Below are 57,671 nucleotides of genomic sequence, written 5' to 3'. Positions count from 1 at the left end.
TGAAGGCGGTCAGGTCCTCGTCGGAGGGAATGGTGTGTTTGGTGTTCATTGCCGTCCCCCTTCCGATCCGGCGCCGGAGAGCTTGGCGCGGGCGGCCGCCAGCCGGCTCATCACGGTTCCGATCGGGATATCCAATATGCCTGCAACCTCGCGATAGGAAAGTCCTTCCACATAAGCGAGGAAAACCACCGTCCGCTGCGCCTCGGGCAGTGCGTTCACCTGTCTCAACACCTGACCCGCCATCACATGCGTTTCGGTGTCGTGGGCGCCGTCGAAGGTCAGCGTCTCCCCGGCATCGACGAAACCCTGGCCCTGACGCACCCGGCGAGAGCGGATCTCGTTCAGCCAGATCGAATGCAGGATCGAAAACAGCCAGCGGTCAAGCCGCGTGCCGGGGATGAACTGGTCGGCGCGCTCCAGTGCGCGAAGGCAGGTCGCCTGCACCAGGTCGTCTGCGACATCGCGCTGATGCGAGAGAACGAGACCATAACGCCAGAGCCTTGCCAGATTTTCCGTCAGGCCGCTCCTGATATCCGCTTCACTCGCGATGGCCGCCTCCGCCGATCCAACATCTTTCGGAACCGCCGGATGAACCGGCGATTCCATTCTCGCGCGACTATAGGCAGGAAAGTGGGTGCGCGCGACCGACATTCTTACATCCCTTCCGTGCTTCCATCTTCCTGCCCGTGGCTTCCCAATCAGATCTTCGAGGGGTTGAGGATTGCGGCGTTCAGATCCTGATATTCCTCGCAAGTGGTGCCGCAGATCGCCTTGATTGACTTCAACTGCTCCTTGGCGAGATCGAGCTGGCCCTTGATGACATAGGCTTCGCCGAGATATTCGCGGACCTTGGCATATTGCGGGTCCATCTTCACCGACTGCAGGTAATAGGAGATGCCTTCGTCGGTGCGGCCGAGCTTGCGGGTGGCATAACCGCGATAATTCAGCACTTCGGCCGTGTTCTGATCCTTGACCGTGTCGAGAACGGCAAGCGCCTCCTCATAGCGGCCGGCCTTGGCCAGCGAATAGGCATAGTCGGCACGGTTCTCGTCGGAGACGTTGGCGCTCTGCTGCTTGACGCATTTCTTGGCCTTCTGGTCGTAGATCTCGCCCTTCTTGCAGGTGGGCGTGGTGCTGCTGTCATCGCCGACGGCAAAGACCGGACCGGAGAGAACAGAAGCGGCAAGGCAGCCGCCGACAAGGATGGAAGCGATACGGGCTGTCATGATCGTCATGGGGGAAATTCCTCTAGAAGTGACGTTGCGAGGAGAGAACACCGCTGCATCTGGCTTTATTCGCCGACGTCTCCATTTTCTCCATCACTGCTTCGTGAAGCCGACGAGGCCGAATAAATCGTCGGGCCGCGTGTTTTCCGTTCCGCCGGGAACGACAAGGAGAATTCCGTGACCGATACCGTGAAACTCGTCAGCCTCGCCGTCGCCGCACCCGAACATGTCATTCTGCAAAAACAGGCGGTCGAAGCCTCGGCCCGGCTGTTTGCCGACCGTTTCGAGGATTTCCGCCATCTTGCCCGCGTCTTCGATAGCGCCGGCATCGTAAAGCGCCATGCGGCGCGGCCGCTTGCCTGGTTCGACGAGCCGCATGGCTGGCAGGACCGGATGCAGGCCTATGCAGAGGTGGCGGGCGGGCTTTTCGTCGAGGCTGCCAGCTCGGCTCTTCGCCAGGCAGGGCTTGAGGCCGGGGATGTCGACTGTGTCGTGACCGTGTCCTCCACCGGTTTTACGACGCCGAGCCTCGATGCGCAGCTTGCCCGCAGAATGGGTTTCAGGGCCGATATCGAGCGCGTGCCGGTCTTCGGGCTCGGCTGTGCGGCCGGCGTGTCCGGCTTTGCGATCGCCTCGCGGCTGGCACAAAGCCGGCCGGGTGCCGTCGTGCTATTCGTCTCGATCGAGCTCTGCACGCTGGCCTTCCGGCTGGACGAGCTGACGCGGCCGAACATCATCGCGACAGCGCTTTTCGGCGACGGCGCGGCCGCCTGCGTGCTGCGTGCGGGCGGAGACGGGCTGGCGGAAGTGGAATCAACAGGCGAACATCTCTTTCCCGACACGCTCGATATCATGGGCTGGAAGATCGACGATGGCGGCTTCGGCATCGTGCTGGCGCAATCGCTGCCGCCCTTTGCCGAGAGAGAGCTCGGGCCGGCAGTGACGGCCATTCTGGCGCGCAACGGGCTGAGGCCGGAGGATATCGGCCGCTTCATCTGTCATCCCGGCGGCATGAAGGTGCTGGCCGCGATGGAAAGCGCGCTGTCGATGGCGCCGGGCACGCTCGATCACGAGCGCGCCGTGCTTGCCGAATACGGCAACATGTCGTCGCCCACCATCCTGTTCGTGCTGGAACGGGCGATCCGCGCCGGATTGCCGGAGCGTGCCGCGATGATCGCCATGGGGCCGGGCTTTTCGGCGAGCTGCGTGACGCTGCGGAGGGTGGCATGATGTGGCCATCGATCGCGCTTCTGGCCTTCGTGACGCTGCAGCGGCTAGGCGAGCTCGTGCTCGCCCGGCGCAACACCGCCGCCCTTCTCGCCAGAGGCGCCAGAGAGGTGGCAGCAGAGCACTATCCCGCCATGGTGGCGCTGCATGCCGGCTGGATCATCGGCCTGTGGCTGCTCGCACTGGGCAGGCCGGTCGAGTTCTTCTGGTTTGTCGTGTTCATGGGGCTGCAGGTGCTGCGGCTCTGGGTGCTGGCGACGCTGAAGGGCCGCTGGACGACGCGCATCATCATCCTGCCCGGCGCACCGCTCGTCCGATCCGGGCCCTATCGCTTCCTCAGCCATCCGAACTATGCGATCGTCGTCGGCGAGATCGCCGTCCTTCCCCTCGCCTTCGACCTGCCGTTTTACGCGATCGTCTTTTCGCTGCTCAACGCGCTTATCCTCCATGTCCGCGTGAAGGCTGAAAATGCCGCACTGAAAAGCGCAATGATTTTGAAATGAATGCGATTTTTCGTTTGCGCCGCATCATCGGCACGGGCATTTTCACCCCGATAAACAAAGCGGAATGCAGGGGAAATGACGAAGAACGCAATCGTGCTCGGCGCCGGCATCGTCGGGGTTTCCACGGCCATCCATCTTCAGCGGCGCGGCCGGCAGGTGACGCTGATCGACCGCAAGGATCCGGGCAACGAAACCTCCTTCGGCAATGCCGGCCTGATCCAGCGCGAAGGTGTCGCGCCTTACGGCTTTCCCCAGCAGCTCGGGCTTTTGCTGCGTTATGCGCTGAATAACCGCATCGATGCGCATTATCACCTGCGCACGCTGCCGAGCCAGATCGCCTTTCTCGCCCGCTACTGGTGGAACTCCAATGCGCGCCGCCACGCGCTCATCACCCGGGCCTATGCGCCGCTGATCGAAAATTCGATTGCCGAACACAAGGACCTGATCGAAGCGTCGCAGGCTGAAGCGTTGATCCGCAAGGATGGCTGGATCAAGCTTTTCCGCACGCAGGCCAAGCGCGACGCGGCTCTTGCGGAGGCAGCACTTTGGCAGAATGAATTCGGGGTGGAGTACGACAGCCTGGCTCCGGCCGATATCGCCCGCATGGAACCTGATCTTTCCGGCGATTTCGCCGGTGCTATCCGCTGGCGCGACCCCTGGTCGGTGCTCGACCCGCATGCGCTGACATCGGCCTATCGCCACTATTTCGAAAGCCTCGGCGGCCGTTTCGTCACCGGGGATGCCGCCTCGCTCGGTCCGTTCGGCTCCGGCTGGAAGATCATGACGACAGAGGGTCCGCTCGAAGCCGAGGATGCCGTCATAGCGCTCGGCCCCTGGGCGGCCGTTGCGACGCGCCGGCTCGGCTATTCCCTCCCACTCGGGGTCAAACGCGGCTATCACATGCATTATGCCGCCGAGGGCGATGCCGTGCTCAACAACTGGATGCTCGATGCCGAACGCGGCTACTTGCTGGCGCCGATGAACCGCGGCATCCGCCTGACGACCGGGGCGGAGTTTGCAACGCTCGACGCGCCGAAGACGCCGGTCCAGCTCGACCGTGCCGAAGCCGTCGCGCGCACCATCTTCCCGCTCGGCAGGCGGCTCGATCCCGAGCCTTGGATGGGTGCTCGCCCCTGCACGCCCGATATGATGCCGGTTATCGGCAAGGCGCCGCGCCATCAGGGGCTGTGGTTTGCCTTCGGCCATGCCCATCACGGGCTGACGCTCGGGCCGGTGACGGGCCGCGTGCTTGCCGAACTCATCACCGGCGAGACGCCGTTCATCGATATTGCGGCCTATTCGCCGCAGCGTTTCAAGCCGTGATGCCGAGAGCAGCGAGACCTTTGAGAGCGGTCGCCGCGATGCCGTCCACCGTGTCGTCGATATCGACGGTGACGACGCCCGGCTCGCCCGTGGGCACCTCAAGCGTCGCCAGCTGGCTTTCGAGCAGCGAGACCGGCATGAAATGGCCCTTGCGCTCGCCCATCCGCTTCGTCAGCAGCGCCTTGGAGCCTTCGAGATAGACGAAGAACAGATTGCCGCCGACAGCCGCCCGCAGCCGGTCGCGATAGACGCGCTTCAGCGCCGAGCAGGAGACGATGATGCCCTCGCTCTTGTCAAGCGAGGCCTGCATGTCCTCGCCGATTAGGTCGAGCCAGGGCATCCGGTCCTCATCCGTCAGCGGAATGCCCTTCGACATCTTTTCGACATTGGCGGCCGGATGAAGCGCATCGCCTTCGACGAAGGCCAGGTGCAGGGCCTCGGCGAGCTTTTCGCCGACGGAGGATTTGCCGCAGCCGCTGACCCCCATGACGATGATCGCATGGGGTTTGTTCATCTGCTCCGACATGATTCCTCCCAATCGATGTTTCCCGCTCAATCGAGCGGGAAGTGACAGGCATATTGTTGTTCGCCCTCTCCCCTTAATTCGGGAGAAACCTGGCGGCAATGGTCCTGCGCCTTCCAGCAGCGCGGATTGAAGTGGCAGCCCGACGGCGGCTTCAACGGCGACGGCAGCTCACCCTGCAGGCGGATGCGGCTCTTCTCGCGGTCGGGATCGGCAATCGGCGTGGCCGACAGCAAGGCGGCCGTATAGGGATGGCGTGGCCTGGCGAAGACCTCGGCGGCGGGACCGGTTTCGACCGGGCGGCCGAGATACATCACCATCACCTCGTCGGCGATATGATGGACGACGGACAGGCCATGCGAGATGAAGAGATAGGCAAGACCCATCTCCTTCTGCAGGTCCATCAAGAGGTTCAGCACCTGCGCCTGGATCGACAGATCGAGCGCCGAGACCGGTTCGTCGAGCACCAGCACCTTCGGCCGCAGCATCAGGGCGCGGGCAATGGCGATGCGCTGACGCTGGCCGCCTGAGAACATGTGGGGATAACGGCCATAATGCTCCGAACGCAGGCCGACGCGCGCCATCATCTCCTCCACCTTGCGGCGGCGGGCGGCGGCGTTGAGATCGGTGTTGATCTTCAGTGGCTCTTCGAGGATCGAGCCGACCTTCTGGCGCGGGTTGAGCGAGCCGTACGGATTCTGGAAGACGATCTGCACCTGGCTGCGCAGGCTGCGGTCGCCGACATTGGCGGGCTTGCCGTCGATCAGCAACTGCCCTGACGTCGGATCCTCGATCATGGTGACCAGGCGGGCGAGCGTCGACTTGCCGCAGCCGGATTCGCCGACGACGGCGAGCGTCTTGCCGGAATGGAGGCTGAAGCTGACGCCGTTCAGCGCCTTGACGGTGGCGTCGGCTTTGAAGAAACCACGGTTGACGGTGTAGAAGCGGGCGAGATCCCTGCCCTCGAGAACAGCATCCGTCATACGAGGTCTCCTGCAGTTTCAACGGCCATCACGCCCGGATGGCCGAGCGGCTTGCCGTCCTTCAAAGGATAGTTGCAGAGCGCCAGGCCCAACTCCGGCCCCTGACGAACGACGCCGCGATCGCATTCGACCGTGGCGAAGCCGCAGCGCGGCGCGAAAAGACAGCCTGTCGGGCGACCGTGCTGACCGGGCACGACACCGGCGATCGAGGGAAGGCGCTGGCCGACTTTGGCGCGTTCCGGGAGGGCCGCGAGCAGGGCTGCGGTATAGGGATGATGCGGATCGCGGAACAGCGCCCTCACCGGCTGCTCCTCGACCTTCTGGCCGGCATATTGCACCTGCACGCGCTCGGCGGTTTCGGCGACGACACCCATGTCGTGGGTGATCAGCACCAGCGCCATGCCCTGCTCCTTCTGCAGGCGAACGAGCAGATCGAGGATCTGGGCCTGGATCGTCACGTCGAGCGCGGTCGTCGGCTCATCGGCGATGAGCAACTTCGGATTGCAGGCGAGCGCCATTGCGATCATGACGCGCTGGCTCATGCCGCCGGACATCTGATGCGGGAAGTTCGACAGGCGGTCTTCCGGCGCCGGAATGCCGACGAGATTCAAGAGCTCGATCGAGCGTTGGCGGCGCTCCTTGCGGTTGAGGCCCATATGAAAGCGCAGGGTCTCACCGAGCTGGAAGCCGACCGTGAAGCACGGATTGAGGCTCGACATCGGCTCCTGGAAGATCATCGCCATATCCTTGCCGACGATCCTGCGGCGCTGGCGGGCGGAGATGCCGCGCAGATCCTTGCCGTCGAACTGCAGACGGTCGGCGGTGATCTTCGCTGTCCAGGGCAGAAGCCCCATCAGCGCCAGCATGGCAACGGATTTGCCCGAGCCGGATTCACCGACGACCGACAGGATTTCGCCCTTGTCGCAGGCAAGCGACACGCCGTCGACGGCGCGGAACAGACCGGAAGAGGTCTGGAATTCGACAGTCAGATTTTCAATCTCGAGGAGCGACATCACGACCTCTTCAGTTTGGGATCGAGCGCGTCGCGCAGGCCGTCGCCCATCAGGTTGATGGCGAGAACGGTGATGAGAATGGCAAGACCCGGGAAAGTTACGACCCACCAGGCACGCGAAATAAACTCTCGGGCTTCAGCGAGCATCGTGCCCCATTCGGGTGTCGGCGGCTGAGCGCCTTGGCCGAGGAATCCGAGGGCGGCTGCATCGAGGATTGCCGCCGAAAAGGCAAGCGTCGCCTGGACAATCAGCGGGCCCAGACAGTTCGGCAGGATCGTCTTGAACATCAGGCGCAAAGTGCCCGCGCCCGCGACACGCGAGGCGATCACATATTCTCTTTCACGTTCAGACATGACCGAAGCGCGAGTCAGCCGCACGAAATGCGGCACGTTTACAATCGAAATTGCAATCATTGCGTTGGTAAGACCAGGCCCGAGGATGGCAACTAGCACGAGAGCAAGCAGCAGCGACGGAAAGGCCATCACAATATCCATCACACGCATGACCACGGTGTCGACGTGACCGCGAAAAAAACCCGCCGCGAGGCCGATCAATACGCCTGACACAACCGAAAGCGAGACCACGATGACCCCGATGAACAGCGAGAAGCGTGCGCCATAGATCAAGCGCGAGAGAATGTCGCGGCCGACAGCGTCGGTCCCAAGCGGATACGTTGCGCTGCCGCCCGCCGTCCAGAACGGTGGCGCCAGAAACAACTGGCGGTTTTGTTCGTCAGGCATATGTGGTGAAACCAGCGGCGCGAAAATTGCCAACAGCAAGATGAAAACGAAGACAGCGAGGCCGATAACGGCACCCTTGTTGCGTGAGAAATAGTGCCAGAACTCCGCAAGAGCGGATGGCTGACCGGTATTGACGGTGACCGTGCTCATGGACCACTCCTAGTGACGAATACGTGGATTGATGAAGCCATAGAGGACATCAACAATCAGATTGACCAGCATGATGACGCCTGCGATCAGGAGAAGGCCACCCTGGACCACTGCGTAGTCGCGCTTCGACACCGCGTCGATCATCCACTTGCCGATGCCCGGCCAGGAAAAGATCGATTCTGTGAGAATGGCGCCGGCTAGCAAAACGCCCATCTGCAGACCGATCGTCGTGACGACCGGTATCATCGAGTTTCGCAATGCATGCACGCCGACGACGCGCAGCGGCTTCAATCCTTTTGAACGGGCGGTACGAACATAGTCCTCGCCCAACACCTCAAGCATCGCCGACCGGGTCTGACGCGCGATGACGGCGAGCGGGATGGTCGCTAGCACGATGGTCGGCAGGATGAGGTGGCTCGCAGCTGAGGCGAAAGCCCCCTTTTGCCCGGACAGCAGGCTGTCGATGAGCATGAAGCCGGTCACCGGCTTGAAAAAGTACATGAAGGATATGCGGCCGGAAACCGGCGTCCAGTTAAGATACCCCGAAAAGAAGATGATGAGCATGATGCCCCACCAAAAAATCGGCATGGAATAGCCGACGAGGGCGACACCCATCACGCTCTGATCGAACCACGTGCCTCGCTTAACGGCCGCAAAGACGCCGGCAGGCACCCCAAGACAGACCGCGAGAATGATGGCGCAGAAGGAAAGCTCGACTGTTGCCGGGAACAACGTCAGGAACTCGCCGAGAACGGGGCGCTTGGTGACGATCGAGGTGCCGAGATCGCCGTGCAGCACTTTTACGAGATAATCGAAATACTGCACATATATGGGCCGGTCGAAGCCGAGATCGTGCATGATCTGGGCGTGACGTTCCGGCGCCATGACACGTTCACCCGACAGAAGCATGACCGGATCGCCCGGAAGCAGGCGGATGAACGAGAAGGCAATGAGTGAAACGCCGAGAAACGTCGGGATCAGCACCGCGAGGCGGCCGATGAAAAAACGCAACATAGCAGGTTTTCCAATAGTTTCCGGCGGTCAGGGCAACCTGACCGCCGGCCGCACCCGGCGTTGACCGGGTAGTTTACAGATTTTTTATTATTCGGAAATGTCCACGCCGTCGAAACGGTGGATGCCGAGCGGATCCATGAAGAAGCCCGAGACCTTCTTGCTCATCGGAACGAAGACCAACGAGTGGTCGAGCGTATTCCAGGGAGCTTCCTTCTTGAAGATCAGCTGAGCCTGCTCATAAGCCTTGGTGCGCTCGGCGACGTCGGCCGTCTGCTTGGCCTTCGTCATCAGATCGTCGAACTCCTTGTTGCACCACTGCGCGCGGTTGTTGCCGCCGACAGCGTCGCAGCCAAGCAACGTATCCATGAAGTTGTCGGGATCGCCGTTGTCGCCGGTCCAGCCGAGGATGACGGCACCGTCGCGATTCTTGTCGGACGAGAGCTTCAGATATTCGGCCCATTCATGGGTGACGATTTCCGCATCGACGCCGACCTTGGCCAAGTCGGCCTGCATCAATTCGGCGGCGCGACGCGCGTTCAACATGTACGGACGCGAAACCGGCATTGCCCAGATCTTCATCTTCAGATCCTTGACGCCGGCATCTGCCAGCATCTTCTTCGACGCATCGGGATCGTACTTGTCGTCTACGACGGCATCGTTATAGGACCACATCGTCGGCGGGATCGGGTTCTTGGCAACGGCCGCGGCACCCTGGAAGACGGCATCGACGATCGCCTGCTTGTTGATCGCCATGTTCAGCGCCTTGCGGACTTCGGCCTTGTCGAATGGAGCAATCAAGGTGTTGTAGGCGAGATACGAAACGTTCAGGCCGGCCTGCTCGAGCACGGTCAGGTTCTCGTCCTTCTTGAGTTCGGCGACGTCAGCCGCATTCGGATAAGGAATGAGGTGGCATTCACCGGCTTTCAGCTTCTGCGCGCGGACGGCGGCGTCAGAAGTGATGGCGAAAACCAGATCGTCGATCTTTTCCTTGCCCTTGAAATAGGTCTCGTTGGCCTTGTAGCGGATGACGGCATCCGGCTGGTAGGCGACGAAGGTGAACGGACCGGTGCCGAGCGGCTGCTGGTTCATCTGCGCCATTTTGCCGTCGGCGGCAAGCTTGTCGGCGTATTCCTTGGAGACGATCGAGGCGAAGTCCATGGCGAGGTCGGCGAGGAACGGCGCTTCGGGATGGTTGAGGGTGAACTTGACAGTGAGGTCGTCGACCTTCTCAATCGACTTGATCAGCTCCGGGAAGCCCATGCCGGCAGCATATTCGTAAGAGCCGCCCTCGACATACTTGTTCCAGGGATTGTCAGCCTTGAGCTGGCGCTCGAACGAGAAGATGACGTCGTCAGCATTGAAGTCACGCGTCGGCGTGAAGAAGTCGGTGGTCTGGTACTTGACGCCCGGATGCAGCTTGAAGGTGTATTCCTTGCCGTCGGCCGAAACGCTCCAGCTGTCGGCCAGGCCCGGCTCGATCTCGGTGCCGCCATGCTTGAATTCGACGAGACGGCTGTAGACCGTGCGCGACGACGCGTCGAAGGTCGTGCCTGCCGTGTAGAGGCTCGGGTCGAAGCCTTCCGGCGAGCCCTCGGAGCAATAGACAAGGGTCTTGGACCAGGCCGACGTCGCCATGACGGAAATCAGGGCCGTCGCTGCCAGGAGGACAGAGATCTTTTTCATAGTATTGTTTCCCGGTTGTTCTTTTTTGATGTTTGGAGATCGTAGAATGGCATCACGATCGACGGTTGATGGAACGATATTTATCTACTGAAAGCAACGGGCTACGGAGAAAAATTTTCCAGCTGGACAATTTTAGAAATTTTCAGTCAAAAATCAGCCGCATTTGGAAATTTTCGGACAAAAAAGACCGGAATTTTGTCGCATTTGGTATAAAAGCGCCGCCATCGCGACACGCGGACGCCATCCCCCCGCATTTCCGAGACCGGGAGACGCCGCAAAAACAAAAACCGCGGCTGCTGGAGCAACCGCGGTTCAGAAGCATAATCTGCGCTTAGAGCGCCGTGCGTCCTTTCGGACGCACAAGGGATAGTTCAGGCGGCGGGGACAACGATCGCGGGTTTGCGATATTGCTGCTCACCGGTGATTCCGAGAAGGAAATTGATCTGCGGACGGGCCTTGACGAGGTCGTCGATGGAATATTCCGAAAGCACGGCGAAGAAGGCGTTGAGCGCCTTGCGCAGCGCCGAATTCAGGCCGCAGCTGTCGACCAGCGGGCATTCGACCTCACCGTCATCCTCGAAGCATTCGGCCATGGCGAAACTGTCTTCCGTGACCCGAACCACGTCGAAGAGGGTGATGTCGGCCGCCGGCTTGCCCAAGCGCACGCCGCCGTTGCGACCGCGCACGGTCTCGACCAGACCCGCCTTGTTGAGCGGCTGGAGAATCTTGAAAAGAAAGAGCTCGGAAACACCATAGGCCTTGGCGATTTCCGGAATCCGGCTCAAGTGCCCGTCGTTGGCAGCACAATACATCAACATGCGAACCGCATAGTTGGTCTGCTTCGTCAACCGCATGCCATTCTCCTGACTCGTGCCTGTTCAGACCTATATAGGCGGTTTGCTAGTTTTGAACAATTCCAAAATATGAAATTCGCATTCAGCTTATGAGGCCATTTGCCGCGACGTCAATTCGGCCCCATGACGGGAATCGCATGACCGGCAGTTCATCTGAAAGCAACGCCGCCGAAAATCAACAACTTAGAATCGAAAAGTTCGGGGGCCCTAAGGCCCCCGAATTGCAGATTGCAGATGGGAATGTCGTGAAGATCACTTCATCGTCGGCATGACGAACTCGGCGCCGCTCTTGATGCCCGAGGGCCAGCGGGCGGTGACCGTCTTGGTCTTCGTCCAGAACTTGATCGAATCCGTGCCGTGCTGGTTGAGGTCGCCGAAGCTCGAAGCCTTCCAGCCGCCGAACGAGTGATAGGCGAGCGGAACCGGGATCGGAACGTTGATGCCGATCATGCCGATATTGATGCGCGAGGCGAAATCGCGGGCGGCATCACCGTCGCGGGTGTAGATGGCGACGCCGTTGCCATATTCGTGCTTCATCGGCAGCGACAGCGCATCCTCGTAGTTCGCGGCGCGGACGACGGAAAGGACGGGTCCGAAGATCTCGGTCTTGTAGATGTCCATCTCGGGCGTGACATGATCGAACAGGCAGCCGCCGACGAAATAGCCGTCTTCATAGCCCTGGAGCTTGAAATCGCGGCCGTCGACGACAAGCTTGGCGCCTTCCTCGATGCCGCGGTCGATGAGGCCGCGGACGCGGTTATAGGCATCCTTGGTGACGAGCGGGCCCATGTCGGCCTTGTCATCGGTGTAGGGGCCGATGCGCAGCGATTCGATCTTCGGCGTCAGCTTCTCGACGAGGCGGTTGGCGGTCTCTTCGCCGACCGGAACGGCAACCGAGATCGCCATGCAGCGCTCGCCGGCCGAACCGTAGCCTGCGCCCATCAGCGCGTTGACGGCCTGGTCCATATCGGCATCCGGCATGATGATCATGTGGTTCTTGGCGCCGCCGAAGCACTGGGCGCGCTTGCCGTTCATCGCCGCCGTGCCATAGACGTAGCGGGCGATCGGCGTCGAGCCGACGAAAGAGACGGCGCCGATATCGGGATCGGTGAGGATCGCATCGACGGCACCCTTGTCGCCGTTGACGACGTTGAGAATGCCGGCGGGCAGACCGGCCTCGATCATCAGTTCTGCGAGACGGATCGGCAGGGAGGGATCACGCTCGGAAGGCTTCAGGATGAAGGCGTTGCCGCAGGCGATCGCCGGCGCAAACATCCACATCGGGATCATGCCGGGGAAGTTGAAAGGGGTGATGCCGGCGCCGATGCCGACCGGCTGACGGATCGAATACATGTCGATCGCCGGGCCGGCGCCCTCGGTGAATTCACCCTTGGCGAGATGCGGAATGCCGCAGACGAATTCGCAGACTTCGAGGCCGCGGATGACGTCGCCCTTGGCATCCTCGATCGTCTTGCCGTGTTCCTTGGAAATCAATTCGGCAAGTTCATCCATGTGCTTGTTCAGGAGTTCGACGAACTTGAAGAAGACGCGGGCGCGGCGCTGCGGATTGGTGGCAGCCCATTTCGGCTGCGCGGCCTTGGCGTTTTCGACTGCGGCGCGCAGTTCCTCGACGCTTGCAAGCGCGACCGTCGCCTGCACTTCGCCAGTTGCCGGATTGTAGACGTTGCTCACGCGGCCGCTGGTGCCGGCAACATGCTTGCCGCCGATGAAATGACCGATCTCATGCATGGGTGTTCCTCCTGTTTTTGGATGACCGACAATCGCACTTCAATTTGCACAAATCAATGCGCTGATATAAGGAACTGTTGTGCGTAGATTGTAGTCCTGTCGTTGCATCGGGCCTGCTGCTTACAAACTTGGCACGGCACGTCGACAAGTCAAATCCCAAGGGGAGGTCAAACCGTTGAGCCGGAAACCCGTCGTCAGAATGGCGGAGCTGGAGATCGCTCCGGAGACGCTGGAAACCTATAGCGCATTGCTCGCAGAGGAAATCGAGGCATCGGTGGCGTTGGAAGACGGCGTCCTTTCCCTCTGCGCCGTTTCCATCAGGGACCACCCAAACCGCATCCGTATTCTGGAGGTCTACACCGACCAGGCGGCATATGAGGCCCATCTGCAGGCACCGCATTTCCTGAAATACAAGAACCAGACGGCGGGCATGGTGAGATCGCTGGCGCTGATCGAGGTCGATCCGATCGCCATGCGTGCCAAGCCATGAACTGGGACGATGTGCGTATTTTCCTGGCCGTCGCCCGCACCGGGCAGATCCTTGCCGCCTCGAAGCGGCTGGGGCTCAATCACGCCACGCTCTCGCGCCGGCTGACGTCGCTGGAAGAGGCGCTGAAGACACGGCTTTTCATCCGCCGCACGAATGGCTGCGAGCTGACGGCCGAAGGCGAAGTGTTCCTGGCATCCGCAGAGCGGATGGAAACCGAAATGCTCGCAGTACAGGCCAGCCTCGGCCACACCGATACGGCTATTGCCGGGACCGTGCGCGTCGGCGCGCCCGATGGGTTCGGTGTATCCTTCCTGGCGCCGCGCATAGGCAGACTGATCGAGCGCCATCCGGAACTGAAGATCCAGCTCGTACCCGTGCCGCGCTCTTTCTCGCTGTCGCAGCGCGAGGCCGATATCGCCATCACGCTGGAGCGGCCGGTACAAGGCCGGCTCGTCTCTTCCAAACTCACCGACTACACGCTCGGCCTCTATGCCTCACGCGACTACCTCGCCGCCCAGGGCACGCCCGGCGATATCGAGGCGCTGAAGGCGCATCCGCGCATCGGCTATGTCGAAGACCTGATCTTCACCGCCTCGCTGAATTTCTCCGGCGAGGTGATGCGCAGCTGGGATGCGAGCTTCGAGATATCGACGGCGATCGGGCAGACGGAGGCGGTGCGATCAGGCGCCGGCATCGGCATTCTGCACGATTATATCGCCCGGCAGTATCCGGAGCTCCAGCGCATCCTGCCTGAAATTTCGATCCGGCGGGCCTACTGGACGACCTATCACGAAACGGCGCGCGATCTCGTGCGCGTCAGGAGCGTTGCCGATTTCCTGCAGGAACTCGTCAGCGCCGAGCGCCATATTTTTCTTTAAACGTCCCGCACGTGCTTTGCCGGCTCGTCGTTCTCGTCCGGGTTCGGAACCGGCGCCTCGTCGGGCAGCCTGTCCGGCTCCGGTTCCGTGATCGGAGGCACCGGCTTCCAGCCGGGTGCCGGCATCGGCGGCTGGTCGGGAATGGGTTCGTTGGGCACGGACATGACCGCCTCCCTTTCATGATCTTGGTTTGACGCGATGTTCGGGACTATTTGTCCGGCTTCAGCGATTCGGCAGCGCGCATCGGCATGCTGTCGATGATGGCGAAGAGCTCGCCATCGGTGATCGGCTCGCTGGCCTTCAGCTTGACAGTGCCGTCCTTGCCAACAAGAAAGGCCGCGAACTCGCCCACATCGGGCGCCTGGAGATCGCGGCGGATCGCTTCGCCGTCGAGACCATCGGGGGCACCGAAGAGCGGCCGAACGCCGGCGCCTGATATCTTCAGCACCACCAGGTCACGCTCATCGAGGGCCGAGCGATCGGCCAGCAGCTGGTTCTCCTGGCGGGCGGCGCGGGCATTGTCCCTGTCGGCGAAAACAACGAAAACGCGGTTCTTCCACTGGAACGCAGCAAGGCTTTCGACCGGCGCATAGGCGCTGTTGGTCTGATCGACCTTGGTCGCACCGTAGAGAAGGGTTTTCGACATGCGTATCTCCCGTTAGCTGGAGAACGGCGCGGGCCGGCATGGGTTCCATCGAAACGGCGGGAACCGGGTTTTCATTCTGATCGTGGGGGAAGAAATGGTACGGTTGGGGGGTCTCGAACCTCCGACCTCAGGTGCCACAAACCTGCGCTCTAACCAACTGAGCTACAACCGCATAAATCACGCTTGGCGCGACGGGGGTCACATACGAGGACTTGGCGATGAATTCAAGCCCCCTTCCTCGTCAATATACAAAAAGGCTGGACGCGAGGTCCAGCCTTTTGTCTGCGATCGGTAAAAGACCGATCAGGCGACCTTGAAGGAAGCCATGGCCTTTTCGGCGGCGTCCTTGGAAGGCTTTGCGAGCTTTTCGGCCACCTGCTTGGTGGTTTCCTGGATCGACTTCGCCTGCTCGACAGTGAGTTCGGCCTGCTTGCGGATGAAGGAGGTCTGCAGTTCGAAGAATTCGGCGGCGGACTTGACGCCGAGCAGCGCTTCGAAGTGCGACAGCGAGTTCTCGGAATTGACGCGCAGGATGTCGATCGCCTTCAGGCCGATCTCAACGCTGCCGGCCTGAGCCGTCTGGACGGTGGCTTCGAGCGTCTTGCCGGCTTCCTCGCCAGCGGTCTTCAGCTTGGCATAGGCATCCTTCGACTGCTGGGCGCCCTTTTCGGCGAAATCACGGAAGGATTCGGCGAACTTGGACGGGTCGAAAGAAGCAATTGAAAAAACGTCATCGGTCTTTATGGTAGCCATGGGTCGCATCCTTTGGGCTGAGGCAGTCGCTGCCTTCGATAGTTGGGATGATGCTTATATAAGACATATCATTGTGCATTGCAACAATTATTGTGCGATGCACAAGACGTTAACCTTTCCGGCCGAAAACACCCTGCTCTTCTGGACCGGCATGCCACCCGCAGTTATTAATAAGCCGTTAATTTAAGAAGGCCGACAGCGACAAGGTTCGAACATGCCCGCAGTCCAATATCCGTTCATCGATATCGCCGTGCATGCACGGGTGCGGGAACGCTTTTCACGCGGCGAGGCGATGGTGCTGTTTTCGGCCGATCTTGCCCGCCTGCTCTGGGCAAACGGCGCAGGTGCGGAGCTTTTCGGCCATTCGGCGGTCTATGACCTGCTCGACCAGGGCGTCGACCGGGGCGACATTACCTTCCGCCAGCTGGAAACGGCCGCGCGCCAGCTTTCCGATATCGGTGACAACAGAAGCCTGATGATCCGCGTCGCCAAGGGCTTCCAGCGCGCCCAAGTGCAGGCGGCGGCCGAACTGATCCGGCTCTCCTCAGGCGAAAAGGCCATCCTGTTTTCGGTGCCGGTCTCGGCCAAGCCATTGGCGGCCGGCGCCTCGGCGGCGCAGATGCTGCAAGGGCTTGATGATCCCGATACGCATATGGCGGTGATCGGCGCCAATGGCGAAGTCATCGCCGCTTCGCCGGGCTTTGCGTCGCTCGGCATATCAGAGCAGACCGCAAAGACCTTGATCAATCTTGCCGGCGCCCATCCCGACCGGCTGGTGAAGCGTCCCGTCGCCACCACCAGAGGCAATCTTCCGGCCGCCTTCGGCAAGCTCAGCGACGAGCCGGCGCTCCATCTGCTTTTTGCCGTGGAGGCCGCGATCGGCGATCTCGACCCGATCGATGCCCCCGCGCTCGACCCGGTCGATGCGCCCGCGCAGGAAGAAAGCGTGCCGCCCGCCGAACTGCTTCAGGACGAGCCTGCCGTCGCCACCGGCTTTACCGAGATTATCGACGCGGTCTCGGGGATCGAAGAGGTCGAGGAGACGCTCGAGGACATCACCGGCGAAAACGAACAGCCGGCCGAGACAGCAGCGGCATCCGCAGACGAGGCAGTCGAGGAGGCAGGTCTCCCCGGACATGCCGAGTTGGAGAGTGACGTCGGTGTGATCGACAGCAGCGCGGATGAGGCCGATAAGCCTGCCGCGACCATCGAGGACGACCTTGCCTCCTTCACCGAGACGGTGGAAACGGCCGTGGCGGAGCCGTCTGCCGAAACCCACGAAACGCCTATCGAAGATGCGCCGGAAGCGGTTCATGAAGAGCCCGCCATCGCAACGCCTGTGGTCCCCAACGCTGCCCCTGCTCCTGAGCTTGCGGCTGAGCCCGGCTTCGTCTTCAGGCCGAATAGCCGCGCCACGCGCTTCGTCTGGAAGATCGACGCCGATGGCTGCTTCACCGAGGTCAGCCACGAATTTGCCGAGGCCGTCGGTCCACATGCGTCCCACATCATCGGTTCGGCCTTCGGCGATGTCGCCGCCCTTTTCAACCTCGATCCTGACGGCAAGCTTTCCGAGGCGCTCGCCCGCCGCGACACATGGTCGGGCAAGACGATCCTCTGGCCGGTCGAAGGCACCAGCCTCGTCGTTCCGGTCGATCTGGCAGCACTGCCGACCTATACCCGCAACCGCGACTTCGACGGCTTCCGCGGCTTCGGCGTCGTCCGGCTTTCGGACGCGCAGGAAGATCCGCTGGCGCTCGGCCTGACGCTTGGCCCTGATGGTATCGGCCATGATGCCGCGAGCCTCGGCCCGGTGGCCGATGAAGCGGAAGCCGCGTCCCAGGAGGTCCCGGCCGAAACCATCGTGTCGGAAGAGATCGGCGACCAGGCGTTTGTGGCAGCCGAACCGGAGACCGAAGAGACGGGATCGGAAGAGATCACGGCCGAAGAGGCGATCGCCGAGACGTCAGCGCCGGAGAATACAGTAGAAGAACAGGCGACGGGCGCCGACGAAGCACCTGCCGCCGGGCCGGCAGCGGATCTTTCGGACGAGCCGCCGGCGCTTCGCATTGCCGAGACGCCCAATCGCCGTTTCTCCGACAAGATCGTTCAGCTCCACAATACCAGCGCCGGGCTGACGGCCGCCGAACAGGCGAATTTCCGCGAGATTGCCAAGCGCCTGGAAGCCTTCGGCACGCGCAAGGAAGAGCCCGCCGCTCCAGCGCCGATGGAACCCGCAGCCCCGGCGTCGGCGGCACCTACCGTGACGGCGGCGGTGGAATCCGCCGTCGCGGAAATGGCGAGCTTCGAAGGGGCCTCTGGACATGAAGAGTCCGAGGCCGAAACTCCCGGCGACAAGGCTGACATCGCCTCGCCCGAGGAAATCGCGCCGCAAGAGGCGATCTTCGAGAATGCCGTCGAGGCCGAGCGCGAAGACGACGTCGTCGCCGAGGAGCCGGCTGTTATCGCCGAAGACGAGGCGACGGAAGGACTTGAGGAGACGGTCAGCCAGATCGAGGTTCTCACAAGCTTCATCCCGCCGCGCGTCAAGATGACCGACGGGCTTTCGGTGGGAACGGTCGACCAACTGCCTGTCGCCGTGCTCATCCATATCGGCGATGCGCTGATCCATGCCAATCCGGAATTCATGCGGCTGACGGGCTATGCTTCGCTCGACGCATTGCGCGAGGTGGGCGGCATCGAAGCCCTGCTGCAGCGCCGCGAACTCGAGGAGAAGGCGGCCGGCTCCAGCACCATGATGCTGGTCAAGGCCGATGACACGCTGGCGCCGGTGACCGCCCGGCTGCAATCGGTGCGCTGGGAAGATGCCAACGCGTTGATGCTGGCGCTGATGCCGGTCGAAGGCAAGGATGACAGCCGCAGTGAAGCAAGCCGCTCCGAGGGCCGTTTCGAAGCCCGTCCCGAGCGGATGGTCGAGAAGGTCGCCAAGCTTCAGGTCGAAGTGGAGGAATTGCGCTCGATCCTGGAAACGGCGACCGACGGCGTCGTCGTCATCGGCACGGAGGGCGACATCCGCTCGATGAACCGGTCGGCGAGCGCGCTTTTCAATTACGACGAGCAGGAGACGCGCGGCAAACCCTTCGTCATGCTGTTTGCCCATGAGAGCCAGAAGGCGGTCCTCGACTATCTGAACGGCCTCTCCGGCCATGGTGTGGCCAGCGTGCTGAACGACGGACGCGAAGTGATCGGCCGCGAGGCGGCCGGCGGCTTCGTGCCGCTGTTCATGACCATGGGCCAGCTCACCTCCTCCAATGGCTACTGCGCCGTCATCCGCGATATCACCCAGTGGAAGCGCACCGAAGACGAGTTGCGCAACGCCAAGGGTGCGGCCGAAACCGCCAACGCCCACAAGACCGATTTCCTCGCCCGCGTCAGCCACGAGATCCGCACGCCGCTCAATGCGATTATCGGCTTTTCCGATATGATGGCGGGCGAGCGCTTCGGACCGATCGGCCATCCCCGTTATATCGAATATGCCAACGACATCGGCCGCTCCGGCCGGCACGTCCTCGATATCGTCAACGATCTGCTCGACATTTCGAAGATCGAGGCGGGCGAGATGGACCTCGATTTTGCCGCCGTCGGCCTCAACGAGGCGGTTTCCGAAGCCGTGGCGCTGGTGCAGCCGCAGGCGAACGGCCAGCGCGTCATCATCCGCACGGCGCTGTCGCATGCGGTGCCCGAAGTCGTGGCGGATCTGCGCTCGATCAAGCAGATCGCGCTCAACATCCTGTCGAACGCCATCCGCTTCACCCCGTCGGGCGGGCAGATCGTCGTTTCCACCGCCTACGAGGCCAATGGCAGCGTTGTCTTGAGGGTCCGCGATACCGGCATCGGCATGACGCGCAGTGAACTCGACCAGGCGATGAAGCCGTTCCGGCAGGTCTCCTCGACCCAGTCGCGCCACCGCGGCGACGGCACCGGGCTCGGCCTGCCGCTGACCAAGGCGATGGTCGATGCCAACCGGGCGGTGTTCTCGATCAATTCGGCGCCGAACGAGGGCACCCTCGTCGAGATCACCTTCCCGTCGCAGCGGGTGCTGGCCGGCTGATCAGCGCAAAAGGAAAGCGATCACCACAAAGAAAAGGCAGCCCGGAGGCTGCCTTGAAAATTGGTGCTGTTCAACAAGAGCTCAGTCGATCAACGTCATGTTGTTGTAAGCCCTGGGGCTTCAGGCCGCCTCGTTCATGTGCGACCCCTAAGTTAGCTTTACATTTGACAAACCTTTCTTAACGAAAGGTTTCCATGACAGGCGATTGATGGAGGGTGAAAGCTTGTAGCTTGCGATCGCCATCAATCCTTCAGTTCGCTCAAACCGGCGAAGAGCCGCAGCGCCTCGGGATTGGCGAGCGCTTCCTGGTTTTTGACCGGCCTGTTGTGCACGACCTCGCGCACAGCAAGTTCGACGATCTTGCCGGATTTGGTGCGGGGAATATCGGCAACCGCGATGATCTTTGCCGGCACATGCCGCGGCGAGGCGCCGGTGCGGACCCGCGTCTTGATCGCCTTGACGAGATCCTCGGTCAGCGTCACACCGGAAGCAAGGCGCACGAAGAGGATGACGCGCACGTCGTCATCCCACTCCTGGCCGATGCACAGCGCCTCGGCCACCTCCTCCATCTGCTCCACCTGATTGTAGATCTCGGCCGTGCCGATGCGCACGCCGCCGGGATTGAGCGTCGCATCCGAACGGCCGTGGATGATCAGGCCGCCATGCTCCGTCCATTCGGCGAAATCGCCGTGGCACCAGACATTGTCGAACCGGTCAAAATAGGCGGCGCGATACTTGGCGCCATCGGGATCGTTCCAGAACATCACCGGCATCGAAGGGAAGGCCTTGGTGCAGACGAGTTCACCCTTCTCCCCGCGCACCGGCTTGCCGTCATCGTTCCAGACATCGACTGCAAGACCGAGGCCGGCCCCCTGGATCTCGCCGCGCCAGACCGGCTGCAGCGGATTGCCGAGCACGAAGCAGGAGACGATGTCGGTGCCGCCAGAAATCGAGGCGAGCTGGACATCCGCCTTGATGCCCTCATAGACGAAGGTGAACCCCTCAGGCGAGAGCGGCGAGCCGGTGGAGGTCATCAGCCGCAGGCTGGAGAGATCGTGGCTTGCGCGCGGCGTCAGCCCGCCCTTGCGCACCGCATCGATATATTTCGCCGAGGTGCCGAAGATCGCGAATTTTTCGGCCTCGGCATAGTCGAACAGCACGTTGCCATCGGGCGCGAAGGGCGAGCCGTCGAACAGGCAGAGCGTTGCGCCGCTGGCAAGGCCACTGACCAGCCAGTTCCACATCATCCAGCCGCAGGTGGTGAAGTAGAACAGCTTCTCCCCCGCCTCCAGGCCGCAATGCAGCCGCTGCTCCTTGAGGTGCTGCAGCAGCGTGCCGCCGGCCGAATGCACGATGCATTTCGGCACGCCTGTCGTGCCTGAAGAAAACAGGATGTAGAGCGGATGCGCGAAGGCAAGCGGCGTAAACTCGACCTCCCCCACCTCATAGGGCGCGACAAAGGCCTCGAGCGTCGAAGCCCCCGGCGTCTTGCCCGCCACCGCCTCCGCATCGCCGGCGTAGTGGACGATGACCGTCGGGACATCCAGGCTTTTGGCAACCGTGGCGACCTTGGCGCCGACATCCTGCAGCTTGCCGGAATACCAATAGGCATCGCAGGCGATGAAGAGCTTGGGGCCGATCTGGCCGAAGCGGTCGAGCACGCCCTGCTCGCCGAAATCGGGAGAGCAGGACGACCATATGGCGCCGATCGAGGCGGCAGCGAGCATGGCGGCGACGGTCTCGGGCATGTTCGGCATCATCGCGGCGATGCGGTCGCCCTTACCGATGCCGCGGGCCGCGAAGGCCTGCTGCAGCCTCGAGACCAGCGCGCGCAGCCGGTCCCACGACCAGCGATCCTCAGCCTTGTCCTCGCCGCGGAAGATGATGGCCTCGCCTTCACCGCGGCCCGACAACAGATTTTCGGCGAAGTTCAGCGTCGCATCGGGAAAGAAGCGGGCCTCCAGCATGCGGTCGCCATTGGCAAGCACCTCTGCGCCGCGTTCTCCCTTCACGCCGCAGAAATCCCAGACGGTCGACCAGAAATTCTCCCGCTCGGCCACCGACCATGCATGCAGATCCTCAAAGCCCGAAAGAGAAAGCCCGAAATCGGCATTGCAGCGCTCGATGAAGGCATGGATCGGGCTTCTGGCAACGGCGGCGTCCGAAGGTACCCAAAGTGGTCTGTTATCCTGCATTCAATCCTCCTCCCCAATGCCGTCTTTATATCATGCTGCATTGCATTATAAAGTGCGGAACCGACGCGATCCGTCGCCTATCGCATCGTCTTTTGCGCCTCTTGAAAAGACGCGCGGCATTGTATGGGATTTGCATATGCCCGATATTTCCTATATCCGCCGAAACCAGCGCATAACGGGATGACCGGCTGCATTGCCGGCGGAGATCATGAGCACGTCAAGACATCGCAGGTGGCGCAGGAAGATCGGACCCGTTTCGCGCTGGCTTCCGGCCTTCGCCCGTGTTTCGACGGTATTCCTGCTGATCGCGCTGGCGCTTTTCGTGGCGCTGCGGGTCGCCGCCCCCTATCTCATTTCCACCGGCTTCGTGCGCTCCGGCATCGAGGACGCGCTGTCGAAATGGACGGGCTACCATGCCGAGATCAAGGGCAGTCCGGTTCTCGAATTCTGGCCGACGCCGCGCATCACGCTGAACCAGGTCACCATCCGCCAGCCGCGCGAAAGCGGCGACAAGCTGCTCGGCAGCATTGAAAGCCTGTCGGCCGATTTCAGCCTCATCGACGCGCTCCGCGGCCGGACGAGTTTCCACGAATTCCACCTGCTGCGCCCCAGCCTGGCGCTGACGCGCGACGAGAAGGGGCTGATCGACTGGAGTTATGCCGGCCTGCTCGCACGCGCGATCAGCGGCGTGCGCTACGAGAACGGAGCGGAGGTGCTCGATCCCGATCTCGATGCCGAGATCGGCGCGTTGACCGTCGAGGATGGCACGCTTGTGGTCACCGACATCAAGAGCGCCAAGGCCTTTCATTTCGACAGCGTCACCGCAGATATCGCTTGGCCGAGACTGTCCGGCGCGATCTCGGCGGTCATCATCGCCCGCATCAACGGCCAGGACCTGAAGATCGATTTCGCCTCGCGCCAGCCGCTGCTCGCCTTTGCCGGCCGGAATGCCGAGGCACGGACGTCGCTCACGTCAAACCTGCTGACGGCGCATTTCCAGGGCGTTGCCAGCATCGCCAACCTTTCGGCCCTTTCCGGCAATGTCACCGCCAGCATCCCCGATGTGCCGGCCCTTCTGGCATGGTCGGGCGAATCTGTCCCGGGCATCGGGACGCTGAAGAGCGCCTCGCTGGAATCCGACATCATGTCGTCGGGCAGCGGGCTGCGCTTCAACAATCTCAGCCTCTCCCTGAACGAAGCGAGCGCCACCGGGGTGATGGATCTCTTCACCCAGCCCGGCAAACGGCCGAAGATCGGCGGCACGCTCGCTTTCGACCAGATGAACCTCAAGCCCTTCCTCGATGCCTTCGCGCTCAGGCTCGCAGCCGGAGAGGCAGAAGAAATCTCCGCCGGCATCACTGGGCCGCTGCAGATGCTCGATGTCGACGTCAGGCTTTCGGCACGGCGCGCGCAAATGGGTCTCTTCGAGCTTTCCGATGTCGGCGCCAGCATGATCGTGGCCGGCGGCGAGGCGAAATTCGATATTGGCGACAGCCAGTTCGAAGGCGGCGAGATGACCGCGCATCTGGAAGCGACGCAGCGCGACTTCGACGGTGGCGGCAAGCTGCAGCTGTCGATCCGCGATGCCGACTTCGCAGCTCTTGCCGAGCGCCTGCAGCTGAAAGGTCCGCTGCCGCTGGCGACAGGATCGCTCGATCTCGACCTCCGGTCGCCGAAGGCGATATGGACGACCGGCCTTGCCGACGTCACCGGCAAGCTGCGCTTCTGGACGAAGCAAGGCACGATCCCCGGCATCGATGCCGCAGCGCTCCGCACGCAGGCAGCCGAAAAGCCGTTCTTTCCGCTGAGCGCGGCGGCAGGCGGCGCCTTCACCTTCAACCAGCTGAACCTGCAGGCCGATTTCGCCAACGGCACCGCCGAGATGCACGACGCCCATATTGCCGGCGCCACGGAGACGCTGACGCTTTCCGGCGTCATTACCTATCAGTCGAACGGGCTGGCGCTTTCCGGATCGCTGGAGGCAACCGATCCGGCCAAGGCGGCAGAGCTGCCGCTGCTACCGTTCTTCGTCGGCGGTTCATGGCCCAACCCGGTGATCTCGCCAGTGCCGCTTTTCGGCAATACGCCGCACGCGCAATAGAGCATTTCCGTTTTCTTCGAAAAACGGAAGCGCTTCGTCTTTTGTTTCACGCAATTTCAGCTCACGCGCCGGCCGCAGCGGCACGCTCATCCCTCTGGCGCTGTGTTTCGCGGCGCTTGGTGATGATCGAGGCGCAGATGACGCCGAAGGCGACGACGCCGATCAGGATCGTGCACACCGCATTGATCTCGGGCGTCACACCGAGGCGGACCTGGCTGTAAATCCTCATCGGCAGCGTGGTGGCGCCCGGCCCCGAGGTGAAGCTCGCAATCACCAGATCGTCGAGCGACAGGGTGAAGGCAAGGATCCAGCCGGAGAGCACGGCGGGCGCGATGATCGGCAGGGTGATCTCGAAGAAAGTGCGCACCGGCGGCGCGCCGAGATCCTGCGCCGCTTCCTCGATCGAATGATCGAAACTCAGCAGGCGCGACTGGACGACGACGGCGACAAAGCACATGGTCAGCGTCGTATGTGCGAGCGTGATCGTCCAGAAGCCACGGTCGAGACCGATCGCCACAAAGAGCAGCAGCAATGACAGGCCGGTGATGACCTCCGGCATGACGAGCGGTGCATAGACCATGCCCGAAAAAAGCATGCGGCCGCGAAAGCGGGTGTAACGCACCAATGTCAGCGCCGCCATCGTGCCGAGGATGGTTGCAAATGTTGCCGACAGCAGTCCGACGCGCAGCGTCACCCAAGCAGCGTCGAGCAAGGCCTGATTGCTCATCAACGAGACATACCATTTCGTCGAGAAGCCGCCCCAGACGGTTACGAGTTTGGATTCGTTGAAGGAGAAAATGACGAGAAGCACGATCGGCAGATAGAGGAAGGCAAAGCCGAGCGTGACGGAGACGATATTGAAACGGGTCCATTTCAGCATGGTTTATTTCCCCCGCTCTTCGGCTTTGGCCTGGACATTCTGGAAGAAGACGATCGGGATGACCAGGATCAGCAACAGGATGGTCGCCACCGCCGAGGAGACCGGCCAGTCGCGATTGGAATTGAACTCGTTCCACAGCGTCTTGCCGATCATCAGCGTCTGCGACCCGCCGAGCAGATCGGGGATGACGAATTCGCCAACGGCCGGGATAAAGACCAGCATGCAGCCGGCCACCACGCCGGGGATCGACAGCGGGAAGGTGACGCGCCAGAAGGCGGTGATCGGCGGGCAGCCGAGATCCTGCGCTGCCTCGATCAGCGTGCCGTCCATCTTCTCGAGCGCCGAATAAAGCGGCAGCACCATGAAGGGGAGATAGGAATAGACGATGCCGATATAGACGGCGGTATTGGTGTTGAGGATGATCAGCGGCGCATCGATCAGGTGCAGCGACAGCAGCAGCTGGTTGAACAGGCCCTCCGGCTTGAGGATGGCGATCCAGGCGTAGACGCGGATCAGGAAGCTCGTCCAGAAGGGCAGGATGACAAGCATGACCAGCGTCGGCCGCAGGCCACGTGGCGCCTGCGCCATGCCGTAGGCGATCGGATAGGCGATCAGCAGCGTCAGGAGGGTGGAGATCGCGGCGATCACCACACTCGACACATAGGCGTTGAAATAGAGCGGGTCGTCGGTCAGGTAGGTGTAATTGTCGAAGGAGAATTCGCCGATCTTACTTAAGAGGCCGGCCCAGCCGTCGGCCAAGGAGAAGACAGGCTCATAGGGCGGCATGGCGATCGCCGTCGTCGACATCGAAATGCGGAAGACGATGAAGAAGGGCGCCAGGAAGAAGAGCAGCAGCCAGGCGTAAGGGATGACGATGACGAGGCGATTGTAGAGGCCGGAGGTGAGCTTGCCCATGACGTCAATCCTTCAGCAGGACGCCGGCATTCTCGTCGAAGGAGACCCAGACTTCCTGATCGTAGGTGAAGGGGTCGTCGACGGAGCGCTGCGCATTGAGGGACGAGGCCTTGACGATATTGCCGCTCTGCAATTTTACATGGAAGACGGTCATGTCGCCGAGATAGGCGATATCCCAGAGTTCGCCTTTGGCGGCGTTGACGGACGCGTTGGCGGGAGCCGTGCGCCCGACCCGCATCTTCTCCGGCCGGATGGCGAAGCCGACGGCGCTGCCTGCAGAAGGTGTTTCGGAAGCGGCGACACGCACGCTGAAGCCGCTGTCGACTGATATCTCGACGGTGCCGTTGCCCGATGAGGCGACCTTGCCGTCGAAAATGTTCACGTCGCCGATGAAATCTGCGACGAAACGGCAATTCGGCGCTTCGTAGATCTCGGCCGGCGTCGCCACCTGCACCACCTTGCCGTGGCTCATGACGGCGATACGGTCTGCCATGGTCATCGCCTCTTCCTGGTCGTGGGTGACGACGACGAAGGTAAGTCCAAGATTCTGCTGCAGGTCCATCAACTCGAACTGGGTTTCCTCGCGCAGCTTCTTGTCGAGCGCGCCGAGCGGTTCGTCGAGCAGCAGCACCTTGGGGCGCTTGGCGAGCGAGCGGGCCAGCGCCACACGCTGGCGCTGGCCACCGGAAAGCTGGTTCGGTTTGCGGGAGGCGAACTGCTCCAGCTTGACGAGCTTCAACATCTGCAAGACGCGGTCAGTCATCTCGTCCTTCGCCATGCCGTCCTGTTTCAGGCCGAAGGCGATGTTCTTCTCGACCGTCATGTGCGGGAAAAGCGCATAGGACTGGAACATCATGTTGACGGGGCGCCGATAGGGCGGCGTACCGGCCATATCGGTGCCATCGAGGACGATTTCGCCCAAGGTCGGCTGCTCGAAGCCGGCGAGCATGCGCAGAAGCGTCGACTTGCCGCAGCCGGAAGCGCCGAGCAGCGCGAAGAACTCGCGGTGATAAATATCGAGCGACAGGTTATCGACGGCGGTGAAATCACCGAAACGCTTGGTGACGTTCTTGATGGATATGAAGGGCTTGGCGGACGGATCGGTCCAAGGTGCGAAAGAGCGGCGAATATTGCCTAGAGACTTCATATTGTTCCCCGAAAATGCATTCTTTGCTTTTATTCTTGGCTTTTGCTCCCGGTTTCACCCAGCCGGGATCGTCAAAAAAAGACCCGGACGTTTCCGTCCGGGCCGTTATTCTATCATTGGCCGGTGACCACGGTGGTCCATAGCCGCGTCACGATCCGCTGCGTCTTCGGATCGAGCGGCGGAACGGTGAAGAGTTTCGCCATTACCTCCGGCGTCGGGTAGATCGCCGTATCGTCGAGGACCTCCTTGTCGAGGAACTGCTGCGACGCCTTGTTACCGTTGGCGTAGAAGACGAAGTTCGAGGCCTTGGCGATCACTTCCGGCTTCATCATGTAGTTGATGAATTCATGGGCTTCGGCGACATGCGGCGCATCCTTCGGAATGCCGAAGACGTCGAAGAAGATCTGGGCGCCTTGCGACGGGACCGAGTAGTCGACCTTCACGCCGGCATTGGCTTCCTTAGCACGGTCGCGAGCCTGGAACATATCGCCGGAATAACCGAGCGCAATGCAGATATCGCCGTTCGCCAGCGCGCTGATATATTCGGAAGAATGGAACTTGCGGACGAACGGGCGGACGGCCGTGAGAACCTCCTGCGCCTTCTTGAGATCGGCGGGATCGGTACTGTTCGGATTGAGCCCGAGATAGGCGAGCGCCGAGGGCACGACGTCGGTTGGGGAATCCAGCATATAGATGCCGCAATCCTTGAGTTTGGCCGCTTTCGCCGGATCGAACAACGCGTCCCAATTGGGCTTTTCGTCGGTGCCGAGGGCGGCTTTGACCTTGTCGACATTATAGCCGATGCCCGTCGTGCCCCACATGTAGTCGACGCTGTATTCATTGCCGGGGTCGAAGGACGCCACGCCCTTCATGATGACGTCCCACATGTTGACCAGGTTCGGCAGCTTCGACTTGTCGAGTTTCTGGTAGACGCCGGCGGCGATCTGGCGCTGCATGAAGGATACGGTGGGGACGACGACGTCATAACCCGAACCACCAGCCAAGAGCTTGGTTTCCAGCGTCTCGTTAGAATCGAAAGTGTCGTAGACGACCTTGATGCCGGTTTCCTTGGTGAAATCCTCGAGGATGGAACTGTCGATATAATCCGACCAGTTGTAGACGTTGACCACGCGCTCCTGCGAAAAGGCCGGAGCGGCAGCAAGGAGTGCGGTAACGGCGGCGGCCGTCACGCATAGGATGGTTGACCTCATAACTTCTCCTGTTTGTTCAAAGATTCCGCATCACCGGACATCTTTTCCCTCTGGTTTTCCACGCAGACTAAGAAGGAATTTCACAGCCCACAAGCGCAAAATCCAGCGCCCTCAACGATTTCACATCACTGGAAGTCGAAGGCGCTGAGCCCTGCCACCATCTCGTCGAGCCCAAGCGGTCTGGTCACCGGCGGCTCAGCCCGGGAAAGGCAGCCGCGTCGCTCGCAAAGGCGACAGGCCGGACCGATCGCGACCGGATCGAGCGCCATCGCCTGCCCGTAGACCACACCTCCGCCAAGGGGAGCGTCGCAGCCGATCAGGATCGCGGTGCGCCTTAGCCTTTCGCCGAATTCGACACTCGGTCCCTCCAGAGTGCGGGCGACCGTCAAGAAGGATGCGCCATCCGGCATGACTACGGTTTCGGCGAGGATCTGGCCCGGCTGCAGGAAGGCGGCGTGGATATTGAGCTTCGGACAGCCGCCGCCGAACCGGGCCTGCGGAAAGCCCTGGGCGCCCGCCCGGCGCAGCCGGTGGCCTGCGGCATCGATCTCGATCAGGAAGAAGGGAATGGCCGCCGCCCCGGGGCGCTGCAGCATGGCAAGGCGCGCGGCGGCATGACCGAAGGAGACGCCGAAGCGCGCGCGCAGAATATCGATATCGTAACGCGTCGCCTTCGCCGCCGATAGGAAAGCCTCGTAGGGCATTGCCAACGCTAAGGCCGCGATGCGGGCAAGCTCGAAGCGGGCGATGCGGCGCGCCTCGGCGGAGGAGAGCGGGATATCGTCGAGCTCGGCATCGATTGCCGGCAGCAGTGCCAGAGTTGCCGCCTCGATTGATATCTCATGCGCCCGGTCAGCCGGCGACAGCCGCTCGGAGATGAAAAGCCGCATCGAATGGCGATCGAAACGGCGGCGCAGATCCGGCATGACGTGGACGGGCAGGACGCGCACCGCGATGCCGCGCTCGGAACGCAACCAATCCTTCAGCCCGGCGGCAAGATCGAGGCCACCGGGGAGCGTTGCGGCAAAGGTTTCTGCCGCCGTCTCGATCCGTCCGAAATAGCCGGACCTGCGCTCCAGCGTCTCGCGCACCTCGTCCAGCGGCAACCGGCCGGCGGCGACCGGCGCGTGCCCCTCGGCGGCCATCAGCGCCGTCAGATCGGACAGCCTTGCCGCCTGCTCGCGATAGGCGCGGTAGAGCTTGATCATGCCGCTCGCGGCATTGGGTGCTGCCTCGGCTACCTCCACCAATTCCTGATCACCCGGCAGCTCGCCCGACAGCAGCGGATCGGCAAAGATCTCCTTGAGCTGGTCGAGACTGCCGCCGGTCTGCCCCCGCAATTCCTCCAGATCGACCCTGTAGACGCTTGCAAGCTTGAGGAGGAGTTGCACCGTCAACGGCCGCTGGTTGCGCTCGATCAGGTTCAGGTAGGACGGCGATATTTCCAGCGCCTCGGCCATGGCGGTCTGCGTCAGCGCCAGCGCATTGCGGATGCGCCTGACTTTCGGGCCTGCGAATATCTTCCGTTCCGCCATGTCACACCCTTTGACAGGCTAGGAGCGCAGTGTTTACAAAATTTTACAAATTCACAGCGCCGCTCTGTCAATCCTCGTCATCTTAACCTCTTTCCGAGCAGGAAATCAAAGGTTTTTCTGGTCATAGCGGCTCATATTGTCAATCTTGTCATGCACCACCCTTTATCGGCTTTTAGTGAGGAGAGCAGCATGACCGATTTTTACAAACTTGTCCCAAACGCATCAGCTAATCGTTTCGACGGCATTGAGAGACCCTACTCGGCCGACGACGTGCAGCGGCTCAGGGGCTCGGTGGCGCTGCGCCATACGCTGGCCGAAATGGGGGCGGACCGGTTGTGGCGGCTCATTCACCAGGAGGATTTCGTCAATGCGCTCGGCGCACTTTCCGGCAATCAGGCCATGCAGATGGTGCGCGCCGGGCTGAAGGCGATCTATCTCTCCGGCTGGCAGGTGGCGGCCGACGCCAATACGGCATCGGCGATGTATCCCGACCAGTCCCTCTATCCGGCCAATGCCGGTCCGGAGCTTGCCAAGCGCATCAACCGCACGCTGCAGCGCGCCGATCAGATCGAGACCGCGGAAGCCCAGGGACTTTCCGTCGAGACCTGGTTCGCCCCGATCGTTGCCGATGCGGAAGCGGGCTTCGGCGGACCGCTCAACGCCTTCGAAATCATGAAGGCCTATATCGAGGCGGGTGCCGCCGGCGTTCATTTCGAGGACCAGCTCGCTTCGGAGAAGAAATGCGGCCATCTCGGCGGCAAGGTGCTGATCCCGACGGCCGCTCATATCCGCAATCTCGATGCCGCTCGGCTTGCCGCCGACGTCATGGGCGTTGCGACGCTGGTCATCGCCCGCACCGACGCGGAGGCGGCAAAGCTGCTGACCTCAGACATCGACGAGCGCGACCAGCCCTTCGTCGACTATGATGCCGGCCGCACGGTCGAAGGCTTCTATCAGGTCAGAAACGGCATCGAGCCCTGCATCGCGCGCGCCGTCGCCTATGCGCCGCATTGCGATCTCATCTGGTGCGAAACCTCGAAGCCGGACCTCGAGCAGGCGCGGCGCTTTGCCGAAGGCGTGCACAAGGTCTACCCCGGCAAGCTGCTCGCCTATAATTGCTCGCCCTCCTTCAACTGGAAGAAGAACCTCGACGAGGCGACGATCGCACGGTTCCAGCGCGAACTCGGCGCAATGGGCTACAAGTTCCAGTTCATCACGCTCGCCGGCTTCCACCAGCTGAACTTCGGCATGTACGAACTGGCGCGCGGCTACCGGCAGCGGCAGATGTCGGCCTATTCCGAGCTGCAACAGGCGGAATTCGCCGCCGAGGTCAACGGCTATACCGCCACCAAACATCAGCGCGAGGTCGGCACCGGCTATTTCGACGCCGTGTCGCTCGCCATCACCGGCGGTCGGTCTTCGACCACCGCGATGCACGATTCAACTGAACATGCGCAGTTCAAGCCGGCTGCGGAATAACCCGAAGAGGAGGAGAATATCATGGCATCCATCACACGCGTCCGGGAACGGGCCGAAGAGCAGACGACCAGCATGAGCGAGGATCAGCAGACGACGATCCGCATGCTCGCCAACGACCTGCACCGGCTGAACCAATCGGTCATGAAAGCCGTCGAGGCCGGCGTCTCGGTCGAACTGGTGCGCTCGGCCCGTCATCACGGCGGCGACGGCAACTGGGGCGACCTGCTGATTCCGGTCGTCGTCACCAACCGGCATTGACGAAGACGACCAGCGGCGGGCTGCCGTGTCGGCCCGCATTTCCCAATCGGAGCGCCTGTGCATCGGAGAGACGCGCGGGCGCTCATTCCTTTCGAAAACCCGTCCCGATTTGGGGCTTGGGCGCCGGGTGGCGCGATGCGCCTGCACGCCCTTTACAATTTGATGCAATTGTCACCGCCGCCTAGTCGGGCCATAATGGCGCATCTTCGAACGGAATTGCCCATGCCCGGCGCGCCGCACCCCAAACTCGAAGCCTTGACCGATCTGATCTACGCCGCCCTGTTCGGCGAGACGACGTGGCAGACGTTTCTCGACGCTTTGAACGGGACGATGCCGGATGCGAAATCCACGCTGTTCTTCCACGATGCCATCGCCCGCACCGGCGGCCTGTCGCTTGCTTCAGGCATTCAGGGTACGGAAGCCGAAGCCTATAACCACTACTATGCGAGGATCAATCCGTGGATGCCCAAGGCCGCTGTCCGGCCGGTCGGCCTCGGCGTCATCGCCGAGCAGATGCTGCCGAGGAGCGATCTCATCAAGACCGAATTCTACAATGACTTCGTCCGCAGCATCGGCTGCGAAAGCAGTGTCGGCGTCACCATCATGCGGGAGAATGGTCGCTCCTTCAATTTGTCGACGCTGACCTCTTCGGCCGATCCCGACAACAACCGGGTGAATGCCGACCTGCTGAGCGATCTCGCCCCGCATCTCAGACGCGCCTTCGATTTCATACGACGCGATCGCCGCGATCCCGAGAATGATGAAAACGGGCTGGCGCTCTTCGATGCGATCGGCGCCGGCATCGTCTATCTCGGCGAGAACCAGCAGATCCGCTCGCTCAACAGAGTGGCGGAGCGGATGCTCGCCGAGGGCAGCTGCGTCGGCACCGGCCCATCCGGACACCTCGTCATCCGTGATCCGGCGCTGGGCGCCCGGCTCGATATGCTGAGCCGTCATCATCATTCAGCCGTAAGCCCGCCACCATCGACGACGCTCGTCAAGACGAAAGCCGGCAGCGTCAGATGCACGCTCGTCAGGCTGCAATCGGATTTCATCACCGCCTTCCTGGAAGGTCCGACGATCGCACTGATCATCGAGCGCACAGGCATGGCGCTGAGGAGCGATATCAACGAGGCGCTAGCGCGCAGCAACCAGTTGACGGCGGCCGAGATGCGGATCGCCTCGGCGATTGCCGACGGGCTTTCACTGCGTGAAGCCGCCACGACGCATGATGTCAGCTATGAGACGGCCCGCTCGCATCTCAAGAGCATCTATTCCAAGCTCGGGGTGAACAGCCAGGTGGCGCTGGTGCGCCGGTTGATGCCGTAGCTTTTTGCTCGAGCGCGTCGCGATCGTTCAGATGCGCTTGCCACGCTTTAAGTCTTTGTTTTTACACATGTCGTTATTGCAGAACCGCTGCACACTTTGGCGCGACATGTTCTAACCTCGGCTCGGCCGTTTTCCGGCGAAGAGATCGGCATAACTTCTGATGAGCTTGGCCATGCGGTCGGCGACCGTGCGGATCTCCGGGCGATGGCGGTCCTCGGCATTCATGACGATCCATTGCCGATGGCGCAATTCCGGCAATTCGCCGCCGTGCCGCTGCAATTCAGGATGGAGATCGCCGACGAAACAGGGAAGCACGGTCTTGCCGGCGCCGGCGCGCACCAGATCCGGCAGCGAACGCGGCCGATTGACGGTGGCGACGATCCCTGTCGCGGCATGGGCGTGCGGCCAGCGCAGATAGGCCGATATCGCCTCCTCCTCGGCAACCGCAATCCAGCGCTCGTCGGTCTCGGCAGTGTTGCGTCTGATATAGACGGCATAGGCCACCTCCCCGAGCTGACGTGCGGCGAGATTGGCCTCCTCGGGCTCGAAGGCGCGAATACCGATATCGCTCTCGCGATAGGCAAGGCTTGCCCGCGCCTCGCCGATGGTCAGCGAAATGGCGAAGGCGTCGCCCGGCATGCGGATTGCGGTAAAATTCTCGGTCAGCAGCCAGGCGAGCCAGGTGCCGGCGGCGACCCTGACGGTCGTGCCGCCCTCGCCGGATTGCCGCCACGCCGCCACCTTGCGGGCGGCGGCCTCCATCTCCTGAAGGTGATCGAGCAGCGCCTGGCCATCGTGTGTCAGACGATATCCGGTCTGGCTGCGCGAAAACAATGCGCGGCCGATCTCCTGTTCGAGATCGAGCATGCGACGGCCGACGGTTGCCGGGCTCAGTCCGCTTGCGGTGCTTGCCCCGGTCAAGCCGCCGAGCCGGGCGACCTGCAGGAAAAGCTGATAGGAATCCCAACTTGCGTTTTTCATTGGTGAAAAACATAGCGGGATTTTCCCCGTTTATAAAGAGAAATTCGATGCCTAGATCAGGTGATGTCTGACATAGGAAAGGACATTGCCATGATCGACATGATGACCATCGCAGGCACTATCGGATATCGACATTCCGGCAGACGATGCGACTCCAGGGCAGACGAGGACAGATTCTATGCCGAGTTCGGAGACAACAGCCTCATTCGTTTCGGCGGCTGGCTGACGTCGCTTGATCTCTATCTGAGAAAGCCCCGCAAGGCCGCAGTGCAATCCTGCGGCAGCTGCGACCGTACGGTTCAGGCGACCCTTCTTGCCCCGAGATGAGCAGGTGCGGTTTCTGCGACGATGCGGAACCGCTCGATCAGCGCCATCAGCGTATCGGCCTCGCCGGCGAGCAGGCGGCTTGCCTGCGTCGTCTCGGCCACCATCGACGCGTTCTTCTGGGTCATCTGGTCCATGGCGTTGACGGAACCGTTGACCTCCTGCAGCGCCGCCGACTGATCCCGGCTCGCAGTGGCGATGGTCTCGACATGGCCGCTGATGGCGATGATCTCCTGGCTGATCGAGGCAAGGACGCTGCCGGTCTTCTGGACCAATTCGGAACCTGCCGTGACTTCCCGGCTCGATGTCTCGATCAGCGACTTGATCTCGCGCGCCGCATCGGCCGAACGTTGGGCGAGTTCGCGGACCTCCTGGGCGACGACGGCAAAACCCTTGCCCGCCTCGCCGGCGCGCGCCGCCTCGATGCCGGCATTCAACGCCAGAAGATTGGTCTGGAAGGCGATGTCGTCGATCACCTCGATGATCTGCTCGATGCGCTGCGAGGCCTCTTCGATGCGCTCCATCGCGGCGACGGCATCGCCGACCACGGCGCCGGAATTGTCGGCCGTCCTCTTGGTCGCAGCCACGACATTGTTGGCTTCACGGGCACGCTCGGCGGAAGACCGAACCGTGACGGTGATTTCTTCCACCGCGGCCGCGGTCTCTTCGAGGTTTGCCGCCTGCGCCTCGGTGCGCTTCGAGAGCTCACCGGCAGAGACGGAGACGGCGCTGCTGTTGCGCTGGATCGTCGAGGCGCTGTCGCGGATACCGGAGAGCGTATCCTGAAGCCGCAGGAGTGAGGCGTTGAAATCGACGCGCAGCTGCTCCAGCCGGCCGACGAAAGGCGTGCCGATCGTCTGCGAGACATCGCCCTGCGACAGGCGCCCCAGGCCGGCGGCAAGCTGGTTGACGGCAAAGTCGATCTGGCCGTCAAGGGAGCGCTTGTCGGCATCGTTCCTGGCGCGTTCGGCATCGCTCAGAGCGCGCTGTTCGGCAGCCTGGGTTTCCAGATCGCGCCGCGCCCGGGCACTGTCGCGGAAAAGCGCCAGGGCCCGGCCGATGTCGCCGAACTCGTTCTTCTTGGCGACGCAAGGGATGGTGCCCTCAAGATCGCCCGCGGAGATCGAATGGACGCTCGCAGTCAACGCCTGCAAAGGCTTCACCGACAGGCGGATCGCGTAGAAGGCGACAACGCCGACGATCAGCATGACGATGGCGCCGATGCCGAGAACCAGGATCTGCAGCTCATTCAGGCGCTGGTAATAGACCTCCATCGGAATGCCGATGAAGAGAATGCCGACATTGGCGTTCGATGCATTCTTGATGGGAAAGTAACCGGTGATGAACTGGCGGCCGAAAAGCACCGCCGGGCCGTAATAGGCCTCACCCTTGGCGAGAACCGGCTGGGCAGGGTGCTCGGCTGCGAGCTTGGTGCCGACGGCACGATCGCCGTTTTCCTTCTTGACGTTCGTGGATATGCGGACGTAGTCGCTGCCCTGCTTTTGGAAGATGGTCGCGACACCGGCAATCGACTGCGCCGTGCGGTCGACCAGCGAATGATCGGCAAGTGCGGGAATGGCGTCTTCCGTCACGGCAGAGAGCTGATTGTCCTTCAGCTCGATCTTTGCGCCCTGATCGGCCGCGCCGTAGAGGACGGCCATCGCGCGGGCGGCCTCTTTCGCGTCGGAGATCGCCCCGTCCATGACATGATTGCTCAAATTATAATAGGTCACGCCGACGATAGCGGCCGTGCTGATCGCCAGCAGAAACAATGTGATCGCAACGATCTGGCGTACGATCGACGTCGAGAAAAGGCGCAGCATCAAAACCCCCGGGATAAACCAAGGCTAGATTAAGCCAAAAGCGTTAAGGAAAATTTTCCGTAAATCAGGGCTGCGGGAGATATTCGCCGGTCTCGTTTTTAGACGTTTTCTGACCATTGTGGCTCGACAGACTGGCGGACATTCAAGGCTATTCTCCTACCGTTCAAATCTCTTCAATCGAAGCGCGATTTCTCGGCATAAACAGCAACGGCCCCGGAAAGTCCGGGGCCGTTCGCATGAAGACGGGGTCGGCCGGCGATCAGGCGGCGCGGTAGACCGGCGTGGCGGCTGCCTCGCCGTCGATCTTGAACTGCTGGATCAGCCGGCGCAGCGAATCGGCCTCGTCGGCCAGTTCGCGGCTGGCGGCGGTCGTCTCTTCCACCATGGCGGCGTTCTGCTGCGTCATCTGGTCCATCTGGTTGACGGTCGCGTTGACGCTCTGCAGCGCGTTGGACTGGTCGTGGCTGGCGCGGGCGATCATCTCGACATGCTGGCTGATCGTGACGATCTGGGCGCTGATCTTGGCAAGCACCGTGCCGGTCTCCTGCACGAACTGCGAGCCGGAATTGACCTCGTTGGTCGACTTGTTGATCAGCCCCTTGATCTCCTGCGCCGCGGCTGCGGAGCGCTGGGCCAGTTCGCGGACTTCCATCGCCACCACCGCGAAGCCCTTGCCGGCTTCACCGGCGCGCGCCGCCTCGATGCCGGCGTTGAGCGCCAGGAGGTTGGTCTGGAAGGCGATCTCGTCGATGACGCCGATGATCTGCTCGATCTGGCGCGAGGCATCCTCGATGCGGCCCATCGCGTCGATCGCATTGCTGACGACGACCGCGGAATCGTCGGCGCTGCGCTTGGCCTGGCGGACGATCTGGTCGGCATCCTTGGCGCGTTCGGCCGACGAACGGACCGTGACGGTGATCTCGTCGACGGCGGCCGCGGTCTCTTCGAGCGAGGCAGCCTGCTGCTCGGTGCGCTTGGACAGATCCTCGGCCGACTGGGCCATCTGGTTGCCGTTGCCCTGGATCAGTTCGACATTGTCGCGGATCTGGCTCATCGTCGCCTGCAGGCGCATCATCGAACCGTTGAAATCCTGGCGCAGCTGTTCGAGACGGCCGATGAACGGCGTTTCGATCGTCGTCGAGATATCGCCCTGCGACATGCGTTCGAGGCCGGCGGCAAGTGCGTTGACCGCAAATTCGATCTGACGATCCATCTCGTGCTTTTCGGCGTCGTTGCGCTGGCGCTCATGTTCGGCGGCGGCACGCTCCTCGTCGCTCTGCTCCTCGATGCGAATCTTCGAGATGGCGTTTTCCTTGAAGATGCCGAGCGCGCGGGCCATGTCGCCGATTTCATCATGACGCTGCTCGCCCGAGATGCTGGTTTCCAGCGCCCCTTCGGCAATGCGGCGCATGGCGGCGGTGATCTGGCTGATCGGGCGCTGCAGCGTCAGCACCAGGGCGATGCCGCCGAGGATCGACAGGAGGATGCCGAGACCGGTGGTCATGACCGAGATGCTGTTTGCCTGGGTGCGCTCGGTGCCGGCCGTCTGCTTCTGCAGCTCGGCGAAATCGGTCAGCTTCGTCCAGATCTGGTCGAGCTCCTGGCGGGCGGCGGCATAGGCGGTGACGCGCTCGCTGATCGTATCGACGATCTTCGAGCCGCCGCCGGAAATGGCGTCGAGCGCCGGCTGGATCGCGCCCGATATGCCTTCGGCAAAGCCCATGCCCTTGGCGCTGGTGGTCAGCACCTGCATATCCTTGCCAAGCGTGCCGGCCTGCTGCTGCAGGCGTACGAGATTATCCTTGCTGGAGTTGGAGAGGAAATCGGAAAGGACGATCTGCAGCGCATAGACGGAGTTTTCCAGCCGCCGCGTATCCTGAAGGACGGAGTTGGTCTGGGCGATGCGGCCCTCGAGCTCGGCGAAACGCTGAGTCGCCTCGCGCATCTTCTGCGTTGCCGTCAGCTGCGTATAGGTCGAGGTCTGGCGGAAGCGCGACACGAGACGGCCGAGTTCGGCGATGTCCTCGTCGGTCGGAGCGGGCAGCTGGGCGATCGCCTTGATGCTGTCGATGGTTGCGGTCAGCGCGTCGATGACGTTCTTCTGGTTGGTCGGAACCGAAATGGCGATCTGCCGCTGGGCTTTGATGATCGCAGGCATCTGTCCGTTGATGAAGGCGATCTTGTCCTGCGGCGTTTGTGGCTTGCTGTAGCCGCTGGCGACGGTGCCGAGGAAGTCGCCGCCCTTCAGCAGGCGGTCGGCGGTGCGCAGCGTGATGGTGGCGGCGCCCTCGTCGTTCTGGAGCGCGGTCTGCAATTCCTCGGCCTGGTAGGAGACCGTGAAACGGGTGCTGATCAGGCTCTTCTGTGCGGCATCGATCTGCTCATGCAAGGCCTGTTCCTGCTCATGCAGGGCCCAGAGCTTGTCGACGACGCCCGATATGTCCTTGGTGCGGTGCGATGCCTCTGCAAGGCTGTCGCGGCCGGCGGCCTCTTCACCGACCTGGTTCAGCGTCCGGTCGAGCACGCCCTGCTGGGTCTTCAGTTCCGCGGTCAGCTTTTCGCGTGCCTCCGGGCTGGTGACGCGCAGGAAATCGTCCATCGAACCGTAGAGATCCTTGAAGCCGCTCAGCGACTGCAGCACGCTGTTGGATATTTCCATGCGGCCCTGCAGAAGTCCGGAAGCGTAGAGGCCCGTCAGGCCTACCGCCGAAATGGTGACGACGAAGGGCAGAACGAAGATCAAAACCTTCGTCTTGATCCTGAAGCGGGAAAGAATCTTGTCAATCAACATGGCGTTCCGGGCCTTTCATACACCACTCCTCCCGCAGGCAGCCACATGGCGCCAGCCGGGTACACATCAAGCCGTTCTTAAATTTACATTGGGGAACCCGGAGACCAGGCGGCAGTCATTGCCAGTTCATGTCCAAACAACTTGGAGATGCCCAAATAATCGCGGGCAATTGTGTCAGATTAGATATTAATTTTCGGATAAGCGGTTATGGCGGGTTAAGCCAAGGCGGTGAAATAGTTGCAGATTGTAAGCCGCAACGCCGCAGCGCGGCGATCAGCATGCCGCTATGTTCTTTCCAGGTCTACCGACAGGATCAGATGAAGTGCGAGAGCAGCAGCGCGAGGCTGGCGGCAATGGCGCCGGCGGCAAGCATCAGATAACGCAGGGTCACCATCCGGGCGTTCGGCTTTGCCTCGGCAATTGCGATGGCGCGGGCGCGTCGTGTGTTTCTGGTCATGCGCGAAACCTCACTTCTCTCTGACACAACAATCCAACAAAACGGCTTGCCGGTAAAGCATTATCTAGGAACGATTTTGCAAACCGCCAATTGAGACAGGATGGCGCACCTCTCTTAAGAAGTCTTGAATCGGCTTTGGTCTTTGTCTTATGCAAGTCGTTCTCCCAAAGCCGCTGGGCACTTTTGGGCGACATGTATTAAGCGCATTCACCGGCGGCAAATCCGGAGGCCCAGGCCCATTGGAAATTATAGCCGCCGAGCCAGCCGGTGACGTCGACACATTCGCCGATGAAATAAAGCCCGGGCACGGCCTTTGCCTCCATGCTGCGGGAATCCAACGCTGCCGTGTCGATGCCGCCGAGCGTCACTTCGGCGGTGCGGTAACCTTCCGAGCCGGACGGTTTGACGGCCAAGCTCTGGGCGCCGGCAGCCAGGCGCAGCAGCGCCTTGTCAGGCAGGTCGGCCATGTTGCCGGAGATCTTTTCGCGCTCGACGAGAAGTTGCGCCAGCCGCTTCGGCAGGATGTCGCCGAGTGCCGTCTGCGGCGACTGGCGGCCATTGAGCTGCTTTGCCCGCTTCAGATGCGCCGCAATGTCGATATCCGGTTCGATCGCAACGACGATCTCGTCGCCTTCGCGCCAATAGGAAGAGATCTGCAGGATGGCGGGGCCGCTTAAGCCTCGATGGGTGAACAGCAGTGCTTCGCGGAAGGCGGTCCTGCCGTGGCGGATTTCGGCCGGGGCGGCAATGCCGGCGAGCGGCGCAATGCTCTCGAGCAGGCCGGGATCGAGCGTCAGCGGCACCAGGCCGGGTCGGGTTTCGAGCACGGCCAAGCCGAACTGTTCGGCGAGGCGATAGGCAAAGCCGGTGGCGCCCATCTTCGGGATCGACTTGCCGCCGGTCGCGACGATCAGCGACGATGCTTCATAGGCGCCCTCGCCGGTCGAGACGCGGAAGCCCGCGTCCGTCCTCTCGACGCCTCTTATCTCGGCGCCGAGATGCAGCGCTGCGCCGGCCATGCGCATCTCATCCAGCAGCATGCGGATGATGTCCTTGGCGCTGTCGTCGCAGAAAAGCTGGCCCAGCGTCTTTTCATGCCAGGCAATGCCGTGGCGGTCGACCATGGCGATAAAATCGGCCGGGGTGAAACGGGCGAGCGCCGACTTGCAGAAATGCGGATTGGCGGAGAGGAAATTCTTCGGGCCGGCATGGATATTGGTGAAATTGCAGCGGCCGCCGCCCGATATGCGGATCTTCTCGCCAGGCGCCCTTGCATGATCGAGAACCACGACCGAACGGCCACGTTTTCCCGCGCGGATGGCTGCCATCATGCCCGCCGCCCCGGCGCCGATGACGATGACGTCGCTTTTGCGCTGCAAACCCGTTTCCCCGATCAAGACAGCGTCTTCTTTTCCATCAAAGGGCGAAAGTCAACGTTTGGCACCCCTCGCCAATTGGCAAAGTCTGGTTATGATGGCGCCACGATCAACGCAAACCGGTGTGTCATGTCCCCAAAAAAGACGACGCTGAAGCCTGCCAGAAACGTACCCGCCTCGACGAAAGCTCCCCCGGACCCCGGATCGCTGCGCGGCGTTGCGAACTGGAAGGAAGCAGCGCGGTGGCTGCGGGACAGGGGCATCGAAGACATCGAATGCATCACGCCGGACCTTGCCGGCGTTGCGCGCGGCAAGATGATGCCGAGCTCGAAATTCACCTCGAACACCTCACTGGCGCTGCCATCGGCGATCTACCGGCACACGATTTCGGGCGAGTATCCCGACGAGACGGAGAGCTTCCGCTACGAGCCGCGCGACAGCGACCTGAAGCTGATGCCCGACCTTTCGACGCTGTCCGTCGTGCCCTGGGAAACCGACCCGACGGCGCAGGTGATCTGCGACATCGTCGATTCGGACGGCGGCGAAGTGCCCTATACGCCGCGCAACGTGCTGAAGCGCATCATGAGCCTCTATCATGACCGCGGCTGGAAGCCGATCGTGGCGCCCGAGATCGAATTCTACCTCGTCGCCAAGAATGACGATCCCGATTATCCGCTGCACCCGCCCAAAGGCCGGTCCGGCCGTTCGATCCTCGGCGGCCAGGGTTATTCGATCGCCGGCATCAACGAATTCGACGAGCTGATCGACGATGTCTACCATTTCTCGGAGAAGCAGGGGCTGGAGATCGATACGCTGATCCACGAGGAGGGACCGGCGCAGCTCGAGATCAACCTGCGCCACGGCAATCCGATCGAGCTTGCCGACCAGGTGTTCCTGTTCAAGCGCACGATCCGCGAGGCGGCGCTGAAACACGACATCTATGCGACCTTCATGGCCAAGCCGATGCAGGGCCAGCCGGGTTCGGCGATGCATATCCACCAATCGGTGGTCAATATCGAGACCGGCCAGAACATCTTCTCCAATGCGGACGGATCGGCCTCGAAGGAGTTCTTCCATTTCATCGGCGGCATGCAGAAATTCGTGCCGAGCGCGATGGCGATGCTGGCGCCCTACGTGAATTCCTACCGGCGCCTGCAGCCCGATATGTCCTGCCCTGTCAACAATGCCTGGGGCTACGACAACCGGACGACCGCCTTCCGCGTTCCGGTTTCCGATCCGCAGGCGCGACGCGTGGAAAACCGGTTGCCGAGCTCGGACGCCAATCCCTATCTGGCACTCGCCGCCTCGCTCGCCGCCGGCCTGCTCGGCATCATGAAAGAGATCGAGCCGACGGCGCCGACCGAGGATTCGGCCAATGAGGGTTCGATCGACCTGCCGCGCGGCCTGCTCGAAGCCGTGGCGCTGCTCGAGGACGAGCCCGCTTTCGAGGAGATATTCGGCAAGCAGTTCATCGGCCTTTATGCCGGCGTCAAGCGTGGCGAATTCGAGACCTTCATGCAGGTGATCAGCCCCTGGGAGCGGGAATTCCTTCTGCTCAACGTGTGAGGGAAAGCATCCATGGCATCGCAGGAGATGTGGCAGAGCCCGATCGCGCCCGGGCTATCGTGGTATCAGGCAACCGTCGGGGAGCGGCCGACCTATGCCGCTCTCGACGGTTCGATAACATCGGACGTCGCCATCATCGGCGGCGGCTATACCGGCCTGCAGGCCGCCTATCATCTTGCCAAATCGGGCGTTTCGGTGGTCCTGATCGAGGCCTGCCGCTTCGGCGACGGGGCATCCGGGCGTAATGGCGGTCAGCTCGGCACCGGCCAGCGCTGGTGGCCGGAAGAACTCGAGGAGACGATCGGCTACGAACGCTCTAAGGCGCTGTTTAATCTTGCCGAGGCGGCCAAGCGCCATCTCCTCGATTTCGCCCGCGAACATCAGATCGAGATCGACTATGTGCCCGGCCAGCTCAACGTCGCACATAAGGCGAGCTACAAACGCGCCTATTACGAAAATGCCGAGATTGCCGCACTGCGTTACGACTATCCGCATATCAGCTTCATGGACGAGAAGGAAACCCAGGAGCGGCTTGGCTCGAAGCGGTTCCATTGCGGCGTGCGCGATGTCGGCACCGGCCATATCCATCCGCTGAAGCTGCTGGTGGGGTTGGCGCGGGTCGCCGCCAATGCCGGAGCTGCGATCTTCGAGATGACAAGGGCAACGGCGATCCGCCAGGGCGGCGGCAAGGTGACGATCGAAACCGAAAGGGGTGTGATCACCGCCGAGCGCGCGCTGATCGCCTGCGACGCCTATATCGACGGCCTCGAACCGGTGACGGCAAGCCATATCATGCCGATCCGCTCCTTCATCGGCGCCACGGCCCCGCTCGACGGGCATCCCAGCGTGCTGCCGGGCGGCGAGGCGGTGGCCGATTCGCGCTTCGTCGTGCGCTACTTCCGCAAATTCGGCGACGGCCGTCTGCTCTTCGGCGGGCGCGAAGCCTATACGGCGGACAATCCGCGGGACATTTCGCAGCATATTCGCCGGCAGATCGCCGAGATCTATCCCGATCTGAAAAACATCGACATCACCCATGCCTGGGGCGGCAGCGTCGGCATCACCATGCCGCGCCAGCCCTTCGTGCGCGAGGTCATGCCCGGGGTCATCTCGATCGGCGGTTATTCCGGCCATGGCGTCATGCTGTCAAACTACTGTGGTAAGCTCTATGCGGAAACGGTGCTTGGGAAATCCGGCGATCTCGACCTGTTCACATCGCTCGATATTCCCGCCTTTCCCGGCGGAGCCCGCATGCGCGCGCCGTTGCTTTTCCTCGCCTTGTCGTGGTTTGCGCTTCGCGACAAGTTTTAGTCCGATTGCGGATTTCCTCTTCCGGAAATTCGCTCTAAAACCGGTGCCTGACAGATTCATTGCACTGCACACTGGCTTTTTTAAATCGATTAGATTAAAAGGGCCGCCAACCAGCCTGATTGAGAGACAAGCTCATGAGCAGCCAGATCATTCCCGTTGAGCCCTTTGATTACGTCGTCTTCGGCGGCAGCGGCGACCTTGCCGAACGCAAATTGTTGCCCGCCCTCTATCATCGCCAAATCGAAGGCCAATTTACCGAACCGACCCGCGTGATCGGCGCCTCGCGCAGCCCATTGACGCACGAGGAATACCGCAAATTCGCCAGGGACGCGCTGAAGGAGCACCTGAAGAAGGGAGAATATGACGAGGCGGAGGTCGAGAAATTCTGCGCCCGCCTCTACTACGTCTCGGTCGACGCCCGCACCGATGCCGGCTGGGATCAGCTGAAGAAGCTGCTCGACGAAGGCAAGGAACGCGTGCGCGCCTTCTATCTGGCGGTCGCGCCCGGCATCTTCGGCGACATTTCGCAGAAGATCCACGACCACAAGCTGATCACCAAGTCGACCCGCATCGTCGTCGAGAAGCCGATCGGCCGCGACCTCGCCTCGGCACTGCAGCTCAACGACATGATCGGCCGCGCCTTCAAGGAAGAGCAGATCTTCCGCATCGACCACTATCTCGGCAAGGAGACGGTGCAGAACCTGATGGCGCTGCGCTTCGCCAACGCGCTTTATGAGCCGCTGTGGAACGCCAACTACATCGACCACGTGCAGATCACCGTGGCTGAATCGGTCGGCCTCGAAGGCCGCGCCGGCTATTACGATACGGCCGGCGCGCTGCGCGACATGGTGCAGAACCACATTCTGCAGCTGCTCTGCCTGACGGCGATGGAAGTGCCCTCGTCGATGGATTCGGAAGCCGTTCGCGACGAGAAGCTGAAGGTGCTGCGGGCGCTGAAGCCGCTCAATGCCTCGAATGTCGAGCAGGCGACGGTGCGCGGCCAGTACCGCGCCGGCGCATCGGGCAGCGGCCCGGTCAAGGGCTACCTCGAAGAACTCGAAGGCGGCGTTTCGAACACCGAAACCTTCGTCGCCATCAAGGCCGAGATCAACAACTGGCGCTGGGCCGGCGTTCCCTTTTACATCAGAACCGGCAAGCGCCTGACCGGACGCATGTCCGAGATCGTCATCACTTTCAAGCCGATCCCGCATGCGATCTTCGACCAGGCGGCCGGGCGCATCGTCGCCAACCAGCTGATCATCCGCCTGCAGCCGGACGAGGGCGTCAAGCAGTCGCTGATGATCAAGGATCCGGGTCCGGGCGGCATGCGCCTGCGTAACGTGTCGCTCGACATGAGCTTCGCCCAGGCCTTCAACGTCCGCAATCCCGACGCCTACGAGCGTCTGCTGATGGATGTGGTCCGCTCCAACCAGACATTGTTCATGCGCCGCGACGAAGTCGAAGCCGCATGGAGATGGGTGGATCCGATCCTCAAGGGTTGGGAAACGACCGGCCAGCAGGTGCAGGGCTATACGGCCGGCACCTGGGGTCCGAGCCAGGCTATCGCGCTGATCGAGCGCGACGGCCGCACCTGGCACGACGAGATCTAGGACGACATCGATGGCATCGACCCTGCATTCCTTCGCCAGCGCCGCAGACCTTGCCGGCAGCCTCGCCGACAAGGTCGCGAGCACGCTTTCGGCGGCGATTGCCGCCCGTGGAACAGCGTCCATCGCCGTTTCCGGCGGTTCCACCCCGAAGGCCTTCTTTCAGGCGCTGTCGACGCGCGACATCGCCTGGGACAAGGTGACGATCACCCTCGTCGACGAACGTTTCGTGCCGGCCGACAATCCGCGCTCGAACCATCTGCTGGTCGATGCCAATCTGCTGCAGAACAAGGCAAAGGCGGCACGCTTCCTGCCGCTCTATCAGGATGCCGCCTCCGTGGAGGAGGCAGCCTCGCTCGCAACCGAGAAGACCAGGGCGATCAGTTCACCCTTCGACATCGTCATCCTCGGCATGGGCGGCGACGGCCACACGGCCTCGTTCTTTCCCGGCGGCAGCAATCTTGCCAAGGCGCTCGATGCATCGACGCCGCGCGGCATCATCACCATGGAAGCGGAAGGAGCCGGCGAGCCGCGCCTGACCTTCACCTTCTCCAGTCTTGAGGATGCCGCACTCCTGGTTCTCCATATTGAGGGCGAAGGCAAAAAAGACGTTCTCGCCAAGGCGGAAGGCAGCGGTGACGAAGCAGAAATGCCGATCCGCGCCGTTCTGCGCCGGGCCACTTCCCCGGTCGAGATCTACTGGGCTCCCTGATCGGCCGTCAATCCGGACCGAGATTCAGGCCAGAGCCGCCGAAACAGATAGAGACAACGAACAAGGCAGGGATATTCCATGTCCGCTCACGCACGCATTTCCGCGATCACCGATCGCATTGTCGAACGCTCGAAGCCAAGCCGCGAGCGCTACCTGGAACGCCTGCGCGCCGCCGCTTCCAAGGGTGTAGCCCGCTCCGTGCTCGGCTGCGCCAACCTTGCCCACGGCTTTGCGGTCTGTTCCCCCGCCGAGAAAGATGCGCTCGCCGGCGACCGCATCGCCAATCTCGGCATCATCACCGCCTATAACGACATGCTCTCGGCCCACCAGCCGTTCGAGACCTATCCGGCGATCATCCGCGAGGCGGCCGCCGAGGCAGGCGGCGTGGCGCAGGTGGCCGGCGGCGTGCCGGCGATGTGCGACGGCGTCACCCAGGGACAGCCGGGCATGGAGCTCTCGCTCTTCTCGCGCGACCTGATCGCCATGTCGGCGGGCGTCGGCCTGTCGCACAACATGTTCGATGCCGCCCTCTTCCTCGGCGTCTGCGACAAGATCGTGCCCGGCCTCGTCATCGCCGCCCTGTCCTTCGGGCACCTGCCGTCGATCTTCGTTCCGGCCGGTCCGATGACGACAGGCCTGCCGAACGACGAGAAGTCGCGCGTGCGCCAGCTCTTCGCCGAGGGCAAGGTCGGACGCGCCGAGCTGCTCGAGGCGGAATCGAAATCCTATCACGGCCCCGGCACCTGCACCTTCTACGGCACCGCCAATTCCAACCAGATGCTGATGGAGATCATGGGCTTCCACATGCCCGGCTCCTCCTTCATCAATCCCGGCACGCCGCTGCGCGAAGCGCTGACGCGCGAAGCCGCCAAGCGGGCGCTGGCGATCACCGCGCTCGGCAACGAATTCACCCCGGCGGGCGAGATGATCGACGAACGCTCGATCGTCAACGGCGTCGTCGGCCTGCATGCGACGGGCGGCTCGACCAACCACACGCTGCACCTCGTCGCCATGGCGCGGGCGGCCGGCATTCATCTCACCTGGCAGGACATCGCCGAGCTTTCGGAAATCGTGCCGCTGCTCGCCCGCGTCTACCCGAACGGGCTTGCCGACGTGAACCATTTCCAGGCGGCCGGCGGCATGGGCTTCCTCATCAAGGAACTCCTGAAGCACGGGCTGGTGCATGACGACGTGCGCACCGTCTTCGGCCAGGGTCTCGCAGCCTATACGGTCGATGCGCGTCTCGGCGAAAATGGCGCCGTCCTGCGCGAGCCGTCGCCTGACAAGAGCGTCGATCCCAAGGTTCTCTCCAGCATCGAAACGCCGTTCCAGGCGAATGGCGGGCTGAAGATGCTGCGCGGCAATCTCGGCAAGGCGGTGATCAAGATATCGGCCGTCAAGCCGGAGCGTCACATCATCGAAGCGCCGGCGATCATCTTCCACAGCCAGCAGGAGCTGCAGGACGCCTTCAAAGAAGGCAAGCTCAACCGCGATTTCATCGCCGTCGTGCGCTTCCAGGGCCCGAAGGCGAACGGCATGCCGGAACTGCACAAGCTGACGCCACCGCTCGGCGTGCTGCAGGACCGCGGCTTCCGCGTGGCGCTCCTGACCGACGGGCGCATGTCCGGCGCATCCGGCAAGGTGCCGGCAGCAATCCACGTCACCCCGGAAGCGGTCGACGGCGGCCCGATCGCCCGCATCCGCGAAGGCGACATCATTCGCCTGGACGCGATCAAGGGCACGCTGGAACTGCTCGTCGATGCGGCTGATTTGGCCGAGCGCGAGCCGGTGACCGTCGATCTCTCCGACAATGAATTCGGCATGGGCCGCGAGCTCTTCGCGCCGTTCCGCCGCGCCGTCGGCGCTTCGGACCAGGGTGCGAGCGTACTCTTCCACCACTGAGCGTGGCCGACCACAGACGACAAAACCCGCGGAGCGCACGAAGCACTCCGCGGGTTTTCTGTATCAGTCCCAGCGCTACCCGTCAGGCGCGAATATCGAGAACATAGTCGCGGTGCGCCGGATGGGTGCTGTAGACGAAGATCTTATTCAGCTCCTTCTGCGTCAGCAGGCGCAGGAAGCGGACCTCGATCGTATTGTTGGCATTGACCTTCATCAGCAGGCAACCGACCTTGGTGATGCGGGCATCCGGAATATCCAGATAGAACTGCTTCGGCAGGTTGAACTGGGTCAGAATCGCGAGTGTCGCGCTGCTCATCGAGATCCGGACAATGTCGCAGCGGCGAGACGCCGCGTGCATGACGCCCTTTTCCGTATATTCGATGCGCGCGGCATTCATGGTGTCCTCCATCTTGAACCGCGCCTCGCGGTCGTACATGAAGGATTCTTCCTTGCTCAGGAAATGAGATTTTGGCTGTGACGGATTGGAAGCGGCCACGTGCTTATCCCCCTCATAAATTAACGAGGAAAAGGTAGCAGCCGATCTTTAACAGAAAGTGAGAATTTGGCCCGTCTCGTACAATTCTTGGGATGACTACCCCAAAAATGGCCGCCTCATTTCCGGTAGGTATGACCGGTTGCATCAAAGAGATGCAACTTCTGCCTGTCGGCGGCAAACCGCATCCGCTGGCCCTTCTTCACATCGTAAATGCCGGGCAACTTGACGACGATCGGTTCGCCCGGGACCAGGCCTTCGATATAGAGCAGCGTCACTTCGCCGAGCGCTTCGACGATCGACACCTCGCCTTCGAAAAGGTAGTCGGCGCCGTCGGCGATCCTCAGATCCTCCGGACGAACGCCGAAGCTTGCCTGCTTGCCGGCTTCCGACGCGTCGGTCGCTACATCGAGCGTCACGGACATACCGCCGGTCAGCGTCACCGTCGTCTGGCTTCCGGTTCCGGCCACCGTCGCCGGGATGATGTTCATCGCCGGCGAGCCGATGAATTTCGCGACGAAGAGGTTGGCCGGGCGCTCATAGAGCTCCAGCGGCGCACCGACCTGTTCGATGTTGCCGGCGGAGAGTACGACGATGCGATCGGCAAGCGTCATCGCCTCGACCTGGTCGTGGGTCACGTAGATCATCGTCGTATCGGCCATCTGTTCGTTCAGGCGGGCGATCTCGATGCGGGTGGCGACACGCAGCGCGGCATCGAGGTTGGACAGCGGCTCGTCGAACAGGAAGACCTTCGGATCGCGGCAGATGGCGCGGCCGATCGCCACGCGCTGGCGCTGGCCGCCGGAAAGCGCCTTCGGCAGGCGATCGAGATATTTGGTCAGCTGCAGGCTCTCGGCCGCCGCCCGGACACGGCGGTCGATTTCCTGCTTGCTTTCGCCGGCGATCTTCATGCCGAAAGCCATGTTGTCGAAGACGGTCATGTGCGGGTAGAGCGCATAGGACTGGAACACCATGGCGATGCCGCGCTTGGAGGGCGGCACGTCATTGACGAGATGGCCGTCGATATACATCTCGCCGCCGGTGATCGCCTCAAGGCCGGCGATCATGCGCAGAAGCGTGGATTTGCCGCAGCCGGACGGACCGACGAAGACGATGAATTCGCCCTGTTTGATGTCGAGGTCGATCCCGTGGAGAACGTCCACGGAACCGTAGGATTTGCGAATATCCTTCAGCGTCAGTCCAGTCATTTTTCTCTCCCCTATGTTCGGTTCCTTAGGCCAGACGGGCGAAATACGCCCCCCAGGCCGGAATATCGATCTTGTCGCCATAGTTGTTGCTGGTAAAGCCATGGCCCGTCAATGCCTGCCATTCTCCCGCGGGTAGGGTAACGCCGGCTTCGGTCGGGCTCATGTTGAAGATGCAGAGCAGCTTCTCATTGCCGTATTCGCGCGTAAAGACCAGGGCATCGCCCTGCTGCTCCTCGAATTCGATCTCGCCCTTGGCAAAAGCCGGGTGCAGCTTGCGGAAGGCGATGAAGCGGCGATAGTGCTCCAGCACCGAAGCCTCGTCGCCCTGCTGGACGCTGACGGCGCGCAGGATATGCTCGACCGGCACCGGCAGCCAAGGCTTGACGCTGGAGAAGCCACCCTGGGCGATCTGGCTGTCCCAGACCATCGGCGTGCGGCAGCCGTCGCGGCCCTTGAATTCCGGCCAGAACTGGATGCCATAGGGGTCCTGCAGATCCTGGTAGGCAAGATCGGCCTCGGTCAGGGCCAGTTCCTCGCCCTGATAGAGGCAGACGGAACCGCGCAGCGTCATCAGCAACGAGGCATAAAGCTTGGCGAAGGCGTCGTGATCGGCAACCAGCCCGCCCCAACGGCTGACATGGCGCATGACGTCGTGATTGGAGAAGGCCCAGCAGGCCCAGCCATCTGGCGCGGCAGCTTCGAAATCCTCCATCACCTCCTCGACGCGCTCCGGCGTCAGGGGATCGGGCGCCAGGAACTCGAAGGCGTAGCACATATGCATCTTGTCGTTGCCGGAAGTGTATTCGCCGACGATCTCGAGGCCGCGCTGGCTGTCGCCGACTTCGCCGACGGCGGCAATTGCCGGGAATTCCTCGAGAACGGCGCGGAAGCGCTTCAGGAAGGCAAGGTTCTCCGGGCGGTTCTTGTCGTAGATATGCTCCTGGAAATTATAGGGATTGACCGCCGGCGCCGTCGAAGCGTTGCGGCGCTCGGGAGCGAGCGCGGGATTGTCGCGCAGTTGCGTGTCGTGGAAATAGAAATTGATGGTATCGAGGCGGAAGCCGTCGACGCCACGATTGAGCCAGAAGCGCACGACATCGAGCAGACGGTCCTGCACTTCCGGGTTATGCAGGTTCATGTCCGGCTGCGAGGTCAGGAAATTGTGCAGGTAATATTGCATGCGGGTCGGATCCCACGCCCATGCCGAGCCGCCGAAGATCGACAGCCAGTTGTTCGGCGGCGTACCGTCCGCCTTGGCGTCGGCCCAGACATACCAGTCGGCCTTGGCATTGGTCTTGCTGGAGCGGCTCTGGACGAACCAGGGATGCTGATCCGAGCTGTGGGAGATGACGAGGTCGATCATCACGCGGATGCCGAGGCGGTGGGCCTCAGCGATCATCGTGTCGAAATCCACGAGCGTCCCGAAGATCGAATCGACATTCTCGTAGTCGGAAACGTCATAACCGAAATCGCGCATCGGCGAGGTGAAGAAGGGCGAGATCCAGATCGCATCGACGCCTAGGCTTGCCACATGCGGCAAGCGGGCGGTGATGCCCTTCAGGTCGCCGATGCCGTCTCCGTTCGAATCCTGGTAGGAGCGCGGGTAGATCTGGTAGATCACCGCCCCACGCCACCAGTCCTTGTCGGGGGTCGAGATCGATTGGGAAGCCACGTTCATGGAATATCCTGTTTGAAGTCACGTTCGGGAATGGTCAGCCTCCCTTGACCGAGCCAGCCAGCAGACCGCGCACCAGGTAGCGCTGCAGCCCGAAGAAGACGAGCAGCGGCACGATGATGGTGACGAAGGCCGACGCCGTCAAAATCTCCCAATTGCCGCCGCGCGAGCCGAGCAGCGCGTTCAGGCTGCCGGTGAGCACGAGGTGGTCCTTGTCGGTGCCGAGGAAGACCATGGCGACGAGCAGGTCGTTCCACACCCACAGGAACTGGAAGATGGCGAAGGAGGCGAGTGCCGGGAAGGACAGAGGCAATACGATGCGGACGAAGATCTCGAAGTCGCTGGCGCCGTCGACGCGGGCGGATTCGATGATCTCCTTCGGCAGGCCGGCGATATAGGCCCGCAGGAGATAAATGGCGAGCGGCATGCCGAAGGCGGTGTGGGCCAGCCAGATGCCGGGATAGGTCTTCGACGGCTGGCCGAGCATGCCGCCGATCTCGTTGTAGAGGCGCAGCAGCGGGATCAGCGACATCTGCAGCGGCACGACGATGAGGCCGACGACGAGCGCAATCAGCAGGCCGCGGCCGGGAAACTCCATCCAGCTCAGGGCGTAGGCGGCAAAAGCGGCAATCAGGATCGGGATGATCGTCGCCGGAATCGTCACGGTCAGCGAGTTGATGAAGGACTGGCCGATGCCCTCGCCTGTTAGAACCGTGTTGTAGTTCTGCATGGTGAATTCCGGCGGCGCCGAGACGGATGCATAAATGCGCCGCGGGCGTTGGTCGGGCGAAAAGGCGGCGTTCTTCACATAGCGGTAGCTGCCGTCGCTGTTGATCTGCAGGGTTTCGCCGTCGCCGAGATCGGCGGTCTCGCCGGCCTTGTAGGCGGCGGGTTGCTGCACCCGGTTGCCGAAGGCCTTCACCGAGCGGCCGGTCTGGCCTTCCAGCACATTGCCTGCAATGACGTAGGCCGCACCTTCCTGCTGCTGCTGGTCCGGCGTGCCCAAGCGGACGGCGACGGTCTGCGTCGAGCCGACGAAGGCCGTCCACCAACCGGAGACGACGATCTGGTCCTTGTCGCGCAGCGCGCTGACGAAGATGCCGAGCGTCGGGATCAGCCAGATGATGACGATCACCAGAACGGCGGCGTGAACGAAGAGACGGGCGGGGCCGATCTTGAAGTAGCTTCCGGCAGCGGTCATCTCAGTGCCCCTTCAGTTCGCGATTGGCGCGGCGCACGTTCCACACCATGATCGGCGTGACGGCGAGCATGATGATGATGGCGATAACCGCACTTCGGCCGGAATCGCCGCCGCCGCGGAACATCCAGTCGAACATCAGGTTCGCCAGCACCATCGTCTGCCACTGGCCGTTGGTCATGGTCAGCACGATGTCGAAGACCTTGAGGACGAGGATGGTGATCGTCGTCCAGACGACGGCGATCGAGCCCCAGACCTGCGGCACCATGATGCGCCAGAAGATCTGCCAGCCATTGGCGCCGTCGATGACGGCGGCTTCGATCGTCTCCTCGGGGATGCCGCGCAGAGCGGCCGACAGGATGACCATGGCGAAACCGGTCTGGATCCAGATCAGGATGACCATCAGGAAGAAGTTGTTCCAGAAGGGAATGGAGATCCACACCTCGGGCGTGCCGCCGAAAGTCTGGACGATGGCGTTCAGCAGGCCGATCTGAACGTCGTTGCCGCCGCGATATTCATAGATGAATTTCCAGATGACCGAGGCGCCGACGAAGGAGATCGCCATCGGCATGAAGACGATGCTTTTCGCGATATTGCCCCACCAGATGCGATCGGTCATCACCGCGATGACGAGGCCGAAGAAGGTGCAGGCGGCCGGCACGACGGCGAGCCAGAGGATGTTGTTGAAGATCGACTGGCGGAATTCGCGGTCGCCGATCGCCCATTTGTAATTGGCGAGGCCGACGAACTGCAGACCGGCACGGTCGTAAAAGGAGAGGATGAAGGTCGCAACAACGGGATAGACGAGATAGACGATGAGCAGGAAGAGCGCCGGGCCGATGAACAACCACGGCCGGATCAGCGCGCGGCGGTTGAGATTGCGCGATGCGGCGCGGATGTCGCCATCCTTCACCGGCAGAGCGAGATCCAGAATCTTGTTCGAAAAATAGAAATAGGCCGAGCACGCGAAAACGGCGACGACCACGACGCCCAAAGCGGACACTATCTGCGACAGCATTTCGTCCCTCCCCTGCTTCCCCTGATCTTATCCCAACCGGTTTTTATGCTGACGGGTCAACGCCGGTCATGGTCAATCTCTTTGTATTGCCCAGTCACAATATATCCTGCGATGGCCGGGCTCTTTGCGAGCCCGGCCAGTCATGCAAGCCATGCCGCCGGCAAGCCGGCGGCATAATTTGAAGATTACTTGATGCCGTCCCAGGCGCTCTGGATTTCGCCAGCGGCCTCTTCGGCGGACTTGCCGCCGACGAAATCGACCATGCCCGTCCAGAAGGCGCCGGCGCCGATCTTGCCCGGCATCAGGTCGGAACCGTCGAAGCGGAAGGTGGTGGCCGAGGTCAGGATCTCGCCTTCCTTCTTCATCTGCGGATTGGCATAGGCCTCGGTGCTGACACCCTTGTACGGCGTCAGGAAGCTCGACTGCGCCATCCAGACCTCATGCGCGATCGGGGTCTTCAGGAAGTCGATGAAGGCGCGGGCCGTCTTCGAGTCCTTGGCGATCGAGACGAGCGTGCCGGCGCCGAGAACCGGCTTGCCGAGCTCGGGATGCGACGCATAGGTCGGCATGTAGAAGAAGTCGGCATCCTGGCCCAGCTTCGTGCCCTCAGGGAAGAAGGACGGGATGAACGAGGCCTGATGGTGCATGTAGCACTTCGGCGGAACGGCGAAGAGGCCCTTCGGGCTGTCGCGGAAATCGGTCGAGGCCACCGCGGCGACGCCGCCATCGACGTATTTCTCGTTCTTGGCGAACTTGCCGAATTCGTCGATCGCAGCAACGACGGCCGGATCAGTGAACTTCAGCTCGTTGGTCGTCCACTTGTCGTAGGCTTCGGGCGGCTGCATGCGCAGCATCAGGTCTTCGACCCAGTCGGTCGCCGGCCAGCCGGTGGCGCCGCCGGAACCGAGACCGATGCACCAGGGAACGCCGCCATCCTTTACGATCTGGTCGGTCAGGGCATGCAGCTCTTCCATGGTCGTCGGGATCTTGTAGCCGGCTTCCTCGAAATTCTCCGGAACATACCAGACGAGCGATTTCACGTCGGCCTTATAAGGGAAGGCGTAGAAGGCTTCCTTGCCGTCCTTGCCCTTGTAGGTGCCGTAACCGACCCAGCTGTCGCCGGCGCCGTAATTGTCCTTGATCCACTTGGAGTTGTCATCGCCGAGCGGTGTCAGGAAGCCCTTGCTGGCGAGATCGGCCAGGAGGCCAGGCTGCGGCAGAACGGCAATGTTCGGCGGCGAGCCTGCCTGCGTATCGATGACGATCTGCTGTTCGTAATTTTCGGAAGAGGAGTATTTGACATCGATGCCGGTGGCTTCGGTGAAATAGGCAAGAACGCTCTGGAAGAACGCCTCGTCCTCGCCGCGCCACGGCCCGAAGATCGTCAGCGGCTGCCCTTTCAGATCGGCATGAGCGGCCTTGAATTCGTCATAGCTCTTCCAGTTGAACTTGGAATCCTGCCCCGGCGCAAATTTCAGATCGGCTGCAGACGCAGTACCGGCAAAAAGCGCTGCCACGGCAACGCCCATCAAAAATGACTTTTTCATGTGATCAACCTCCCATCACAATCCCAACTGCGCCGAACTCCCTTAAATGGAAATTTCAAAGCGCTTTGACACCCAACTCATTTCACTTTCGGTGGAATGGAGTCAAGTCATTTCGCGAAAACCCGCCGTGAACACGCGGGATATCGCAGCGCAGCGACGCCTCTCGGGAAATATGGAGCGATTTTTCTTGAGTCAAGCGCGCCAAATGCTACATATTTGAAAGCGCTTTGAATGTCGCTGGGAGGCGGCAGGCCTTTTCAAGACGGCCGCAGGGCGGGCCCGGAGGAAGCATAACAGGTGAATCTCAAACAGCTATCGGAATTGCTGGGGCTGTCGCAGACGACGGTGAGCCGAGCGCTCAATGGTTATCCCGAGGTCAACGAGGCGACCCGGGAGCGCGTGCTCCAGGCTGTCAAGGAAACCGGATACCGGCCGAACAAGGCGGCGCAGCGGCTTGCGACCGGCAAGGCAGGCTCGATCGGCCTCGTCATGCCGACGGCGCCCGGCCACCAGTCCGACGTGCATTTCGGCGAATTCCTGGCCGGGCTCGGCGAAGAGGCCGTGCGCCACGATTTCCACTTCGTCATCATGCCGGCCGATCCGGATGACGAGGTGGGCGCGCTCCGGCGCCTGGCGATCAGCGGCAATGTCGATGCAATGTTCGTCGCCTATATGCGCGGGCACGACCCGCGGCTTGCCATGCTGAAATCGCTCTCCATGCCCTATGTCGTGCACGGCCGCTCCTTCGGTTCCGAGCCCGACTATCCCTATCTCGATATCGACAATGAAGCGGCCTTCTACGATGCGACGCGGCTGTTGCTGCAGCTCGGCCATACGCGCTTTGCGCTGATGAACGGACCGATGCATCTCGATTTCGCCATCCGCAGGAAGAACGGCGTCATATCAGCCCTTGCCGAACGCGGACTCGTGCTCGACGAGGGCAGCATGAGCCATACGCTGATGACGGACGAACAAGGCCTGCTGGCGATGGAACATTTCCTGCAATTGCCGGAGCGCCCGACGGCAATCCTCTGCTCCAGCACGGTGCTGGCGCTCGGCGCGATCCGCGCGGTCAACCAGGCGGGATTGCGGCTCGGGGAGGATATCTCGCTGATCGCCCATGACGACGTGCTGCCGCTGCTGAAACCGGAAAACTTCTCGGTGCCGCTGACGACGACACGCTCTTCGTTGCGGGCGGCGGGCGTCCGTATCGCCCAGCGGCTGATCGGCACGGTAAAGCAAGCCGGCCCCTTCCCCGACCAGGAGCTCTGGAAGACCGAACTGATCGTCAGGGCCTCGACCGGCCCTGTTCCCCAGGTTTAGAGCATCCCGAACTTCAAAACTGCGGCGGCGTCTGTCCCGCGGTACGATGAGCGGCGATGACGGTGTTGGCCATCAGCATGGCGATGGTCATCGGCCCGACACCGCCGGGAACCGGGGTGATGGTGCTGGCGACCGCCGAGACTTCCTGGAAGGCGACGTCGCCGACCAGCCGGGTCTTGCCCTCACCTCTTTCGGGTGCCGGAATACGGTTGATCCCGACGTCGATGACCGTCGCACCTGGCTTTACCCAATCGGCCCTGACCATTTCCGGCCGGCCGACGGCGGCGACCAGGATCTCGGCATTGCGGCAGACCTCGGAAAGGTTCTTCGTTCTGGAATGCGCGATCGTCACCGTCGCATTGGCGTTGAGCAGCAATTGCGCCATCGGCTTGCCGAACAGGTTGGAGCGGCCGATGACGACGGCGTTGAGGCCGGAGAGATCCTCGCCATGGGTGCGGCGGACGAAGACCATGGCACCGGCCGGCGTGCAGGAGACCAGGCCGGTCTTCAGGTCGCCGGTGGCGAGCTTGCCGGCATTGACGACGCTCAAGCCGTCGACATCCTTTTCGGGCAGGATCGACTGGATGATCGGCTCGCTGTCGAGCGGCTTCGGCAGCGGCAGCTGCACCAGGATGCCGTGGATCGAGGGATCGGCATTGAGGGTGGCGACGAGGGCTGCCAGCTCCTCCTGCCTGGTTTCGGCCGGCAGCGTGTGCTGGACGGACTTGAAGCCGCATTCCTTGGCCATGCGGCTCTTGGAGCTGACATAGGCGTGGCTTGCCGGATCGTCGCCGACGATGACGACCGCAAGGCCGGTGGTGACGCCGCTGCTCTTTTCCAGCGCTGCCGTCGCACTCTTGACCGTCTGAATTACCGATGCAGCTACGTTCTTGCCGTCGATTACTGTCGTCACACGTCTCTCCGCCCTGTTTCGCGTCAATCTATGGATAGTCGGCGAGCGTCAAATGCCCGCTAACGCCCTATCCTGTCGGAAAGCAGCAAGGCAATATCAAAAATGCAAGGAAATGTTCGTCAGCGCAGCGGCTGCCGCGCTTCGAGCGCATGAACACGAAGCCGGTCGCGCAGCCCGGAGATCTCGGAGCGCAACACCTCCATCTCGTCGACCGGTGCGGGAACGGGCGGAAGTACCGGCGGCGGCGAGGCCTGCGGCCGGGATAGCGGCATTTCCGCATGCGCGGCAGCAGCGATGGGCCGGCGCAGGCGCAGCAGGAAAGCCGCGGCAAGACCGACCGCCAGACCCATGGCAGCGCCGGCCAGCAAGCGGCCAATCCAGCCATCCCTCGCCGACACCGCTGTTGCCAGCGCCGGCTTCATCAGCGTGATATGACCGTCGGCAGCCGTTGCCGCCGATGCGGAATCCGCATCTTCCTGGCGCGAACGCGCGGCATTGGCCTTCTCGCCGAGTTCGGTCAGCCGGGAAAGATCGACGCCGGTATCCCGGCTCTGGGCGATCAGCGTGTTGCG

General features: G+C 62.1%; 50 protein-coding genes and 1 tRNA gene (2 of these 51 only partly in view). 17 read left to right on the top strand and 34 right to left on the bottom strand.

From position 1 onward, the window contains the following. The 3 genes in view from EEQ99_RS25300 to EEQ99_RS25290 are tightly spaced (at most 47 nt apart) and all read right to left on the bottom strand, a layout consistent with a single transcriptional unit that may run on beyond the window. Positions 1-49, bottom strand: the 5' portion of a protein-coding gene (locus EEQ99_RS25300; protein ID WP_127431257.1) for an anti-sigma factor family protein. 755 nt of this gene lie to the left of the window's left edge; only the first 49 of its 804 coding nucleotides appear in the window; its start codon is at positions 47-49; its stop codon lies beyond the left edge, outside the window. After that, positions 46-651, bottom strand: coding sequence for an RNA polymerase sigma factor (locus EEQ99_RS25295; RefSeq protein ID WP_097595587.1), 606 nt, complete (start codon positions 649-651; stop codon positions 46-48). Before EEQ99_RS25295 ends, EEQ99_RS25300 begins: the two co-directional genes overlap by 4 nt. A 47-nt stretch (positions 652-698) precedes the next feature. Further along, a complete protein-coding gene (locus EEQ99_RS25290) occupies positions 699-1,235 on the bottom strand; it encodes a tetratricopeptide repeat protein (RefSeq protein ID WP_047613675.1) in 537 nt (178 codons plus the stop codon). 168 nt (positions 1,236-1,403) lie between these two features. On the opposite strand from EEQ99_RS25290, the gene EEQ99_RS25285 reads away from it, so the two are divergent. The 3 genes from EEQ99_RS25285 to EEQ99_RS25275 all read left to right on the top strand — a co-directional run bounded on the left by EEQ99_RS25285 (position 1,404) and on the right by EEQ99_RS25275 (position 4,279). Next, positions 1,404-2,456, top strand: a complete 1,053-nt coding sequence (locus EEQ99_RS25285; RefSeq protein WP_097622979.1) for a type III polyketide synthase — start codon at positions 1,404-1,406, stop codon at positions 2,454-2,456. Next, positions 2,453-2,956 carry an isoprenylcysteine carboxyl methyltransferase family protein gene (locus tag EEQ99_RS25280; RefSeq protein ID WP_127431256.1) on the top strand — a complete coding sequence of 168 codons (504 nt, stop codon included), beginning with the start codon at positions 2,453-2,455 and terminating at the stop codon, positions 2,954-2,956. The genes EEQ99_RS25285 and EEQ99_RS25280 overlap by 4 nt, the downstream gene beginning before the upstream one ends. A gap of 75 nt (positions 2,957-3,031) precedes the next feature. After that, positions 3,032-4,279 carry an NAD(P)/FAD-dependent oxidoreductase gene (locus tag EEQ99_RS25275; protein WP_127431255.1) on the top strand — a complete coding sequence of 416 codons (1,248 nt, stop codon included), beginning with the start codon at positions 3,032-3,034 and terminating at the stop codon, positions 4,277-4,279. Here EEQ99_RS25275 and EEQ99_RS25270 read toward each other — a convergent pair. The 8 genes from EEQ99_RS25270 to EEQ99_RS25235 form a co-directional block, all read right to left on the bottom strand. Beyond that, a complete protein-coding gene (locus tag EEQ99_RS25270) occupies positions 4,269-4,805 on the bottom strand; it encodes a gluconokinase (protein ID WP_047613669.1) in 537 nt (178 codons plus the stop codon). The two genes, EEQ99_RS25275 and EEQ99_RS25270, sit on opposite strands and share 11 nt — an antisense overlap. Before the next feature lie 26 nt (positions 4,806-4,831). Then, complete coding sequence (locus tag EEQ99_RS25265) at positions 4,832-5,785, bottom strand: peptide ABC transporter ATP-binding protein (protein WP_047613667.1); 954 nt, start codon at positions 5,783-5,785, stop codon at positions 4,832-4,834. Next, complete coding sequence (locus EEQ99_RS25260) at positions 5,782-6,798, bottom strand: ABC transporter ATP-binding protein (protein WP_063476361.1); 1,017 nt, start codon at positions 6,796-6,798, stop codon at positions 5,782-5,784. Before EEQ99_RS25260 ends, EEQ99_RS25265 begins: the two co-directional genes overlap by 4 nt. Beyond that, positions 6,798-7,688: an ABC transporter permease subunit gene (locus EEQ99_RS25255; protein WP_028758277.1), complete on the bottom strand. Its 891-nt coding sequence runs from the start codon at positions 7,686-7,688 to the stop codon at positions 6,798-6,800. The genes EEQ99_RS25260 and EEQ99_RS25255 overlap by 1 nt, the downstream gene beginning before the upstream one ends. A gap of 9 nt (positions 7,689-7,697) precedes the next feature. After that, the gene (locus EEQ99_RS25250; protein ID WP_028758278.1) at positions 7,698-8,702 is read right to left on the bottom strand and encodes an ABC transporter permease subunit; all 1,005 of its coding nucleotides are present in this window, start codon (positions 8,700-8,702) and stop codon (positions 7,698-7,700) included. A gap of 87 nt (positions 8,703-8,789) precedes the next feature. Then, entirely contained in the window at positions 8,790-10,385 is a 1,596-nt protein-coding gene (locus tag EEQ99_RS25245) for an ABC transporter substrate-binding protein (protein WP_047613664.1), read from the bottom strand. Positions 10,386-10,756: 371 nt separating this feature from the next. Further along, the gene (rirA, locus tag EEQ99_RS25240) at positions 10,757-11,239 is read right to left on the bottom strand and encodes an iron-responsive transcriptional regulator RirA (protein ID WP_028758280.1); all 483 of its coding nucleotides are present in this window, start codon (positions 11,237-11,239) and stop codon (positions 10,757-10,759) included. Positions 11,240-11,491: 252 nt separating this feature from the next. Beyond that, a complete protein-coding gene (locus tag EEQ99_RS25235) occupies positions 11,492-12,988 on the bottom strand; it encodes a CoA-acylating methylmalonate-semialdehyde dehydrogenase (protein WP_127431254.1) in 1,497 nt (498 codons plus the stop codon). A gap of 175 nt (positions 12,989-13,163) precedes the next feature. On the opposite strand from EEQ99_RS25235, the gene EEQ99_RS25230 reads away from it, so the two are divergent. Both EEQ99_RS25230 and EEQ99_RS25225 read left to right on the top strand, forming a co-directional pair. Further along, positions 13,164-13,478, top strand: a complete 315-nt coding sequence (locus EEQ99_RS25230; RefSeq protein ID WP_097622982.1) for a putative quinol monooxygenase — start codon at positions 13,164-13,166, stop codon at positions 13,476-13,478. Beyond that, positions 13,475-14,356, top strand: a complete 882-nt coding sequence (locus tag EEQ99_RS25225; protein WP_127431253.1) for a LysR family transcriptional regulator — start codon at positions 13,475-13,477, stop codon at positions 14,354-14,356. Before EEQ99_RS25230 ends, EEQ99_RS25225 begins: the two co-directional genes overlap by 4 nt. Here the strand turns inward: EEQ99_RS25225 and EEQ99_RS34750 are convergent. From EEQ99_RS34750 to EEQ99_RS25210, 4 genes are all read right to left on the bottom strand, one after another. Beyond that, positions 14,353-14,520, bottom strand: coding sequence for a hypothetical protein (locus tag EEQ99_RS34750; RefSeq protein ID WP_088930367.1), 168 nt, complete (start codon positions 14,518-14,520; stop codon positions 14,353-14,355). The two genes, EEQ99_RS25225 and EEQ99_RS34750, sit on opposite strands and share 4 nt — an antisense overlap. A 44-nt stretch (positions 14,521-14,564) precedes the next feature. Beyond that, positions 14,565-15,002, bottom strand: a complete 438-nt coding sequence (locus tag EEQ99_RS25220) for a DUF4174 domain-containing protein (RefSeq protein WP_127431252.1) — start codon at positions 15,000-15,002, stop codon at positions 14,565-14,567. 95 nt (positions 15,003-15,097) lie between these two features. After that, positions 15,098-15,174, bottom strand: a tRNA-His gene (locus EEQ99_RS25215). Positions 15,175-15,305: 131 nt separating this feature from the next. Then, positions 15,306-15,755, bottom strand: a complete 450-nt coding sequence (locus EEQ99_RS25210; RefSeq protein WP_127431251.1) for a phasin — start codon at positions 15,753-15,755, stop codon at positions 15,306-15,308. Between the two features lie 214 nt (positions 15,756-15,969). Here EEQ99_RS25210 and EEQ99_RS25205 point away from each other — a divergent pair, with 214 nt between their 5' ends. Beyond that, a complete protein-coding gene (locus EEQ99_RS25205) occupies positions 15,970-19,824 on the top strand; it encodes an ATP-binding protein (RefSeq protein WP_127431250.1) in 3,855 nt (1,284 codons plus the stop codon). Between the two features lie 242 nt (positions 19,825-20,066). Here the strand turns inward: EEQ99_RS25205 and EEQ99_RS25200 are convergent, their stop codons facing one another. Continuing rightward, the gene (locus tag EEQ99_RS25200; RefSeq protein ID WP_127431249.1) at positions 20,067-22,019 is read right to left on the bottom strand and encodes an acetoacetate--CoA ligase; all 1,953 of its coding nucleotides are present in this window, start codon (positions 22,017-22,019) and stop codon (positions 20,067-20,069) included. Between the two features lie 208 nt (positions 22,020-22,227). Between EEQ99_RS25200 and EEQ99_RS25195 the strand changes: the two genes are divergently transcribed. Further along, positions 22,228-24,120 carry an AsmA family protein gene (locus EEQ99_RS25195; RefSeq protein ID WP_127431248.1) on the top strand — a complete coding sequence of 631 codons (1,893 nt, stop codon included), beginning with the start codon at positions 22,228-22,230 and terminating at the stop codon, positions 24,118-24,120. Between the two features lie 61 nt (positions 24,121-24,181). Here the strand turns inward: EEQ99_RS25195 and EEQ99_RS25190 are convergent, their stop codons facing one another. The 5 genes from EEQ99_RS25190 to EEQ99_RS25170 all read right to left on the bottom strand — a co-directional run bounded on the left by EEQ99_RS25190 (position 24,182) and on the right by EEQ99_RS25170 (position 29,808). After that, positions 24,182-25,000, bottom strand: coding sequence for an ABC transporter permease (locus tag EEQ99_RS25190; RefSeq protein WP_018244860.1), 819 nt, complete (start codon positions 24,998-25,000; stop codon positions 24,182-24,184). A gap of 3 nt (positions 25,001-25,003) precedes the next feature. Beyond that, complete coding sequence (locus tag EEQ99_RS25185) at positions 25,004-25,915, bottom strand: ABC transporter permease subunit (RefSeq protein WP_047613649.1); 912 nt, start codon at positions 25,913-25,915, stop codon at positions 25,004-25,006. Positions 25,916-25,919: 4 nt separating this feature from the next. Beyond that, the gene (locus EEQ99_RS25180; protein WP_063476353.1) at positions 25,920-27,062 is read right to left on the bottom strand and encodes an ABC transporter ATP-binding protein; all 1,143 of its coding nucleotides are present in this window, start codon (positions 27,060-27,062) and stop codon (positions 25,920-25,922) included. Between the two features lie 113 nt (positions 27,063-27,175). Beyond that, positions 27,176-28,273: a polyamine ABC transporter substrate-binding protein gene (locus EEQ99_RS25175; RefSeq protein WP_029868003.1), complete on the bottom strand. Its 1,098-nt coding sequence runs from the start codon at positions 28,271-28,273 to the stop codon at positions 27,176-27,178. Positions 28,274-28,398: 125 nt separating this feature from the next. After that, positions 28,399-29,808: a helix-turn-helix domain-containing protein gene (locus tag EEQ99_RS25170; RefSeq protein ID WP_127431247.1), complete on the bottom strand. Its 1,410-nt coding sequence runs from the start codon at positions 29,806-29,808 to the stop codon at positions 28,399-28,401. Positions 29,809-29,997: 189 nt separating this feature from the next. Between EEQ99_RS25170 and aceA the strand changes: the two genes are divergently transcribed. The 3 genes from aceA (at position 29,998) to EEQ99_RS25155 (ending at position 32,874) form a co-directional block, all read left to right on the top strand. Next, on the top strand, positions 29,998-31,287 hold the full coding sequence (gene aceA, locus EEQ99_RS25165) for an isocitrate lyase (RefSeq protein ID WP_063476351.1): 1,290 nt from the start codon (positions 29,998-30,000) through the stop codon (positions 31,285-31,287). 21 nt (positions 31,288-31,308) lie between these two features. Beyond that, positions 31,309-31,545 (top strand): SMc00767 family acetate metabolism repressor, encoded by a 237-nt coding sequence (locus tag EEQ99_RS25160; RefSeq protein WP_029868006.1) that lies wholly within the window; start codon positions 31,309-31,311, stop codon positions 31,543-31,545. Positions 31,546-31,767: 222 nt separating this feature from the next. Continuing rightward, positions 31,768-32,874, top strand: a complete 1,107-nt coding sequence (locus EEQ99_RS25155; RefSeq protein ID WP_063476350.1) for a helix-turn-helix transcriptional regulator — start codon at positions 31,768-31,770, stop codon at positions 32,872-32,874. A gap of 111 nt (positions 32,875-32,985) precedes the next feature. On the opposite strand, the gene EEQ99_RS25150 is transcribed toward EEQ99_RS25155, so the two are convergent. Then, positions 32,986-33,855 (bottom strand): LysR family transcriptional regulator, encoded by an 870-nt coding sequence (locus EEQ99_RS25150; protein WP_127431246.1) that lies wholly within the window; start codon positions 33,853-33,855, stop codon positions 32,986-32,988. A gap of 90 nt (positions 33,856-33,945) precedes the next feature. Here EEQ99_RS25150 and EEQ99_RS25145 point away from each other — a divergent pair, with 90 nt between their 5' ends. Beyond that, entirely contained in the window at positions 33,946-34,182 is a 237-nt protein-coding gene (locus EEQ99_RS25145) for a hypothetical protein (RefSeq protein ID WP_127431276.1), read from the top strand. Here EEQ99_RS25145 and EEQ99_RS25140 read toward each other — a convergent pair. From EEQ99_RS25140 to EEQ99_RS25130, 4 genes are all read right to left on the bottom strand, one after another. Further along, complete coding sequence (locus EEQ99_RS25140) at positions 34,155-36,002, bottom strand: methyl-accepting chemotaxis protein (RefSeq protein ID WP_047615241.1); 1,848 nt, start codon at positions 36,000-36,002, stop codon at positions 34,155-34,157. The two genes, EEQ99_RS25145 and EEQ99_RS25140, sit on opposite strands and share 28 nt — an antisense overlap. 259 nt (positions 36,003-36,261) lie before the next feature. After that, positions 36,262-38,793: a methyl-accepting chemotaxis protein gene (locus EEQ99_RS25135; RefSeq protein ID WP_127431245.1), complete on the bottom strand. Its 2,532-nt coding sequence runs from the start codon at positions 38,791-38,793 to the stop codon at positions 36,262-36,264. 313 nt (positions 38,794-39,106) lie between these two features. Further along, on the bottom strand, positions 39,107-39,250 hold the full coding sequence (locus EEQ99_RS34745; protein WP_164735967.1) for a hypothetical protein: 144 nt from the start codon (positions 39,248-39,250) through the stop codon (positions 39,107-39,109). Positions 39,251-39,447: 197 nt separating this feature from the next. Further along, positions 39,448-40,647, bottom strand: a complete 1,200-nt coding sequence (locus tag EEQ99_RS25130; protein WP_127431244.1) for a BaiN/RdsA family NAD(P)/FAD-dependent oxidoreductase — start codon at positions 40,645-40,647, stop codon at positions 39,448-39,450. A gap of 108 nt (positions 40,648-40,755) precedes the next feature. Here EEQ99_RS25130 and EEQ99_RS25125 point away from each other — a divergent pair, with 108 nt between their 5' ends. From EEQ99_RS25125 to edd, 5 genes are all read left to right on the top strand, one after another. Continuing rightward, entirely contained in the window at positions 40,756-42,192 is a 1,437-nt protein-coding gene (locus tag EEQ99_RS25125) for a glutamine synthetase family protein (protein WP_047613636.1), read from the top strand. A gap of 12 nt (positions 42,193-42,204) precedes the next feature. Next, entirely contained in the window at positions 42,205-43,503 is a 1,299-nt protein-coding gene (locus EEQ99_RS25120; protein ID WP_097622989.1) for an NAD(P)/FAD-dependent oxidoreductase, read from the top strand. Positions 43,504-43,637: 134 nt separating this feature from the next. Further along, on the top strand, positions 43,638-45,113 hold the full coding sequence (gene zwf / locus EEQ99_RS25115) for a glucose-6-phosphate dehydrogenase (RefSeq protein ID WP_127431243.1): 1,476 nt from the start codon (positions 43,638-43,640) through the stop codon (positions 45,111-45,113). 10 nt (positions 45,114-45,123) lie between these two features. Then, on the top strand, positions 45,124-45,822 hold the full coding sequence (gene pgl, locus EEQ99_RS25110) for a 6-phosphogluconolactonase (RefSeq protein ID WP_063476344.1): 699 nt from the start codon (positions 45,124-45,126) through the stop codon (positions 45,820-45,822). Between the two features lie 78 nt (positions 45,823-45,900). After that, positions 45,901-47,724, top strand: coding sequence for a phosphogluconate dehydratase (gene edd / locus EEQ99_RS25105; protein WP_047615236.1), 1,824 nt, complete (start codon positions 45,901-45,903; stop codon positions 47,722-47,724). Between the two features lie 82 nt (positions 47,725-47,806). Here edd and EEQ99_RS25100 read toward each other — a convergent pair whose 3' ends face one another. From EEQ99_RS25100 to EEQ99_RS25075, 6 genes are all read right to left on the bottom strand, one after another. Then, complete coding sequence (locus tag EEQ99_RS25100) at positions 47,807-48,160, bottom strand: hypothetical protein (protein WP_047613630.1); 354 nt, start codon at positions 48,158-48,160, stop codon at positions 47,807-47,809. Between the two features lie 176 nt (positions 48,161-48,336). Next, positions 48,337-49,425 (bottom strand): ABC transporter ATP-binding protein, encoded by a 1,089-nt coding sequence (locus tag EEQ99_RS25095; protein ID WP_029868020.1) that lies wholly within the window; start codon positions 49,423-49,425, stop codon positions 48,337-48,339. A 25-nt stretch (positions 49,426-49,450) separates the two neighbouring features. Continuing rightward, the gene (bglA, locus tag EEQ99_RS25090; protein ID WP_127431242.1) at positions 49,451-51,103 is read right to left on the bottom strand and encodes a beta-galactosidase BglA; all 1,653 of its coding nucleotides are present in this window, start codon (positions 51,101-51,103) and stop codon (positions 49,451-49,453) included. 34 nt (positions 51,104-51,137) lie between these two features. Next, a complete protein-coding gene (locus tag EEQ99_RS25085) occupies positions 51,138-52,301 on the bottom strand; it encodes a carbohydrate ABC transporter permease (RefSeq protein WP_063476341.1) in 1,164 nt (387 codons plus the stop codon). 1 nt (position 52,302) lies between these two features. After that, positions 52,303-53,316, bottom strand: a complete 1,014-nt coding sequence (locus tag EEQ99_RS25080; RefSeq protein ID WP_029868023.1) for a carbohydrate ABC transporter permease — start codon at positions 53,314-53,316, stop codon at positions 52,303-52,305. 185 nt (positions 53,317-53,501) lie between these two features. After that, a complete protein-coding gene (locus EEQ99_RS25075; RefSeq protein WP_063476340.1) occupies positions 53,502-54,863 on the bottom strand; it encodes an ABC transporter substrate-binding protein in 1,362 nt (453 codons plus the stop codon). A gap of 297 nt (positions 54,864-55,160) precedes the next feature. Between EEQ99_RS25075 and EEQ99_RS25070 the strand changes: the two genes are divergently transcribed. Then, the gene (locus EEQ99_RS25070; RefSeq protein WP_063476339.1) at positions 55,161-56,186 is read left to right on the top strand and encodes a LacI family DNA-binding transcriptional regulator; all 1,026 of its coding nucleotides are present in this window, start codon (positions 55,161-55,163) and stop codon (positions 56,184-56,186) included. Between the two features lie 13 nt (positions 56,187-56,199). Here EEQ99_RS25070 and folD read toward each other — a convergent pair whose 3' ends face one another. Then, positions 56,200-57,099, bottom strand: a complete 900-nt coding sequence (gene folD / locus EEQ99_RS25065) for a bifunctional methylenetetrahydrofolate dehydrogenase/methenyltetrahydrofolate cyclohydrolase FolD (RefSeq protein ID WP_097622993.1) — start codon at positions 57,097-57,099, stop codon at positions 56,200-56,202. A 119-nt stretch (positions 57,100-57,218) separates the two neighbouring features. Next, positions 57,219-57,671, bottom strand: the 3' portion of a protein-coding gene (locus EEQ99_RS25060) for a GumC domain-containing protein (RefSeq protein ID WP_063476338.1). 1,320 nt of this gene lie beyond the right edge of the window; 453 of the gene's 1,773 nt are visible here — the last part of the coding sequence; its start codon lies beyond the right edge, outside the window; the stop codon is at positions 57,219-57,221.

This window comes from Rhizobium anhuiense (genome assembly GCF_003985145.1).
Classification (GTDB): Bacteria; Pseudomonadota; Alphaproteobacteria; order Rhizobiales; family Rhizobiaceae; genus Rhizobium; species Rhizobium anhuiense.
Note: the sequence above shows the minus strand (reverse complement) of the source record. Positions and strands in the feature narration are given on the sequence as shown.

Bases quoted from the DNA above. Each gene is read 5' to 3' on its own strand.
- EEQ99_RS25225 (WP_127431253.1), top strand. From the start codon at position 13,475: ATGAACTGGGACGATGTGCGTATTTTCCTGGCCGTCGCCCGCACCGGG.
- EEQ99_RS25155 (WP_063476350.1), top strand. From the start codon at position 31,768: ATGCCCGGCGCGCCGCACCCCAAACTCGAAGCCTTGACCGATCTGATC.
- EEQ99_RS25265 (WP_047613667.1), bottom strand. From the start codon at position 5,785: ATGACGGATGCTGTTCTCGAGGGCAGGGATCTCGCCCGCTTCTACACC.
- pgl (WP_063476344.1), top strand. From the start codon at position 45,124: ATGGCATCGACCCTGCATTCCTTCGCCAGCGCCGCAGACCTTGCCGGC.
- EEQ99_RS25290 (WP_047613675.1), bottom strand. From the start codon at position 1,235: ATGACGATCATGACAGCCCGTATCGCTTCCATCCTTGTCGGCGGCTGC.
- EEQ99_RS25250 (WP_028758278.1), bottom strand. From the start codon at position 8,702: ATGTTGCGTTTTTTCATCGGCCGCCTCGCGGTGCTGATCCCGACGTTT.
- rirA (WP_028758280.1), bottom strand. From the start codon at position 11,239: ATGCGGTTGACGAAGCAGACCAACTATGCGGTTCGCATGTTGATGTAT.
- EEQ99_RS25205 (WP_127431250.1), top strand. From the start codon at position 15,970: ATGCCCGCAGTCCAATATCCGTTCATCGATATCGCCGTGCATGCACGG.
- EEQ99_RS25185 (WP_047613649.1), bottom strand. From the start codon at position 25,915: ATGGGCAAGCTCACCTCCGGCCTCTACAATCGCCTCGTCATCGTCATC.
- EEQ99_RS25195 (WP_127431248.1), top strand. From the start codon at position 22,228: ATGAGCACGTCAAGACATCGCAGGTGGCGCAGGAAGATCGGACCCGTT.
- EEQ99_RS25190 (WP_018244860.1), bottom strand. From the start codon at position 25,000: ATGCTGAAATGGACCCGTTTCAATATCGTCTCCGTCACGCTCGGCTTT.
- EEQ99_RS25280 (WP_127431256.1), top strand. From the start codon at position 2,453: ATGATGTGGCCATCGATCGCGCTTCTGGCCTTCGTGACGCTGCAGCGG.
- EEQ99_RS25235 (WP_127431254.1), bottom strand. From the start codon at position 12,988: ATGCATGAGATCGGTCATTTCATCGGCGGCAAGCATGTTGCCGGCACC.
- EEQ99_RS25255 (WP_028758277.1), bottom strand. From the start codon at position 7,688: ATGAGCACGGTCACCGTCAATACCGGTCAGCCATCCGCTCTTGCGGAG.
- EEQ99_RS25260 (WP_063476361.1), bottom strand. From the start codon at position 6,798: ATGTCGCTCCTCGAGATTGAAAATCTGACTGTCGAATTCCAGACCTCT.
- EEQ99_RS25140 (WP_047615241.1), bottom strand. From the start codon at position 36,002: ATGCTGCGCCTTTTCTCGACGTCGATCGTACGCCAGATCGTTGCGATC.
- EEQ99_RS25120 (WP_097622989.1), top strand. From the start codon at position 42,205: ATGGCATCGCAGGAGATGTGGCAGAGCCCGATCGCGCCCGGGCTATCG.
- EEQ99_RS25085 (WP_063476341.1), bottom strand. From the start codon at position 52,301: ATGACCGCTGCCGGAAGCTACTTCAAGATCGGCCCCGCCCGTCTCTTC.
- EEQ99_RS25095 (WP_029868020.1), bottom strand. From the start codon at position 49,425: ATGACTGGACTGACGCTGAAGGATATTCGCAAATCCTACGGTTCCGTG.
- EEQ99_RS25160 (WP_029868006.1), top strand. From the start codon at position 31,309: ATGGCATCCATCACACGCGTCCGGGAACGGGCCGAAGAGCAGACGACC.
- edd (WP_047615236.1), top strand. From the start codon at position 45,901: ATGTCCGCTCACGCACGCATTTCCGCGATCACCGATCGCATTGTCGAA.
- zwf (WP_127431243.1), top strand. From the start codon at position 43,638: ATGAGCAGCCAGATCATTCCCGTTGAGCCCTTTGATTACGTCGTCTTC.
- EEQ99_RS25125 (WP_047613636.1), top strand. From the start codon at position 40,756: ATGTCCCCAAAAAAGACGACGCTGAAGCCTGCCAGAAACGTACCCGCC.
- EEQ99_RS25145 (WP_127431276.1), top strand. From the start codon at position 33,946: ATGATCGACATGATGACCATCGCAGGCACTATCGGATATCGACATTCC.
- EEQ99_RS25220 (WP_127431252.1), bottom strand. From the start codon at position 15,002: ATGTCGAAAACCCTTCTCTACGGTGCGACCAAGGTCGATCAGACCAAC.
- EEQ99_RS25270 (WP_047613669.1), bottom strand. From the start codon at position 4,805: ATGTCGGAGCAGATGAACAAACCCCATGCGATCATCGTCATGGGGGTC.
- EEQ99_RS25135 (WP_127431245.1), bottom strand. From the start codon at position 38,793: ATGTTGATTGACAAGATTCTTTCCCGCTTCAGGATCAAGACGAAGGTT.
- EEQ99_RS25245 (WP_047613664.1), bottom strand. From the start codon at position 10,385: ATGAAAAAGATCTCTGTCCTCCTGGCAGCGACGGCCCTGATTTCCGTC.
- EEQ99_RS25175 (WP_029868003.1), bottom strand. From the start codon at position 28,273: ATGAGGTCAACCATCCTATGCGTGACGGCCGCCGCCGTTACCGCACTC.
- EEQ99_RS25180 (WP_063476353.1), bottom strand. From the start codon at position 27,062: ATGAAGTCTCTAGGCAATATTCGCCGCTCTTTCGCACCTTGGACCGAT.
- EEQ99_RS25080 (WP_029868023.1), bottom strand. From the start codon at position 53,316: ATGCTGTCGCAGATAGTGTCCGCTTTGGGCGTCGTGGTCGTCGCCGTT.
- EEQ99_RS25170 (WP_127431247.1), bottom strand. From the start codon at position 29,808: ATGGCGGAACGGAAGATATTCGCAGGCCCGAAAGTCAGGCGCATCCGC.
- EEQ99_RS25200 (WP_127431249.1), bottom strand. From the start codon at position 22,019: ATGCAGGATAACAGACCACTTTGGGTACCTTCGGACGCCGCCGTTGCC.
- EEQ99_RS25295 (WP_097595587.1), bottom strand. From the start codon at position 651: ATGTCGGTCGCGCGCACCCACTTTCCTGCCTATAGTCGCGCGAGAATG.
- EEQ99_RS34745 (WP_164735967.1), bottom strand. From the start codon at position 39,250: ATGACCAGAAACACACGACGCGCCCGCGCCATCGCAATTGCCGAGGCA.
- EEQ99_RS25275 (WP_127431255.1), top strand. From the start codon at position 3,032: ATGACGAAGAACGCAATCGTGCTCGGCGCCGGCATCGTCGGGGTTTCC.
- bglA (WP_127431242.1), bottom strand. From the start codon at position 51,103: ATGAACGTGGCTTCCCAATCGATCTCGACCCCCGACAAGGACTGGTGG.
- aceA (WP_063476351.1), top strand. From the start codon at position 29,998: ATGACCGATTTTTACAAACTTGTCCCAAACGCATCAGCTAATCGTTTC.
- EEQ99_RS25150 (WP_127431246.1), bottom strand. From the start codon at position 33,855: ATGAAAAACGCAAGTTGGGATTCCTATCAGCTTTTCCTGCAGGTCGCC.
- EEQ99_RS25075 (WP_063476340.1), bottom strand. From the start codon at position 54,863: ATGAAAAAGTCATTTTTGATGGGCGTTGCCGTGGCAGCGCTTTTTGCC.
- EEQ99_RS25100 (WP_047613630.1), bottom strand. From the start codon at position 48,160: ATGTACGACCGCGAGGCGCGGTTCAAGATGGAGGACACCATGAATGCC.
- EEQ99_RS25210 (WP_127431251.1), bottom strand. From the start codon at position 15,755: ATGGCTACCATAAAGACCGATGACGTTTTTTCAATTGCTTCTTTCGAC.
- EEQ99_RS34750 (WP_088930367.1), bottom strand. From the start codon at position 14,520: ATGTCCGTGCCCAACGAACCCATTCCCGACCAGCCGCCGATGCCGGCA.